Source organism: Micromonospora sp. HM5-17, assembly GCF_003762835.1.
Taxonomy (GTDB): Bacteria; Actinomycetota; Actinomycetes; order Mycobacteriales; family Micromonosporaceae; genus Plantactinospora.
Window position 1 is genome coordinate 400,206 of record NZ_RJWA01000003.1, and the last position, 57,671, is coordinate 457,876.

The 57,671-nt window shown below is 73.5% G+C and carries 47 protein-coding genes, 1 pseudogene and 1 riboswitch (1 of these 49 only partly in view); of the genes and pseudogenes, 26 read left to right on the top strand and 22 right to left on the bottom strand.

Annotated elements, in window-relative coordinates:
- Positions 1–14: 14 nt before the first annotated feature.
- The 3 genes from EF879_RS11250 to EF879_RS11260 form a co-directional block, all read right to left on the bottom strand.
- Positions 15–806, bottom strand: coding sequence for a hypothetical protein (locus EF879_RS11250; RefSeq protein WP_123557599.1), 792 nt, complete (start codon positions 804–806; stop codon positions 15–17).
- A 72-nt stretch (positions 807–878) separates the two neighbouring features.
- The gene (locus EF879_RS11255; protein ID WP_123557601.1) at positions 879–2,267 is read right to left on the bottom strand and encodes a TldD/PmbA family protein; all 1,389 of its coding nucleotides are present in this window, start codon (positions 2,265–2,267) and stop codon (positions 879–881) included.
- A gap of 28 nt (positions 2,268–2,295) precedes the next feature.
- Positions 2,296–3,732 (bottom strand): TldD/PmbA family protein, encoded by a 1,437-nt coding sequence (locus EF879_RS11260; protein WP_123557603.1) that lies wholly within the window; start codon positions 3,730–3,732, stop codon positions 2,296–2,298.
- 380 nt (positions 3,733–4,112) lie between these two features.
- Here EF879_RS11260 and EF879_RS11265 point away from each other — a divergent pair, with 380 nt between their 5' ends.
- From EF879_RS11265 to EF879_RS11285, 5 genes are all read left to right on the top strand, one after another.
- Positions 4,113–5,183 carry an ABC transporter ATP-binding protein gene (locus EF879_RS11265; RefSeq protein ID WP_123557605.1) on the top strand — a complete coding sequence of 357 codons (1,071 nt, stop codon included), beginning with the start codon at positions 4,113–4,115 and terminating at the stop codon, positions 5,181–5,183.
- A 121-nt stretch (positions 5,184–5,304) separates the two neighbouring features.
- Positions 5,305–6,324, top strand: coding sequence for an ABC transporter ATP-binding protein (locus EF879_RS11270; RefSeq protein WP_123557607.1), 1,020 nt, complete (start codon positions 5,305–5,307; stop codon positions 6,322–6,324).
- Positions 6,321–7,340, top strand: a complete 1,020-nt coding sequence (locus EF879_RS11275; protein WP_123557609.1) for an ABC transporter permease — start codon at positions 6,321–6,323, stop codon at positions 7,338–7,340. The genes EF879_RS11270 and EF879_RS11275 overlap by 4 nt, the downstream gene beginning before the upstream one ends.
- An 11-nt stretch (positions 7,341–7,351) precedes the next feature.
- On the top strand, positions 7,352–8,350 hold the full coding sequence (locus EF879_RS11280; RefSeq protein WP_123557611.1) for an ABC transporter permease: 999 nt from the start codon (positions 7,352–7,354) through the stop codon (positions 8,348–8,350).
- Between the two features lie 178 nt (positions 8,351–8,528).
- Positions 8,529–10,283 carry an ABC transporter substrate-binding protein gene (locus EF879_RS11285; RefSeq protein ID WP_123557612.1) on the top strand — a complete coding sequence of 585 codons (1,755 nt, stop codon included), beginning with the start codon at positions 8,529–8,531 and terminating at the stop codon, positions 10,281–10,283.
- A 57-nt stretch (positions 10,284–10,340) separates the two neighbouring features.
- Here EF879_RS11285 and EF879_RS11290 read toward each other — a convergent pair whose 3' ends face one another.
- The 4 genes and pseudogenes from EF879_RS11290 to EF879_RS11305 form a co-directional block, all read right to left on the bottom strand.
- A complete protein-coding gene (locus EF879_RS11290; RefSeq protein WP_158624153.1) occupies positions 10,341–11,102 on the bottom strand; it encodes an NAD(P)/FAD-dependent oxidoreductase in 762 nt (253 codons plus the stop codon).
- Between the two features lie 117 nt (positions 11,103–11,219).
- Positions 11,220–11,669, bottom strand: a complete 450-nt coding sequence (locus EF879_RS11295; RefSeq protein WP_370375476.1) for a type II toxin-antitoxin system PemK/MazF family toxin — start codon at positions 11,667–11,669, stop codon at positions 11,220–11,222.
- 98 nt (positions 11,670–11,767) lie between these two features.
- Positions 11,768–12,376, bottom strand: coding sequence for a hypothetical protein (locus tag EF879_RS11300; protein WP_123557618.1), 609 nt, complete (start codon positions 12,374–12,376; stop codon positions 11,768–11,770).
- Positions 12,377–12,497: 121 nt separating this feature from the next.
- Positions 12,498–12,707 (bottom strand): annotated as a pseudogene (locus tag EF879_RS11305) (DUF4432 family protein); the annotation flags it as partial.
- Positions 12,708–12,866: 159 nt separating this feature from the next.
- Here EF879_RS11305 and EF879_RS27585 point away from each other — a divergent pair.
- Positions 12,867–13,016: a branched-chain amino acid ABC transporter permease gene (locus EF879_RS27585; RefSeq protein WP_199736315.1), complete on the top strand. Its 150-nt coding sequence runs from the start codon at positions 12,867–12,869 to the stop codon at positions 13,014–13,016.
- A 58-nt stretch (positions 13,017–13,074) separates the two neighbouring features.
- Here the strand turns inward: EF879_RS27585 and metH are convergent, their stop codons facing one another.
- From metH to EF879_RS11340, 6 genes are all read right to left on the bottom strand, one after another.
- Positions 13,075–16,716 carry a methionine synthase gene (gene metH, locus EF879_RS11315; protein ID WP_123557622.1) on the bottom strand — a complete coding sequence of 1,214 codons (3,642 nt, stop codon included), beginning with the start codon at positions 16,714–16,716 and terminating at the stop codon, positions 13,075–13,077.
- 17 nt (positions 16,717–16,733) lie between these two features.
- A riboswitch (S-adenosyl-L-homocysteine riboswitch) is annotated at positions 16,734–16,822 on the bottom strand.
- 68 nt (positions 16,823–16,890) lie between these two features.
- Complete coding sequence (locus tag EF879_RS11320) at positions 16,891–17,718, bottom strand: alpha/beta fold hydrolase (RefSeq protein ID WP_123557624.1); 828 nt, start codon at positions 17,716–17,718, stop codon at positions 16,891–16,893.
- Positions 17,719–17,871: 153 nt separating this feature from the next.
- Positions 17,872–20,262, bottom strand: a complete 2,391-nt coding sequence (locus EF879_RS11325) for an excinuclease ABC subunit UvrA (protein WP_123557626.1) — start codon at positions 20,260–20,262, stop codon at positions 17,872–17,874.
- Between the two features lie 295 nt (positions 20,263–20,557).
- Positions 20,558–20,965: a VOC family protein gene (locus EF879_RS11330; protein ID WP_123558370.1), complete on the bottom strand. Its 408-nt coding sequence runs from the start codon at positions 20,963–20,965 to the stop codon at positions 20,558–20,560.
- 10 nt (positions 20,966–20,975) lie between these two features.
- The gene (locus EF879_RS11335; RefSeq protein ID WP_123557628.1) at positions 20,976–21,419 is read right to left on the bottom strand and encodes a helix-turn-helix transcriptional regulator; all 444 of its coding nucleotides are present in this window, start codon (positions 21,417–21,419) and stop codon (positions 20,976–20,978) included.
- A gap of 197 nt (positions 21,420–21,616) precedes the next feature.
- Positions 21,617–23,791, bottom strand: a complete 2,175-nt coding sequence (locus tag EF879_RS11340; protein ID WP_123557630.1) for a prolyl oligopeptidase family serine peptidase — start codon at positions 23,789–23,791, stop codon at positions 21,617–21,619.
- A 150-nt stretch (positions 23,792–23,941) separates the two neighbouring features.
- Between EF879_RS11340 and mshB the strand changes: the two genes are divergently transcribed.
- The 3 genes from mshB to EF879_RS11355 all read left to right on the top strand — a co-directional run bounded on the left by mshB (position 23,942) and on the right by EF879_RS11355 (position 26,085).
- Positions 23,942–24,925, top strand: coding sequence for an N-acetyl-1-D-myo-inositol-2-amino-2-deoxy-alpha-D-glucopyranoside deacetylase (gene mshB, locus EF879_RS11345; protein WP_370375477.1), 984 nt, complete (start codon positions 23,942–23,944; stop codon positions 24,923–24,925).
- Positions 24,922–25,404 carry a hypothetical protein gene (locus EF879_RS11350; RefSeq protein WP_370375478.1) on the top strand — a complete coding sequence of 161 codons (483 nt, stop codon included), beginning with the start codon at positions 24,922–24,924 and terminating at the stop codon, positions 25,402–25,404. The genes mshB and EF879_RS11350 overlap by 4 nt, the downstream gene beginning before the upstream one ends.
- 216 nt (positions 25,405–25,620) lie before the next feature.
- Positions 25,621–26,085 (top strand): hypothetical protein, encoded by a 465-nt coding sequence (locus tag EF879_RS11355; RefSeq protein ID WP_123557634.1) that lies wholly within the window; start codon positions 25,621–25,623, stop codon positions 26,083–26,085.
- A gap of 75 nt (positions 26,086–26,160) precedes the next feature.
- Here the strand turns inward: EF879_RS11355 and EF879_RS11360 are convergent, their stop codons facing one another.
- Positions 26,161–27,183 carry a GNAT family N-acetyltransferase gene (locus EF879_RS11360; protein WP_123557636.1) on the bottom strand — a complete coding sequence of 341 codons (1,023 nt, stop codon included), beginning with the start codon at positions 27,181–27,183 and terminating at the stop codon, positions 26,161–26,163.
- A gap of 78 nt (positions 27,184–27,261) precedes the next feature.
- Here EF879_RS11360 and fdxA point away from each other — a divergent pair, with 78 nt between their 5' ends.
- Together fdxA and dapC are read left to right on the top strand one after the other, a co-directional pair.
- Positions 27,262–27,588, top strand: coding sequence for a ferredoxin (fdxA, locus tag EF879_RS11365; RefSeq protein ID WP_123557638.1), 327 nt, complete (start codon positions 27,262–27,264; stop codon positions 27,586–27,588).
- Positions 27,589–27,656: 68 nt separating this feature from the next.
- Entirely contained in the window at positions 27,657–28,736 is a 1,080-nt protein-coding gene (dapC, locus tag EF879_RS11370) for a succinyldiaminopimelate transaminase (protein ID WP_199736377.1), read from the top strand.
- A 166-nt stretch (positions 28,737–28,902) separates the two neighbouring features.
- On the opposite strand, the gene EF879_RS27590 is transcribed toward dapC, so the two are convergent.
- On the bottom strand, positions 28,903–29,676 hold the full coding sequence (locus tag EF879_RS27590) for a hypothetical protein (protein WP_199736317.1): 774 nt from the start codon (positions 29,674–29,676) through the stop codon (positions 28,903–28,905).
- A 243-nt stretch (positions 29,677–29,919) separates the two neighbouring features.
- Here EF879_RS27590 and EF879_RS11380 point away from each other — a divergent pair, with 243 nt between their 5' ends.
- Together EF879_RS11380 and EF879_RS11385 are read left to right on the top strand one after the other, a co-directional pair.
- Positions 29,920–30,588 carry an SIMPL domain-containing protein gene (locus tag EF879_RS11380; protein ID WP_123557642.1) on the top strand — a complete coding sequence of 223 codons (669 nt, stop codon included), beginning with the start codon at positions 29,920–29,922 and terminating at the stop codon, positions 30,586–30,588.
- A 354-nt stretch (positions 30,589–30,942) separates the two neighbouring features.
- Positions 30,943–32,433 carry a class I tRNA ligase family protein gene (locus EF879_RS11385; RefSeq protein WP_123557644.1) on the top strand — a complete coding sequence of 497 codons (1,491 nt, stop codon included), beginning with the start codon at positions 30,943–30,945 and terminating at the stop codon, positions 32,431–32,433.
- Between the two features lies 1 nt (position 32,434).
- Here EF879_RS11385 and EF879_RS11390 read toward each other — a convergent pair whose 3' ends face one another.
- Positions 32,435–33,088 carry a tetratricopeptide repeat protein gene (locus EF879_RS11390; protein ID WP_233604380.1) on the bottom strand — a complete coding sequence of 218 codons (654 nt, stop codon included), beginning with the start codon at positions 33,086–33,088 and terminating at the stop codon, positions 32,435–32,437.
- A gap of 254 nt (positions 33,089–33,342) precedes the next feature.
- Between EF879_RS11390 and EF879_RS11395 the strand changes: the two genes are divergently transcribed.
- Together EF879_RS11395 and EF879_RS11400 are read left to right on the top strand one after the other, a co-directional pair.
- Entirely contained in the window at positions 33,343–33,639 is a 297-nt protein-coding gene (locus tag EF879_RS11395; RefSeq protein ID WP_233604381.1) for a carboxymuconolactone decarboxylase family protein, read from the top strand.
- Positions 33,640–33,753: 114 nt separating this feature from the next.
- On the top strand, positions 33,754–34,212 hold the full coding sequence (locus tag EF879_RS11400; RefSeq protein WP_123557648.1) for an iron chaperone: 459 nt from the start codon (positions 33,754–33,756) through the stop codon (positions 34,210–34,212).
- 153 nt (positions 34,213–34,365) lie between these two features.
- On the opposite strand, the gene EF879_RS11405 is transcribed toward EF879_RS11400, so the two are convergent.
- The 3 genes from EF879_RS11405 to EF879_RS11415 are packed head-to-tail and all read right to left on the bottom strand — an operon-like array spanning position 34,366 to position 37,580.
- Positions 34,366–36,132, bottom strand: coding sequence for a multicopper oxidase family protein (locus EF879_RS11405; RefSeq protein WP_123557650.1), 1,767 nt, complete (start codon positions 36,130–36,132; stop codon positions 34,366–34,368).
- Entirely contained in the window at positions 36,129–36,581 is a 453-nt protein-coding gene (locus tag EF879_RS11410) for a DUF6220 domain-containing protein (RefSeq protein WP_123557652.1), read from the bottom strand. The genes EF879_RS11405 and EF879_RS11410 overlap by 4 nt, the downstream gene beginning before the upstream one ends.
- Positions 36,582–36,590: 9 nt before the next feature.
- Positions 36,591–37,580, bottom strand: a complete 990-nt coding sequence (locus tag EF879_RS11415) for a carboxymuconolactone decarboxylase family protein (protein ID WP_123557654.1) — start codon at positions 37,578–37,580, stop codon at positions 36,591–36,593.
- Positions 37,581–37,722: 142 nt separating this feature from the next.
- On the opposite strand from EF879_RS11415, the gene EF879_RS11420 reads away from it, so the two are divergent.
- The 3 genes from EF879_RS11420 to EF879_RS11430 all read left to right on the top strand — a co-directional run bounded on the left by EF879_RS11420 (position 37,723) and on the right by EF879_RS11430 (position 42,985).
- Positions 37,723–38,853: a sensor histidine kinase gene (locus tag EF879_RS11420; protein WP_123557656.1), complete on the top strand. Its 1,131-nt coding sequence runs from the start codon at positions 37,723–37,725 to the stop codon at positions 38,851–38,853.
- Positions 38,854–38,926: 73 nt separating this feature from the next.
- Entirely contained in the window at positions 38,927–39,589 is a 663-nt protein-coding gene (locus EF879_RS11425; protein WP_123557658.1) for a response regulator transcription factor, read from the top strand.
- A 249-nt stretch (positions 39,590–39,838) separates the two neighbouring features.
- A complete protein-coding gene (locus EF879_RS11430; protein WP_148086409.1) occupies positions 39,839–42,985 on the top strand; it encodes a bifunctional diguanylate cyclase/phosphodiesterase in 3,147 nt (1,048 codons plus the stop codon).
- 175 nt (positions 42,986–43,160) lie between these two features.
- Here EF879_RS11430 and EF879_RS11435 read toward each other — a convergent pair whose 3' ends face one another.
- The gene (locus EF879_RS11435; protein WP_123557662.1) at positions 43,161–43,757 is read right to left on the bottom strand and encodes a sugar O-acetyltransferase; all 597 of its coding nucleotides are present in this window, start codon (positions 43,755–43,757) and stop codon (positions 43,161–43,163) included.
- 31 nt (positions 43,758–43,788) lie between these two features.
- Positions 43,789–44,736, bottom strand: coding sequence for a 2,3,4,5-tetrahydropyridine-2,6-dicarboxylate N-succinyltransferase (gene dapD, locus EF879_RS11440; RefSeq protein WP_123557664.1), 948 nt, complete (start codon positions 44,734–44,736; stop codon positions 43,789–43,791).
- A 115-nt stretch (positions 44,737–44,851) separates the two neighbouring features.
- Between dapD and dapE the strand changes: the two genes are divergently transcribed.
- Complete coding sequence (dapE, locus tag EF879_RS11445; RefSeq protein WP_123557666.1) at positions 44,852–45,925, top strand: succinyl-diaminopimelate desuccinylase; 1,074 nt, start codon at positions 44,852–44,854, stop codon at positions 45,923–45,925.
- 153 nt (positions 45,926–46,078) lie between these two features.
- Here dapE and EF879_RS27210 read toward each other — a convergent pair whose 3' ends face one another.
- The gene (locus EF879_RS27210) at positions 46,079–46,246 is read right to left on the bottom strand and encodes a hypothetical protein (RefSeq protein ID WP_199736408.1); all 168 of its coding nucleotides are present in this window, start codon (positions 46,244–46,246) and stop codon (positions 46,079–46,081) included.
- Positions 46,247–46,415: 169 nt separating this feature from the next.
- Here EF879_RS27210 and EF879_RS11450 point away from each other — a divergent pair, with 169 nt between their 5' ends.
- From EF879_RS11450 to EF879_RS11480, 7 genes are all read left to right on the top strand, one after another.
- Positions 46,416–47,267 carry a TIGR00730 family Rossman fold protein gene (locus tag EF879_RS11450; RefSeq protein WP_123557668.1) on the top strand — a complete coding sequence of 284 codons (852 nt, stop codon included), beginning with the start codon at positions 46,416–46,418 and terminating at the stop codon, positions 47,265–47,267.
- An 87-nt stretch (positions 47,268–47,354) separates the two neighbouring features.
- On the top strand, positions 47,355–50,846 hold the full coding sequence (locus EF879_RS11455) for an ATP-dependent helicase (RefSeq protein ID WP_370375491.1): 3,492 nt from the start codon (positions 47,355–47,357) through the stop codon (positions 50,844–50,846).
- Positions 50,843–54,364 (top strand): ATP-dependent helicase, encoded by a 3,522-nt coding sequence (locus EF879_RS11460; RefSeq protein WP_123558374.1) that lies wholly within the window; start codon positions 50,843–50,845, stop codon positions 54,362–54,364. Before EF879_RS11455 ends, EF879_RS11460 begins: the two co-directional genes overlap by 4 nt.
- Positions 54,365–54,591: 227 nt before the next feature.
- The gene (locus EF879_RS11465) at positions 54,592–54,792 is read left to right on the top strand and encodes a hypothetical protein (protein WP_148086410.1); all 201 of its coding nucleotides are present in this window, start codon (positions 54,592–54,594) and stop codon (positions 54,790–54,792) included.
- 115 nt (positions 54,793–54,907) lie between these two features.
- Entirely contained in the window at positions 54,908–55,849 is a 942-nt protein-coding gene (locus tag EF879_RS11470) for a hypothetical protein (RefSeq protein WP_233604382.1), read from the top strand.
- Positions 55,850–55,935: 86 nt separating this feature from the next.
- On the top strand, positions 55,936–57,249 hold the full coding sequence (locus EF879_RS11475; RefSeq protein WP_123557676.1) for a pitrilysin family protein: 1,314 nt from the start codon (positions 55,936–55,938) through the stop codon (positions 57,247–57,249).
- Positions 57,246–57,671, top strand: the start of a protein-coding gene (locus EF879_RS11480; protein ID WP_123557678.1) for a pitrilysin family protein. 900 nt of this gene lie beyond the right edge of the window; the window shows 426 of its 1,326 coding nt (coding positions 1–426); it begins with the start codon at positions 57,246–57,248; the stop codon falls past the right edge of the window. Before EF879_RS11475 ends, EF879_RS11480 begins: the two co-directional genes overlap by 4 nt.

The following is a 57,671-nucleotide window of genomic DNA, read 5'->3' on the forward strand; positions in this document are numbered from 1 at the left end:
CCCGGGTCACCGGGTCACAGGTCGGGGGCGGCGAGCCGCCGGGCGGCGGCGGCACACGACGCCGGCCACCGTTCGAGGCGGTCGGTGACGGGACGTCCGCGGCGGTCCTCGGGCACGACGAAGAACGCCGGCTCGCCGCCGCTCGCCTGCCGGTCGAGGGCGTCGGCGTAGGCGGCCCGGGCGTCGACCAGTCGCCGCCACAGCTCGGCGTGGCGCTCCCGCCGGTCCTCGGTGTCGTCCCGGTCGTCTCGCCACCCGGGCATCTGCTCGAGCTCGGCCAGGAACGGGCGAACGGCGACGTTCTCGTTCCGGATCGCCGTCGCCCGCTGGCGCGGCCCGGACGTCGCACCCGGCGGGGTCAACCGGTTGAGCCGTCGCTCCAGGTCCCGGCAGGCCGTTGCGGTCCGGCTCCGGGCCCGCTCGACGTCGTCCGAGTGCCGGATGATCCGGCCGACCCCGGCGGCCAGCGCGACGAGGCCGCCGCAGACCAGCAGAACGAGGACGACCGTGCCCGCGACGCCGCCGATGATCAGCCGTCGGCGGCGTCCGTCCGAACCGGTTCGGCGTCGGTCCCCCGCGGCGCCGGAAGCCGCCGTGGCCTCGCCCGCCGCTGGTCCGTCCGGGCCGCCGCTCCGGGCGGCGTCGGGGTCCCCGGCGCCGAGACCGGTGGCGTCGGTCGCACCGGGCGCAGGGTCGCCGGTGCCCCATCCGGTGGTGCCGGTGGCGTCGGCGGCGCCCCGTCCGGTGGCCTCGGCGTCCGGTCCGGTGGCGTCGCCCGGGATCGGGATGGTGGGGTCGTCCGTCACGTCACACAGTCAAGCACCGCCGGTCGAGTACGGCATCCCCGCCCGGTCCACCCTGGAGCACCGGCGGGCCGGTCAGCCGGACGCGCCGCCGGTGAAGTTCCACGACGCCAGCCGCAGCGCCGGCGTCGACCACCAGGCGCTGCTGAAGGTCCACGAGTGCAGGACGGCGTGCCGCCCCACCCCGAGGACCGCACCCGGGGCGAGCGCCCGCGGGTACGACTGGGTGAACCGGAGGTTCTGCACGGCGGTGCTGACCTCCCCGTTCTCGACCAGCCACACGCCGTTGCGGGTGAGCCCGGTGACGACCAGGCTCTTGGGGTCCAGCACCCGGGTGTACCAGAAATCCGTGACGAGCAGGCCGCGTCGTACCCCGGCCACCAGGGCGGCCACGTCGGAGTCGAGCGCCGGACCGGAGACCTCGCTCGCCCGGGTCGTGCCGTTCGGCGATTCGGCCGGCAGGAGTCCCAGGTGTAGGGGGATGGCCCCCGCCACCGTGCCGCCCGGCACGGCGTGACCCGTCGAGGTCGTCCCGGCCCCGGCGGCGGTCCGCCGGTCGTGCACGACCGCGGTGGTGACCCCGTGCTCGACCAGCGCGAACGGAGCCCGGGGCGTCCCCTCCGCGTCGAACGGGAGCGCCGGGGCGGAGAGCGGGTCGTCGACCAGGGTCACCGCCCGGTCGAACTGTGCGCTGCCCGGTTCGGCGAACGAGCGCCGCTCGTTGTACGTCTTGCCGTTGAAGCCGTACATCGCGAGGTTCTGCAACAGGTCGGCGACGGCGGTCGGCTCCAACACGACCTCGTACCGCCCGGGTGGCAGCTCGACCGGGGCGACGCCGGCCCGCGCCTTCACCGCGGCGCGCGCGCCGAGTACGGCGCCGGAGAAGTCGGCGAGCCGTACCGAGCCGGACCGGGCGGCGCCGTCGGCACCGTCGCAGCGGGCGATCCCCTCCATCGCCGCCTCGGTGCTGCGGCCGGTCACCGAATGGCCGGCGGTGTTGGCGAAGGCGGCCTCGCGGCGTCCGGTCCGGCAGTACCCGGCCGCCTCCAGGCCGCCGGTCGCGTCGACGAACGCGCGGACCTGTTCGGCCCGCTGGTCGGCGGAGGCGGCGGCGGTGGCCTCGTCCCAGTTGCCGGCCCAGTCGGGCACGGTCGGCGGGGTGAGCCCCGGCCAGCCCGGGTCGGGCGGGCTGTGCCGAGCCGCCGCCACGGTCCGCTCGACCAGGTCGCGCAGCCCGTCGCCGTCGACCACCGTGGACGACCCGCCGGCGGTCCGGCCGTCGAGGTGCAGCCGTAGCCGGACCGTCGTGCTTCGTTCGGCGACGTTCTGGTGGATGAACGAGTTGGCGAACCGGGTCAGCGCCAGCTCCGCGTCCTCGGCGCTGACCTCCGCCTCGGCGGCCGGACCGGCGAGCCGCCGGACCAGGTCGACGACCTGGCCGGCGAGGTCGAGTGGCGTCGTCATCGGCGTGCTCCTTCCGCTCCCCGCTCCCTCATCCGCGGACCCCGACCCGGACCTTGGTGAACCGGGCCGGGGCGGCCGGGTGTCCGGTGTGGCCGATCTGTACGGGTTGCCCCTTGCCGCAGTTCGGCGTTCCCCAGGCGACGATCTCGGAGGAGAGCATGTCCATCGATCGCCAGAAGAGCGGGCCGATTCCGGTGTAGGTCGGGTTGCGGAGCATTCGTCCCCGACGGCCGTTCTTGACCTCCCAGCCGATCTCGCAGCCGAACTGGAAGTTGAGCCGCTTGTCGTCGATCGACCATGAACGGTTGACGTCCATCAGGATGCCGTCGTCGGTGGCGGCGATCATCTCGTCCAGCGTGTGCGGGCCCGGCTCCAGGCCGACGTTGGTCATCCGAACCATCGGCAGCCGGGCCCATCCGTCGGCCCGAACGCTGCCGGCGTAGTCGAGGCCGGCGACCGCGGCCGAGTCCCGCCCGGCCAGGGTGCCGACCCAGCGGCCCTCCCGGACCGCGTCCCGTTTCGCCGCCGGGGTCCCCTCGTCGTCGAAGCCGAAGCTGCCGAGCGCCCCGGGGATGGTCGGGTCGATCGTGATGTTCATCAGTTCGGAGCCGTACCGGAGTGTGCCGAGTTGGTTCAGGTCGAGCCAGGAGGTGCCGGCAAGAGCGGCCTCCCAGCCGAGGATCCGGTCCAGCTCGATGGCGTGCCCGACCGACTCGTGGATCTGGATTGCCATCTGCTCGCCGCCGAGGATCAGGGTGGTCTCACCGGCCGGGCAGAGCGGCGCGGTGACCAGCGCGCGGGCCTCCTCGGCGATCCGGGCGGCGTGCGCGGTGAGGTCGAGTGCCTCGACCAGTTCCCAGCCCTGGGTGCCGTACTGGCCACGGTAGCTGGGGTACGAGCGGCGCTGCGTCTCGCCGTCGCCGATCACCGTGGCCGCGATGCCGGCGCCGCACTCCCGGATGTGCTGGTCGATCCGGTGGCCCTCGCTGGAGACGAACCACGTGCGGGTGTCCCAGATCTGGTAGATCCCCTCGGCCTGGTCGGCGCCGTGCTCCCGGGACAGGGCGGTGGCCCGGACCAGCAGGTCGCCCTTGTCGGCCAGCGGGACCGAGAGCGGGTCGATCTCGCACGGGGAGCGCCAGGAGCCGGTGCTGGCCGGCACCGGCAGCAGGTTGCTACCGGGGCCGGGGACCCGGCCGCTGGCCGCCGCGATCCGCGCGGCCCGCTCGCCGGCCGCCCTGGCCGCCGCCCGGGTCAGCTCCGGTACGGCGTAGAAGCCCCACCCGGAGCCCACCAGCGCCCGTACGCCGAGTCCGGCGCTCTCGTCCTGGCTGACCGACTCGATGTCGCCGTTGCGGGCCGTCATCGACTCGTAGCGGCGGTGCATCACCCGGACGTCGGCGTACCGGGCCCCGGCGTCGAGGGCCGCCTCGACCGCCGCCGTCGCCACGTCGAACTCCGCCATCGCCCCCTCCTCGCTGCCCGCGGGCGTCGTCGCCGTTCGCCCCACACGCCGCCGCCCCACTCCCCACACCGACGGCGGCCATGGCGGACCGGCCGGGATGTCCGCGGCCGATCACGGGATGACCTTAGGCGAGAAATCCGCCCCGCGGGGTGGGAGAGGCGGGGGTCGACAGCGTCCGGTGGTACCGATTTGAATGGGCGATGGCCGTGGGCGGGGTAGGAGACGCGGGGGGTGACGGTCCGACGGCTGACAGATCGGTTCTTGTAGCTTATTTTCACCCTCTGTTATCTGATGTAGGTTACCTTCGCCGCTGCCTCGGCCGGGCCGGACCGTCCGGCACGCGGTGTGACCGGCGGCGGGCAGGGTGAGAGGAGGGCGTCGTGGCGGCACCGAAAGCATCCGCGGACACGCCGGCCGACGGCCCGTACCTGCGGGTGCGCGACCTGCGGGTCCGCTTCCGGACCGAGGACGGGGTGGTGCGCGCGGTCGACGGGGTCTCGTTCGCCGTCGAGCGTGGTCGCACGCTCGGCATCGTCGGGGAGTCGGGCTCGGGCAAGAGCGTCACCAGTCTCGCCGTGCTCGGCCTGCACGATCCCCGGCGTACGGAGGTCAGCGGCGAGATCTGGGTCGGCGGGCGGAACATCGTCGGGCTTCCCGAGGCCGAGATCCGCAGGCTGCGCGGTCGGGACATAGCGATGATCTTCCAGGATCCGCTCTCCGCGCTGCATCCGTACTATCCCGTCGGGCGGCAGATCGCCGAGGCGTACCGGATCCACCACCCGGAGGCCAACCGCCACGCGGCCCACCGCCGGGCCGTCGAGATGCTCGACCGGGTCGGCATCCCGCAACCGGCGCGGCGGGCGGAGCAGTACCCGCACGAGTTCTCCGGCGGCATGCGACAGCGGGCCATGATCGCGATGGCGCTGGTCAACGACCCCGCCCTGCTGATCGCCGACGAGCCGACCACCGCGCTGGACGTCACCGTGCAGGCGCAGATCCTCGATCTGCTGGCGGACCTACAGCAGGAGTTCCACTCCGCGATCATCCTGATCACCCACGACCTGGGGGTGGTCAGCCAGGTCGCGGACGACGTCCTGGTGATGTACGCCGGACGGGCGGTCGAGCACGGCAGCGTCGAGCAGGTGCTGCGCCAGCCGCAGCACCCGTACACCTGGGGGCTGCTCTCCAGCGTGCCGTCGCTGCACGGCGACCCGAACGCGGACCTGCTGCCGATCCCCGGCAACCCGCCGAGCCTGATCAACATCCCGCCCGGGTGTGCGTTCCACCCCCGGTGCCGGTACGCCGACCACACCGGCACCCGGTCGTACCGGGAGGTCCCCGAACTGCGTCCGGTGGCCGGGACCAACCACCTGGTCGCCTGCCACCTGCCGGAGGAGGAGCGGCGGCGGCGCTACGCCGAGGAGATCGCCCGGGTGGGAGTGGCCCGGTGAGGACGAGGAACCGGGTGGGGTGGGCGAGTCCCGCCGCCGCGAGCGAAAGGCGACGCCCGGTGCGGGCGCGGAACGGGCGGGGCGGACGGGCCCCGCGGTCTCGGACGGAGGACGGGCTCCGATGACGGTGTCGACCGGTGAGCCGCTGCTGGCGGTCTCTGGGCTGACCAAACACTTCCCGGTCCGGCGCGGCTTCCGAGGCCGGGGCGGCGCGGTGCGGGCGGTCGACGGGCTCGACTTCGCGGTCCGTCCGGGGGAGACGCTGGGCCTGGTCGGCGAGTCGGGCTGCGGCAAGACCACGACCGGGCGGCTGCTGGTCCGGCTGCTGGAACCGACCGCCGGCCGGATCGTCTTCGAGGGGCGGGACATCACCCACGCCCGGCGCGCCGCGCTGCGGCCGCTGCGCCAGAATCTTCAGATCATCTTCCAGGATCCGTACGCCTCGCTGAATCCGCGGCACACCGTCGGCGAGATCGTCGCGATGCCGCTGCGGGTCAACGGCATCAACCCCCCGGGCGGAGTCCGGAACCGGGTCCGTGAGCTGTTGGAGCTGGTCGGGCTGAGCCCCGAGCACTACAACCGCTACCCGCACGAGTTCTCCGGCGGGCAGCGGCAGCGGATCGGGATCGCCCGCGCCCTGGCGCTGCGGCCCAAGCTGATCGTGGCCGACGAGCCGGTCTCCGCACTGGACGTCTCGATTCAGGCCCAGGTGGTCAACCTGCTCCGCGACCTCCAGCGGGAGCTGGGGCTGGCCTTCGTCTTCATCGCGCACGACCTGGCGGTGGTCCGGCACTTCTGTCAGCGGGTGGCGGTGATGTACCTGGGGAAGATCGTCGAGATCGGGGACCGTGCCGAGATCTACGAGCGGCCCCGCCACCCGTACACCCGGGCGCTGCTGTCGGCCGTACCGGACGTGACGAAGCTCGGCCCGGCCGGGCGGATCCGGCTCTCCGGGGACGTACCGACCCCGCTCGACCCGCCCTCCGGCTGTCGGTTCCGCAGCCGCTGCTGGAAGGCGCGGGAGATCTGCGCGACCGAGGAACCGGCGCTCGCCGTTCCGGAGGGCGCCGCCGCCGCGGTGGCGTGCCACTTCCCGGAGGAGCCGGCCGGGACCTCTCCGGAAGGCGGTGACGACCGATGAGTGCTCCCACCAACCCCGTCGATCGTGACGTTGCCGCGACCCGGCCCGCCGCGGACGACAGGCAGGCGTCCGACCCACAGCCGGACGCGACGTTCGTCGGCCGCTCGCCGGGGCAGCTCGCCTGGCTGCGGCTGCGTCGGGACAAGGTCGCGCTGGTCAGCGGCGGAGTGCTGATCTTCTTCATCCTGGTGGCGGCGGCCGCGCCGCTGGTGGAGAAGCTGTACGGCAAGGGTCCGCAGGAGCGGTTCCCGGAGCTGCTGGACCGCAACGGCTTCCCGCTCGGGTACGCCGGGGTCAGCGGCGAGCACTGGTTCGGCATCCAGCCCGGAAACGGTCGGGACATCTTCATCCAGGTGGTGTACGGCCTGCGTACCTCGCTGATGATCGCCTTCACCGCGGCCGTGCTGACCATCGCGCTCGGCGTCGTCGTCGGCATCGTCGCCGGGTACGTCGGCGGGTGGGTCGACGCCGTGATCACCTGGATCATCGACCTGGCCCTGGCCTTCCCGTTCTACATCTTCTGCTTCGCCTTCGTGCCGTTGGCGGTGAACCAGTTCTACGGCCCGCGGGACGAGGTCTCGCCGTGGTTCCGTCCCGGACTGCTGGTGCTGATCTTCGTGATGTTCAACTGGACCACCTCGGCCCGGCTGGTTCGCGGCCAGGTCCTGTCGCTGCGCGAACGGGAGTTCGTGGAGGCCGCCCGCGCCTCCGGCGCCGGCCTCGGGCACATCCTGTTCCGGCAGCTCCTGCCGAATCTCTGGGCGCCGATCCTGGTCACCTTCTCGCTGAACGTCCCCGCGCTGATCACCGCCGAGGCGGCCCTCTCCTTCCTCGGGATCGGGGTGCTGGAGCCGACCCCGGACCTCGGCCGGCTGATCAACGACAGCATCCGGTACCTGCGGGACGTTCCCAGCTTCACCATCGTCGGCGGGACGACGCTGTTCCTGCTGGTGCTGGCGTTCAACCTCTTCGGTGACTCGTTGCGCGACGCGCTCGACCCGAAGTCGAGCAGGTAGGGGGCGCGAGAATGCTGCGGTTCCTGGTCAAGAAGCTGCTGCTCGCGCTCACCACGCTGATCGCGGTCAGCGTGGTGACCTTCGGCCTCTTCTTCGCCGTACCGAACAACCCGGCCGAGCTGATGTGCGGCGACAGCAAGAACGTCTGCAGCCCGGAGCGGATCGCGATGATCGAGCGCCGCATGGGGCTGGACAAGCCGATCGTCACCCAGTACGGCGACTTCATGCGCGGCATCTTCGTCGGACGGACGATCGGCTCGGGCCCGACCGCCCGCGAGTGCCCCGCGCCCTGTCTCGGCTTCTCGTTCCGCAACGACGAGCCGGTGACCGAGATCGTCGCCCGTACCCTGCCGGTGACCCTGAGCATCGTCTTCGGCGCCGCCGTGGTCTGGCTCGTGTTGGGCGTCTCGATCGGGATGGCCTCGGCGCTACGCCGGGGCACCGCCCTCGACAAGCTGGCGGTCGGCACCTCGCTGGTCGGCGCCTCGATGCCGATCCTCCTCTTCGGACCGTTGCTGCTGATCGTCCTGGTCTACGAGACCGGACTGTTGACGTATCCGCGCTACACCCCGATCACCGAGGACCCCGTGGCCTGGGCGTCGGCGATGATCCTGCCCTGGTTCGCGCTGGGCTTCCTCAACTCCGCGACCTACGCCCGGCTCTCCCGGGCGCAGATGCTGGAGACGCTCTCCGAGGACTTCATCCGGACGGCCCGGGCCAAGGGCCTGCCGAAGCTCGCGGTGTACGGCCGGCACGCGCTGCGGGCGGCGATCACCCCGATCATCACGATCGCCGGGCTGGACCTCGGCGCCTACCTCGGGGGCACCGTCATCACCGAGACCGTCTTCGGGTTCACCGGGCTGGGCAAGACCGCGCTCAACGCGGCGCTGAACCTCGACATGCCGATCGTGATGGCCACGGTGCTGCTCGCCGCCGTCTTCGTGGTGACGGCGAACGTCCTGGTGGACGTCCTGTACGCGGTGGTCGACCCCCGGGTCCGCCTCGGCTGACCGGCGGCGCGCGAGCCGACCGCGGCCACACCGGTGTCGACGCCCGGGACGGAAACGTTGCCCCATCGTTATTGCCAGGAAACTTACCGCCGGGCAAACCTGCGTGAATATTTTCTTCACGATTACCAGCCGACCACACGCCCAGCCAAGCCCGGGAACGAGACCAGGAGGAAGTCCGATGCGACCTAGGCTCGCGGTGGCCGCGACGAGCACCGCGCTCGTCCTCGCCGCCAGTGCGCTGGCCGCCTGTACGGAGAACACCGGTGAGATCGACGACTCCGACAGCGGCGGCAACCAGCAGTTCACCAGCTCGATCGCGACCGACCCCAAGGACTCCCAGGGGCCGGCGGCCGAGGTGCCGGGCGCGCAGAGCGGGGGCACGCTCAAGCTGATCACCGAGGCGGACTTCGAGCACCTCGACCCGCAGCGGACGTACACCTTCAACGCGATGTCGATCCAGCAGATGTTCGTCCGGACCCTGACCGTCTTCAAGGAGGACGGCAAGGGCAACGTGCTGCTCGTCGGCGACCTCGCCACCGATGCCGGCAAGGACGTCAACTCCGACTGCAAGACCTGGGAGTACACCCTCAAGGAGGGGTTGAAGTTCGAGGACGGTACGCCGATCAAGGCGGCCGACGTCGCGTACGGGATCGCCCGCTCCTTCGAGGAGACCATCGACGGCGGCCCGACGTACCTCCAGGAGTGGCTGGCGAACAACCCGACGTACAACGCGACGTACAAGGGGCCGTACACCTCGGGGAGCGACACCGTCCCCGGGTTGACCGTCAAGGACGACCGGACCCTGGTCTTCAACTTCGCCGAGCCGCACTGTGACCTGCCGTTCGCGCTCTCGCTGCCGACCTCGGTGCCGGTGCCGAAGGCCCAGGACACCCGGACCGAGTACGACCGCCGGGTCGTCGCCTCCGGGCCGTACAAGATCAAGGAGTACGTCAAGGACACCCGCCTCGTCCTCGAGCGGAACCCGCACTGGGACCCGAACACCGACCCGCTGCGGCACGCGTACCCGGACACCATCGAGGTCGAGATAGGACCGGACGACCAGGCCGCCACCGAGCGGGCGCTGGCCGGCCAGGGCGCCGACGCCGGGGCGGTCGCCTGGGACGAGGTGCCGCAGGCGCTGGTCAACCAGGTCCTCTCCGACTCCTCCCTCGGCGACCGGGTCATCCGCAAGTCCGCCCCGTCGGTCTGGTACCTGACCATCAACAACGAGCGGATCAAGGACCTGAAGGTGCGCCAGGCGATCGCGTACGCGATCGACAAGCAGGGCATCCTGGCGACCCAGGGCGGTGAGGCGGCGGGCCGGCTCACCCACACCCTGCTCGCCGACACCACCATCGGGCAGACCAACTACCCGAACCCGTACGACGGCGGCCCGACCGGCAACCCGGAGAAGGCCAAGGAGCTGCTCGGCGGGCAGAAGCCGAAGCTGGTCTTCATGTCCCGGAGCACCGCCTTCGGGCAGCAGACCGCGCCGATCGTCGAGCAGAGCCTGGAGCGGGCCGGCTTCGACGTCACCGTGCAGTACGTCGACGACCACAACCCGACCGCCCGGACCCGGGGCAACCCGTACGACATCTACCTGACCAACTGGGCGGCGGACTGGCCGAGCGCGGTCTCGACGATCCCGGTGCTCTGGGACGGCCGCAAGCTCGGTCCGCAGGGCAACTCGAACGTGTCGTACTTCAACGCCGACGACGTGAACGCCGAGATCGACCGGGTCAGCAAACTCCCGGCGGGCGAGGCGGGCCCGGAGTGGGCCAAGATCGACCAGATGATCATGGAGAAGTACTGCCCGGTGGTGCCGATCTACCAGGACAACACCTTCCTGGTGACCGGCCCGAAGGTCGGCGGCCTGATCATCTCCGAGCAGTTCGGGTCGCCCGTCTTCTACAACACGTACCTGAAGCCGTAGCGATGTGAGGAAGGGCCCCTTCCTATCGTTTTTGGTATAGGAAGGGGCCCTTCCTTGCTACTGGCCGAGCTGGGCGGCCATGCGGCGGCGCAGTGGGGGCACCGCGCCGATGGCGCGGAGCATGGTCCGGAACGCGGCCCGCCCGACGCGGTTGGTCGAGCCGGTTTGCCGGGCGTTACGGAGCGACTGCCGCACCGCGGCGAAGCCGTGGCCGCGCATCTGGCGCTCGTAGTCGTGCAGTGCCGGCCGCAGCGTCATTCTGCCGGCCTCGACCTCGGTGAGCATGCGGCACAGCAGCGCGGCGTCGCGCAGCGCCGTGTTGGCTCCCACCCCGGCCATCGGCGTCATGTTGTGGATCGCGTCGCCCAGCAGGGTGACCGGCCCGGTCTCCCACGCGCCGACCGGTGTCGCGCTGCGGAGCCGGATCGCGTTGACCGTCGTCGGGTCGGAGCCCTCGATCAACGCGCGCAGCGCGGGCGCCCAGCCCGCGGTACGGTCCAGCACGAGCCGCTGGAGGTCGGTTCCGGACAGCGCGTCGAGGCGGTCGGCCGGAAACGCGTCGGCCGCGTCCGCGTAGCCCCAGAGGACGTACGGGCGCGTGTGGTCGAGCAGGAACTCCCCGGGCGTGTCGTCCGTCGCGACTGCGGGGCTCCGGTCGGGTCGCCAGACGGCGGTGAAGAGGGACCCGCGGTTCTTCGGAACCACGAGGTTGACGTCCTGGGTGAGGACCCGGGGGAGCGCCGGATCACCGGTCTGCCCGCGGACTCGCCGGAGTTCCTCGCGGCGTACGCCGAGCAGCTGCGCCGCGTCCTCGCCCACCTCGCCGGATCGGCCACATCGTCCGGTGGGCCCGCCACCTGACGGACGGGGCGCCGGGTTGGTCCGGCACACTCGGCGGCGGGACCGCGTTCCGCGCGTCCGGGGCTCGGGCCGGCGTCAGCGCCAGCCGTACCCGGCGCGGAGCGCCTGGCTGACCCGCTCGAACCGCTCCCGGTCGAGGATGGCGCCCTCGCGGCGGATGCTGTCTTCCCGCATCGTCAGGACGCGGTCGAGGCGCACCCAGCTCGGCCGGTTGTCCCGGTCCCACGGGCCCGGGCCGAGGGCCAGCCAGTGGCGCTGCCCGTCCCGCTCACTCTGGCTGGAGAGCATCAGCCCGAAGAGGGTCCGACTCACCCGGCTGATCACCAGCACCGGCCGGTCCTTGCCCTGGCGCGGGTCGTCCTCGTACGGCACCCAGGTCCAGACGATCTCGCCCGGGTCGGCCCGCCCGTCGAGTTCGGGTGCGTAGACGAGCTGCCGCCGTCGCAGGGCCGCCACCTGACGCCGCCGCGCGACCTGTGCCGGAGTGGGGACGGCGGTACGGGGGGTGGGCACCCGTCGGGTCATCCGACCGACCGTCGCGGCCACGCCTTTCCAGAGATTCGCCACGGGGAGGCACCCTACCCGCCCACCTGCCAGCCCGACAGGTACCGGCGCAGCGGTGGTCAGCCGATCCGGGACACCAGGTTACGCAGCCAGATCGTCCACCGCGGGCTGTCGTGCACCTGCTCCGGGACCAGGTAGTGCTCCGCGTCGACTCGACGTATCACCTCGTCGCGTACGGGCAGCAGGATGAACTCGACACTGAACGGGCGTAACGGCCGCCCGAGCGACCGTTCGATCTCGTACACCACGGTGCCGCTGATGGCGGAGGTCGGGCCGGGTCGCTCGTAGCCGGCGCGTTGCCGCGCGGCGTGCCAGTCCCGGGCCTCGGGCCAGCGTTGGGCGACGATCCGGCGCAGCGCCGGGTACGGCGCCAGGCCGAGTGGATCGGGAGTGTCGTACGCCGGCTCCAGGTCGGCGCCGGACCGGATCGGCTGTCGGGTGGGGTCGACGAGCGAGAGCCACCAGCCGAGCCACTCCGCTCCGAGTACCTCGTCCGGCACATCGCCTCCCCGGGTCGGGGCCGGCGGTTGGGCGACGTCCAGCGGTCCGGGCACCAGCCGGTGCGGCGGCGGTTCGATCCGCTCCGCCGCCCTCATCCACAGTGCACAGTCGAGCAGCTGGTCCCATCTGCGGACGCCCATCCGCCAGGAGATCGGGCCACCGCGCACGACCGACTCCTCCCCGTGACCACGTACCGCCAGCGTAGTGAGCGGGGCGGCACGGAGAGGAGTCCTCGCGTGGGGTTCCGGGTCGTCCGACCGGACGTATCCGGGCCGGCGGGGCCGCGGGTCAGGCCGGCCCGATCCGGAACTCGAGCGCGTACCGGCGGGACTCGCCCGGCTGGAGCACCGGCAGCACCCCGCGCTCCCGGGCCTCGACCCGGCCGCCGATCACGGGGCAGTTCGCCGGCTCGATGCCCAGCACGTACGTGCCCCGGCGCAGGCTCTTCCACTGGAGCAGGGCCGGTAGCTGTCCACTGTGGAACACGGTGATGGTGACGCCTCGGGCTGCTCGCCGGCGTCGCGGGCTGTCTGTCGCTGGCCCACTTCAGCACCACCACGATCAGCGGGCACAGCGCGGACAACCTCTCCGCGATCGCCGCCGTGATTCTCGGCGCGGTCAGCCTCTTTCGGCGGCAGCGGCACGGTGGCCGGTACGGTGATCGGCCTGCTGATCCCGGCCGTGTTGCAGGGCGGGTTCGTGGCCGTCGGGGTGAACCCGTACTGGCGGTTCGTCACCGTCGGCGCGGTGTTGGTGCTCGCGGTCTACCTGGACCAACTGCGCCGGCGGCGCCGCTCGCGCAGCTGAGGCGGCGGCTCGGGGCGACGTTCCGGCCCGGCGACGGCACCGCCGGGTCGGAACGCGGTCACGACTCCGGGTCGTAGCCGAGGTTGGGGCGCAGCCACCGCTCGACCTCGGCCACCGTGAGCCCGCGCCGGGCCGCGTAGTCCTCGACCTGGTCCCGGCCCAGCCGCCCCACGGTGAAGTACCGGGACGCCGGGTGGGCGAAGTACAGTCCGCTGACCGCGGCGGCCGGGGTCATCGCGTACGACTCGGTCAGGCCGATGCCGAGCGTGTCGGCGCGGAGCAGCTCGAACAGGTCCCGCTTCAGGCTGTGGTCGGGGCTGGCTGGGTAGCCGAGCGCGGGGCGAATTCCCCGGAACCGTTCGGCGTGCAGGTCCTCGATCGCCGGGTTGGCGTCCGGCTCGTACCACTCCCGGCGGGCCCGCAGGTGCAGGTACTCGGCGAGCGCCTCGGCGAGCCGGTCGGCCAGCGCCTTGACCATGATCGCCCGATAGTCGTCGTGCCGCGCCTCGAAGCTGGCGGCCAGTTCCTCGGCGCCGTGGATCGCCACCGCGAAGCCGCCCAGGTGGTCGCCGGCCGGGGCGACGTAGTCGGCCAGGCAGCGGTTCGGTCGGCCGGCCGGCTTCTGGGTCTGCTGGCGCAGCATCGGAAACCGCGGCCCGTCCGCCAGCACGATGTCGTCGCCCTCGGAGTGGGCCGGCCAGAACCCGTACGTCCCGACGGCGGTCAGCGAGCCGTCCGCGACGATCTGGTCGAGCAGCGCGTTCGCGTCGTCGTAGAGTTCCCGGGCGACCGGCTGGTCGAGAATCGCCGGGAACTTCCCCTTCAGCTCCCAGGCGAGGAAGAGGAACTGCCAGTCGATCATCTCGCGGAGCGCGGGGAGCTCCGGCCGGACCGTCCGTACCCCGGTGAAGGCCGGCACCGGCAGCTCGTCGAAGGAGACCCGCTCGCGGTTCGCCCGCGCCTGCTCGAGGCTGAGCAGGGCGACCCGCTCCCGTCCCTCGTGTTGCTCCCGCAGCCGCTGCTGCTCCTCCCGGTTACGCGCGTCCAGCTCCTCGGCCCGCTCCGGGTTGAGCAGGTCCGAGACCACCCCGACCACCCGGGATGCGTCGAGCACGTGTACGGTGCTGCCGTCGTAGACGGGGGCGATCCGGACCGCGGTGTGCTGCCGCGACGTGGTCGCCCCGCCGATCAGCAGCGGCAGCTTCAGCCCGCGCCGCTGCATCTCGGTGGCGACCGTGACCATCTCGTCGAGCGACGGGGTGATCAGCCCGGAGAGGCCGATCACGTCGGCGCCCTCGGCGATGGCGGTGTCCAGGATCGTCGCGGCCGGCACCATCACGCCGAGGTCGATCACGTCGTAGTTGTTGCAGCCGAGGACGACCCCGACGATGTTCTTGCCGATGTCGTGCACGTCGCCCTTGACCGTCGCCAGCACCACCTTGCCCTGGCCGCGCTCACCGTCGAGCCGCCCCTCGGCCTGCGCCCGCTCCTTCTCCGCCGCCATGAACGGCTCCAGGTAGGCGACCGCGCGCTTCATCACCCGGGCCGACTTCACCACCTGGGGCAGGAACATCTTGCCCGAGCCGAAGAGGTCGCCGACGATCTTCATTCCGGCCATCAACGGGCCCTCGATCACGTCGAGCGGGCGCTCCGCCTGCTTGCGCGCCTCCTCGGTGTCCTCCTCGATGAAGTCGACGACGCCGTGGACCAGCGCGTACGACAGCCGTTCATCGACCGGCGCCTCCCGCCACGACAGGTCCACCGTCCGCTTGGTGCCGGAGCCGCTGACCGTCGACGCGAACGCGACCAGCCGGTCCGTGGCGTCCGGTCGCCGGTCGAAGAGCACGTCCTCGACCAGCTCCAGCAGGTCGGCCGGGATGTCCTGGTAGACGGCGAGCTGCCCGGCGTTGACGATCCCCATGTCCAGCCCGGCACGGACGGCGTGGAACAGGAACGCCGAGTGCATCGCCTCCCGGACCACCTCGTTGCCCCGGAACGCGAACGACAGGTTGGAGATGCCGCCGCTGGTCCGGGCCCCCGGGCAGCGCTCCTTGATCAGCGGCAGCGCGTCGATGAACGCCTTGGCGTACCCGTTGTGCTCGGCGATCCCGGTGGCGACGGCGAGGACGTTGGGGTCGAAGATGATGTCCTCGGGAGCGAACCCGGCCCGCTGGGTGAGCAGGTCGTACGCCCGGGCGCAGATTTCCACCTTCCGCTCGGTGGTCTCGGCCTGGCCGATCTCGTCGAAGGCCATCACCACCACGCCGGCGCCGTAGTCGCGGATCCGCCGCGCCTGGGCGAGGAACACCTCCTCGCCCTCCTTCAGGCTGATCGAGTTGACGATGCCCTTGCCCTGGACGCACTTGAGCCCGGCCTCCAGCACGCTCCAGCGCGAGCTGTCGATCATGATCGGGACCCGGGCCACCTCCGGCTCGGTCGCGAGCAGGTTCAGGAACGTCGTCATCGCCCGCTCGCTGTCGAGCAGGTCGGCGTCCATGTTGACGTCGAGGATGTTGGCGCCGCCGCGTACCTGCTCCAACGCGACGTCGATGGCGGCCTGGTAGTCGCCGGCCTCGATCAGCCGGCGGAACCGGGCCGAGCCGGTGACGTTGGTCCGCTCGCCGATCATCACGAAACCGGTGTCGGGCCCGATCGTGAACGGCTCCAGCCCGCTGAACCGGGTCCGGGCCGGCGGTACCGGCACCGGGCGCGGGCGCTGACCGGCCACGGCGGCGGCGATCTGCGCGATGTGCTCCGGGGTGGTGCCGCAGCAGCCGCCGACGATGTTGACCATGCCGGCGTCGACGAACTCGCGGATCAGCCGGGCGGTCTCCTCCGGCTCCTGGTCGTAGCCACCGAACGCGTTCGGCAGCCCGGCGTTGGGGTGGCAGGCGACGTACGTGCCGGCGAGCCGGGAGAGTTCGGCGACGTGCGGGCGCATCTCGGCGGCACCGAGCGAACAGTTGACCCCGACCACCAGTGGCTCGGCGTGTGCGATCGAGCTCCAGAACGCCTCGACGGTCTGGCCCGACAGGGTCCGGCCGCTCAGGTCGACGATGGTGACGGAGATCCAGAGCGGCAGGTCGGGGGCGACCTCGCGGGCGGCGGCGACCGCTGCCTTCGCGTTCAGGGTGTCGAAGATGGTCTCGATCAGCAGGACGTCCACCCCGCCCTCGGCGAGCGCCGCGATCTGCTCCGCGTACGCCGCCTTGACCTGGTCGAACGTCACCGCCCGGTACGCCGGGTCCTCGACGCTCGGCGAGAGCGAGAGCGTCACGTTCAGCGGGCCGACCGAGCCGGCGACGAACCTCCCGCCCGCCTCGTCGGCGGCCTGCCGGGCCAGCTGGGCGCCGCGCAGGTTCATCTCACGAACGAGAGCCTGGAGGCCGTAGTCGGCCTGGGCGATGCTCGTCGCGGTGAAGGTGTTCGTCGTGGTGATGTCCGCGCCCGCCGCCAGGTAGCGCCGGTGCACGTCGAGGACCACGTCCGGCCGGGTCAGGTTCAGCAGGTCCGGGTCGCCGGTGACGTCGTGTGGATGGTCGGCGAGCAGGTCGCCCCGGTAGTCCGCCGGGGTCAGCCCGGCGCCCTGCAGCATCGTGCCCCAGGCGCCGTCGAGCACCACGATCCGCTGTTCCAGCAGCTGTCGTAGGGCGGCGACCCGAGACGCGTGCTCGTCGGCGCGGCTTGGTGTCGTGCTCATCTCACCACCTCCGTATGTGAACGGAGGCGCCCTTACCAACGGAAACGGGTGAATCTCGGGCCGAGCGTGGCGGGCGTCCTCGCCCGTTGCAGCGCCTCTCGACCCGGGGACCGAGAATACCGGAACGCCCGCCAGCGGGCCGGGAACGCTCAGTGGCTGGGACGGATTGGATGGTCAGCCGGCGTCCCGGGACTCGGCGGCGACCCGGTCGAGCCACTCGCCCAGCAACGCGTCGAAAAGCGCCGGCTGCTCGATCTGGAGGTTGTGTCCCGCGACGTCGAGTACCGCGAAGCTCGCCCGCGGGTAGTGCGGGAGCAGCGCGAACTGGTCGACGTACCCGACGCTGGAGTCCTGCCGGCCGGTGAGGATCAGGGTGGGCCGTTCGTACGCCGGCCCGCTCTCCGGATCGGTGCCGAGCCGCCAGCGGCGCCGGATCCGCGCCAGCGCGGCACCGTCGGCGAGGTCGAGACCGACCATGATCTCGTCCCGGAACCGTCGCAGGGTCTCCGGCGACTGCACCACGGCGATCTCCGTGTACTCCGCGGCGAGCCGTGGGTCGAGCGACGCGACCAGCGCCGGGTCGGGGCGGAGCACCTGGAGCTCCGGGCGGTTCCGCTCGGCGTGCTCCACCGCCGTGCCGATCGGACAGATCAGGGCCAGCCCGAGCACCTGCTCCGGGCGGGCCCGGGCGAGGCCCCGGGCGAGGTAGCCGCCGTACGACTCGCCGACCAGCAGGAACGGGGCGTCGCCGATCGCCTCGTCGACCAGGTCCTGGACGGCGTCGAGGACGTCGTCGGAGCTGGCGATCGACTCCGGGGCCGGCGACCGGCCCATGCCGGGCAGGTCCGGGTAGATCCGGCGATATCCCGGCCGCCGTGCGAAGACCGGCTCCAGGCAGCCGCGCATCAGCCGGTGGTCGGGCGTCCAGCCGTGGAGTGCCAGCACCGGCACGCCCGAACCCTCCTCGACGACGTGCAGCGTGACCGGTGTCCGTCGGGTCATGGCGCTCCCCTCACGATCGTGGCTGGCGGTGTGCGCAGGAGATCGTGCCACCGGGGACCGACAATCCCGGCTCGGGCCGCCACGACACGGGTGGTGGGCTGGCCCCGACCCGGGTCGGGGCCAGGGGCGTCCGTACCGCAGCCGTACGTCTGGTCAGGCGCCGACGTAGGCCGCCAGGTGCTGGCCGGTGAGGGTGGATCGGGCGGCGACGAGCTCGGCGGGGGTGCCCTCGAAGACGATCTGACCGCCGTCGTGGCCGGCGCCGGGGCCGAGGTCGATGATCCAGTCGGCGTGCGCCATGACGGCCTGGTGGTGCTCGATGACGATGACCGACTTGCCGGAGTCGACGAGCCGGTCGAGCAGGCCGAGCAACTGCTCGACGTCGGCCAGGTGGAGGCCGGTGGTCGGCTCGTCCAGGACGTATACCCCGCCCGCGGCGGCCATGTGGGTGGCGAGCTTGAGCCGCTGCCGCTCGCCGCCGGAGAGCGTCGTGAGCGGCTGCCCGAGCGTGAGGTAGCCGAGCCCGACGTCGGCGAGCCGGTCCAGGATGGCGTGCGCGGCCGGCGAGCGCGCCTCGCCGGCGCCGAAGAACTCCCTGGCCTCGGTCACCGGCATCGCGAGGACCTCGCTGATGTCGCGACCGCCGAGCTTGTACTCCAGTACCGATGCCTGGAACCGCTTCCCCTCGCACTCCTCGCAGGTGGTCGCGACGCCGGCCATCATCGCGAGGTCGGTGTAGATGACCCCGGCGCCGTTGCAGGTGGGGCAGGCGCCCTCGGAGTTCGGGCTGAACAGCGCCGGCTTCACGCCGTTGGCCTTCGCGAACACCTTCCGGATCGGGTCGAGCAGCCCGGTGTACGTCGCCGGGTTGCTGCGCCGCGAGCCGCGGATCGGGGTCTGGTCGATCGCGACCACGCCGGCGTCGGCGGGGATCGAGCCGTGGATGAGGGAACTCTTGCCGGAGCCGGCGACGCCGGTGACGACGACGAGCACCCCGAGCGGGATGTCGACGTCGACGTTACGCAGGTTGTGCCGGTTCGCACCGCGGATCGGCAGCCGCCCGGTGGGCGTCCGCACCGTCTTCTTGAGGGCGGCCCGGTCGTCGAGGTGGCGGCCGGTGAGCGTCCCGCTGGCCCGCAGCCCCTCGACGGTGCCCTCGAAGCAGATGGTGCCGCCCGCGTTGCCCGCCCCGGGGCCGAGGTCGACGACGTGGTCGGCGATCGCGATCGTCTCGGGCTTGTGCTCCACGACGAGCACCGTGTTGCCCTTGTCGCGCAACCGCAGCAGCAGGTCGTTCATCCGCTGGATGTCGTGCGGGTGGAGGCCGATGGTCGGCTCGTCGAAGACGTAGGTGACGTCGGTCAGGGACGAGCCGAGGTGGCGGATCATCTTGGTGCGCTGCGCCTCGCCGCCGGAGAGCGTGGCCGAGGGCCGGTCCAGCGATAGGTAACCCAGCCCGATCTCCACGAACGAGTCGAGGAGGTGCCGCAGGTTCGCCAGCAGCGGTGCCACCGAGGGCTCGTCGAGGCCCCGTACCCACTCGGCCAGGTCGCTGATCTGCATCGCGCACGCGTCGGCGATGCTGATGCCCCGGATCTTGGAGGAACGGGCGGTCTCGTTGAGCCGGGTGCCGTCACACTCGGGGCACGTGGTGAACGTCACCGCCCGGTCCACGAACTCCCGGATGTGCGGCTGCATCGCCTCGCGGTCCTTGGCCAGCATCGACTTCTGCAGCTTCGGGATCAGACCCTCGTACGTCAGGTTGATGCCGTCGATCTTGATCTTGGTTGGCTCCCGGTAGAGCAGGTCGTTCAGCTCTCGCTTCGTGAACTCGCGGATCGGCTTGTTCGGGTCGAAGAAGCCGCATCCGCTGAAGATGCGGCCGTACCAGCCGTCCACGCTGTACCCCGGGATGGTCAGCGCGCCCTCGTTGAGCGACTTGCTGTCGTCGTAGAGCTGGGTCAGGTCGAAGTCGGTCACCCGGCCCATACCCTCGCAGCGCGGGCACATGCCGCCGGTGATCGTGAAGCTACGACGCTCCCTGACGGTCCGGCCGGCACGCTCGACGGTGACCGCACCCGCCCCGCTGACCGAGGCGACGTTGAACGAGAACGCCTGGGGTGAGCCGATGTGCGGTATCCCGAGCCGGCTGAACAGGATCCGCAGCAGCGCGTTCGCGTCGGTGACGGTGCCGACCGTCGAGCGGGGGTTCGCGCCGATCCGCTCCTGGTCGATGATGATCGCCGTCGTCAGCCCCTCCAGCAGGTCGACGTCCGGCCGGGACAGCGTCGGCATGAAACCCTGCACGAACGCGCTGTACGTCTCGTTGATCATCCGCTGCGACTCCGCGGCGATCGTGCCGAACACCAACGAGCTCTTGCCCGATCCGGAGACACCGGTGAAGACCGTCAGCCGGCGCTTGGGGATCTCGACGCTGACGTTCTTGAGGTTGTTCTCGCGCGCGCCGTGCACGCGGATCATGTCGTGGCTGTCGGCGACGTGCCGCGCGGGCGACTGCGGCTCCCTGGTCGTGGCCGTGCTCATCGTGTCTCCATCCGTGGACGGGGCCGCCCTCGGGCACGCCTGGCCCCGCCCTGGTGATTTGTGGTGCATTCGGGTCGTCGGTCTGGATCGCCGGCGCCGGTACGGCCCGGTGGCCACCGGCTCCTCGGCCGGTCCGGGCGCCGTACGCCCGGCCGGCGGATCCCGGGCCCGGACCGCGCACGGCGCAGGTCCCACCGTATCCACGTCCCCGGGGCAGGCAACGCCCCGGCCCCGGCCGGGCGCCGGAGCCCGGGACCGTGCCCCGGGTGGGTCGGGGCGGCACCTATCGGACGGCTCAGCGCAGCTCGTTGATGCGGATCAGGTTGCCCGCGGGGTCGCGGAACGCGCAGTCGCGAACCCCGTACGGCTGCTCGGTCGGCTCCTGAACGACCTCGGCACCGCTGGCCTCAAGCCGTGCGAAGACACCGTCGAGGTCCCGGGTGGCCAGGGTGAGGCCGGCGTACGTGCCCTTGGCCATCATCTTGGTGATCACGCGCCGCTCCTCCTCGGTGACCCCGGGGTCCGCGGCCGGCGGATGCAGGACCAGGGAGGTGGACTGGCCGGCGGGGCCGACCGTGATCCAGCGCATGCCGTCGTATCCGACGTCGTTGCGGACCTCGAAGCCGAGGGTGTCGCGGTAGAAGGTCAGCGAGGCGTCCGGGTCGAGGTGGGGGAGGAAGGTGTAGTGGATGCTGAGGTCCATGCCGGTCACGCTAGCCGCGGCGCCTGGCCTGGGCTTCTCGATTCCTGACCGGTCTGGTCACCTGCTTCGCCACGCACGGCGGCACCCCGGCCATCTCGCCGGACGCGATGCGCCGGTAGGTGCTGGGCGGGACACCGACCAACTCGGTGAAGCGGGTGCTGAAGGTGCCCAACGACGCACAGCCGACCGCGAAACAGACCTCGGTGACGCTGAGGTCACCCCGACGCAGCAGCGCCATCGCGCGCTCGATGCGTCGGGTCATCAGATAGGAGTACGGCGACTCGCCGTAGGCGAGCCGGAACTCGCGGCTGAGGTGTCCGGCCGACATGGCGACGCCGCGGGCGAGCGCCTCCACATCCAGCGGCCGCGCGTACTCCCGGTCGATCCGGTCACGGACCCGGCGTAGCCGGGCGAGGTCGCGCAGGCGCTGCGCCTCGGCGCTTCTGCTGGTCACCGAGCGATCGTGCCACCCTGCGCCGACATCCGCCCAGCGCCGCCAACCGGTCGGCGACGCTTCGGGCGTACTCCCCGATCCCGTCGAGCGCGAGGTTGTCGACGCCGGCCACCGGGACCGCCGACGACAGCCCACCGGGTCGTCAGCCGCGCGTCGTGTCGTGATCAGTTCCGGGGATCCCGAGCGGGTGTCCGGGGTCAGAGGTGCTGGCGGAGGAAGTCGAGCTCCAGGGCGAGCAGCCGCTCGGCGGTGCCGCCGGTCGCCATGTGGGTGGCTCCGGTCAGCGGGATCACCGAGTGTGGGCGCCCGGCGGCCAGCAGGGCGGCGGAGAGCCGCAGGGTGTGCGCGGCGACCACGTTGTCGTCGGCGAGACCGTGGACGAGCAGGATCGGCCGGGCCTCGGCGTGGTGCCGCACCGGCTCGGCGGCGAGTTCGAGCAGCGAGTGGTGGGCGTACACCTCCGGACTCTCCGCCGGCATCCCGAGGTAGCGCTCGGCGTACGCGGTGTCGTACAGGCTCCAGTCGGTGACCGGTGCCCCGGCGATGGCGCACCGGAACAGATCCGGTCGGCAGAGCACGGCGAGCGCGGCCAGCCAACCCCCGAACGACCAGCCCCGGACCGCGACCCGGTTGAGGTCGAGGTCGGGATGCTTGCCGGTGAGCGCGGTGAGCGCGTCCGCCTGGTCGGCGAGGATCACGTCGGCGAGCCGCCGGTGGACCACCTTCTCGAACGAGGGCGCCACGCCCGGCGTACCCCGGTTGTCGACCGTGACCACCGCGAACCCGGCGTCGGCCCACCACTGCCGCTCCAGCCAGGCCGACCGGGTCGCGACGACCTCCTGGTGCCCGGGGCCACCGTAGACGTCGAGCAGGACCGGCAGTCGGCGGCCGGCGACGTGGTTGGTGGGGTAGACCACCGCGGCCGGCAGCCGGCGGTCGGTGACCCGCTCCAGCGCCGGACGTGGGGCGTACGGCGGGGTCGCGGCCAGGTTCCGTAGCCGGCCGACCTCCCGGTCGCCCTGCCAGACAGCCCAGATCCCGCCGGGCTCGTCGAGCGAGCGGGAGTGCACCACCAGGACGTCCCCGCCGACCACCGCCGAGTGCCAGCCCGGGTCGGCGGTCATCCGCCGGGCGTCGATCCCGCCGGCCCCGATCGTGGTCCGGACCCGGAACAGGTGCTGTTGGCTCGGTTCGCCGCTGCTCCCCTCGACCAGCAGGTCCGGACTGCCGTTGCGGGTGGGGAGCCACCCGACGACCCGGCGGACGTAGAGCGAGGGCGGGGTGAGCAGGGTGCCGTCGGCGAAGAGGCAGCGGGCGTCGTAGCCGTCGTGCGCGAGTTCACCCCCCACCAGGACCCGGCCGTCGGGCAGGTGCCGGGGCGTACCGGCGACCGGATCGACCCACCGCGGGTCGGCGAGTTCGGCGTGCACCTGGGTCTCCCCGGTCCGCGGGTCGACGGCGAGCACCAGCCCGTGCTGCTGCAACCGGCGCAGCACGGTGATCAGCGGGCCTGTCTCGGCCCACTCCACCGAGATCAGGTACGGGTAGGTCTCGCGGTCCCAGTGCACGTCGACCCAGCCGCCGTCGAGGTCGAGCAGGTGCAGGCTGACCTCGGCGTTCGGTCCTCCCGCGCGGGGGTAGGCGACCGCGCGCGGCGGGTCGGCCGGATCGCCGGGGTCGTGCAGGTACCAGCGGGGCAGCCGCGACTCGTCGACCCGGGCGGCCAGGATCGACCGCCCGTCCGGCGCCCACCAGTAGCCCCGGAACCGGCCGAACTCCTCGGCGGCGACGAACTCGGCCAGGCCCCAGGTGACGCCGTTCTCCTCGCCGGCCAGCAGGGTGTCGGTGCCGTCCGGGCCGATCACCCGAAGCTGCCCCGGGCGGGCGTCCGGGGCGTTTCGGCCGCCGGCCGGCCGGGCCGGCTCGGTGACGTCGGTGACGTACGCCAGCCGCTCGCCGGTCGGGTCTGGCCGGGGGTCCACCGGCGGCGCGGCGACGGCGACCTCGACCACGTCGCCGTGGATCAGGTCGGCCCGGAACAGCCGGCCGCCGAGCGGGAAGACCGCGACCCGGGCGGCCGGGTCGGTGGCGTACGACACGATTCCCGCCGCGGTCAGTCGGCGCCGCTCCCGCAGCGCCCGTTCGGTCGGGTGTGGTTCGTCGTCGCCACCGTCGTCGAGCAGCACGGCCGGGTCGGCGACCAGCCGCTCGGTGCCGGAGGCGACGTCGAAGAGCCAGAGCGCGTCGACCGGGTCGGTCGGGCCCGCGGAGCGGAGGAACACGACCCGGGACCCGTCGTTGGCCACCGTCACGGACCGCGGCGCGCCGCAGGTGAAGCGGCGGGTGCGGGCGGCCAGCTCCGGGTAGTCCACACGGTGATCGTAGGGCCGGGGCCGGCCGGATGTGGCCGAGCCGAGGCACGACCACCGGTCCGGTACCGGTAGCGGGTGCGTGACTCTCCGGATGTGCTGACTCACTCCCTGAGTACGGCGGCCCGGGACCGGACGCGTAGAGTTGCCTGGGTGACGACCCTGACCGTCCCGTCCGACCCGGGCGAGGCCGAGCGCCTTCCCGCCCGGCGTCTGCTGTTGGTGCACGCGCACCCCGACGACGAGTCGATCGGCACCGGCGCCACCATGGCGTACTACGCCGCGTCCGGTGCCCACGTCACCCTGGTCACCTGTACCCTCGGCGAGGAGGGCGAGATCCACGTGCCGGCGCTGGCCGGGCTCGCCGCCGCCGAGGCCGACCAGCTCGGCGGATACCGGATCAGTGAACTCGCCGCCGCCTGTGCGGCGCTGGGCGTGACCGATCACCGCTTCCTCGGGGGCGCGGGGCGGTACCGCGACTCCGGAATGATGGGGCTGCCCACCAACGACCACCCGCGGGCGTTCTGGCGGGCGGACCTCGACGAGGCCGCCGGACACCTGCTCGAGGTCATCCGGGAGGTTCGCCCGCAGGTGCTGGTCACGTACGACCCGAACGGCTTCTATGGGCACCCGGACCACATCCAGGCACACCGGGTGGCGATGCGCGCGGCGGAGCTGGCCGCGGCCGAGGGCGTCGGCCCGGCCAAGATCTACTGGACGGCGATGCCGACCAGCGTGCTGGAGGCCGGCCTGGCCGCCTTCGCCGAGGTGGATGTGGCGAACAACCCGTTCGCGGGGACGCAACGGGCGGAGGATCTGCCGTTCGGCACCCCGGACGAGCAGATCGCGGCCCGGATCGACGCCACCGACCACCACGCCGCCAAGGAGGCGGCGATGCGGGCGCACGCCACCCAGATTCCCGACGACTCGTGGCTGTACTCGATCGCCAGCAACTTCGGCGGTGAGTTCATGGGGGTGGAGTACTACACCCTCGCCGCCGGGGTGAAGGGACCGGGCGCCGGCCCGTACGGGTGGGAGGACGATCTCTTCGCCGGGCTCGCCCTCGACCCGGCCGAGTCGGCGGTGCGGATTCCGTCGCCGGGCTCCGGGGCGCCCGCGGAGGCGGGCGCCCGGTGACCCTGCCCAGCCCGGCCATGTCCGCGCCCCCGGAGCCATCCCCGGAGCCACCGCCGGCGGAGCGGTCGGCCCTGCTGGCCGCGGTCGACCTGGCCCTGCGGATCGTCGGGGGCGTGGTCGCGGTCGTCGGGGCGGTGGTCACCGCCGTCCTGGAGCTGATCCTGTCGACGCTGCGGGTCGGCGGCGTGCTGGTCGGGCTCTCGGCACTGCTCGCCGTCGTCGCCAACGTGGCGCTGAGCTGGTTCGCGCCCCGGGCGGTCGGCCACCGGTGGGCGCTCGCGCTGCCCGCGGTCGTCTGGTTCGGGCTGATGGTGGTCGCGGCCGGCGGTACCGCCGAGGGCGACATCCTGCTCGCCAGCGACAACTGGGTGGGGCTGGCGATGATCTTCGCCGGGTCGGTGACCTTCGCCGTGATGGGGTTCCGGTTGATCATCGCGCCCCGGCGGGCCGAGCCACCGGCACCGCCCGCTGACGGGTAGGCCCCGCGGACATCCCGCCGGTCCCGGCGGGTTGATCGCCGACCCGTGCGTCTCGGCCTGCCCACGGCCGTCCGACAGGCCGCGATCTCGTGGCGGCGGGCCGGATTCCGGCTCCCGGCGTACGCGGTCCATGGCTCCATTCCGTTGGCGGTGGTACAAATCTGGGTCAGAAATGCCCTCACCACAATGGGCCCCCTACCCCCAGAAGGACGTGCCATGAAGGAGCGTTGGCGGTCGGTCGGAGTGCTCGCGGGCGTGCTGTTCGGGATCAACGTGGTGGCCCGGTTGGTGTCCCGATTCGCCTTCGGCGAGGACACCGAGATGCAGGACCGGCTCTCGTTGGCCATGTTCGCCGTGATCGGGCTGATCCTGGCGACCCTCGCGTTCGTGCGGGGCCGGCGCCGGCCGCTGCCCGACTGGGCCGGCGAGATGGCGCTCTCGGTCCTGATCGCGATGCTGTTGACGATCCTCGTCGGACCGTTCATCAGCGGCAGCCAGCCGTTTGCCGCCGGTGCCGGCGCGTTCTTCTCGCAGGTCTGGCTCTACGCCGGTTTCACCGCCGGCGGCGCGATCCTCGGGTACCTGTTGCTGACCGCGTTCGGGCTGGACTACCGGTCCCAGTCGCTCAAGCGCTTCGCGGAGGCGAAGCAGTCGAAACCCCGCCGGCCGGTCCGCCGCTGACCCGTCCCGTCCGCCGGCCGCCCGCTGTCCCCTCGTTCGTACCGCGCGGGCTGCCGGGTGACGCCCGGGCCGCGGTCAGTCGGACGGCTCGGTGCGGGTCTGGTACGTGTGGTGGGTGGTGAAGCCCAGCCGCCGGTAGAGCGTCACCGCCGCCTCGTTGTGCTCCTCGACCTGGAGAAAGGCGTCCGTCGCGCCCTGCTGCGCGGCCCAGAGCGCGAGTGCCCGGACCACGTGCCGGGCGAGTCCCCGGCGCCGGGCCGCGGGGACCACCTCCAGCAGGGTCAGTCCGAGCCAGCGGCCCTGGCCGGTCACCGTGCCCCGGGCTATCGCGAGCAGCTCGCGCCCGCCGTCCGGTGGGGCCGGCTCGGCGTACACGTGCGCGAAGCGAACCTGGTCCACGGCGGTGAGCACGTGGTACGCGGCGGCCGGCAGCGCGGAGCCGTCCGCCTCCTCACCCCGCTCGCTGGCCTGCCTCCCCTTGCGCTTCGCGACCAGGGCGAGCCACCCCGCCGACGGCGTCGTGGCCAGCTCCACGGCCGGCAGATCCGGACGCTCGGGGGTGGCGGCCAGGATCGTCGCCAGCGGTGCGGTCTGGACCAGCACCGGCGGGCGGCGGCCCCAGCCCTGGTCGTCGAGCGCCACGCCGACCGGCGTGGCCAGCGGCAGCGGGACGTTGACCAGTGCCGGTTGGCCCTGCTCCGCGTACCAACGCCGGATCGCGTCGATCGCCTCGGGCAGCGGCCGGTCCGGGTCGCCGACCGGCAGCGCGGAGTTCGCCCGGCCGGTCCAGCCCTCGGCGGCGCGCAGCAGCCAGTCGCCGAGCCGGCCGCGGACCGGGGCTGGCCAGGCCTCGTCGGCGGCGCGCTCCAGCTCGACCACGGCGGCGGCGCCGGGCCGCCGGGCCGGCGGCACCCGCTTGGCCCGGTGCACCTCGGCCAGCGGGACCCGCAGCGGGCCGTCCCGGGTGACCAGCGTGAGGTGGGTCTCGGTCAGTTCGACGAGTTCACCGAGGGCGTCGGTGTAGCGGGGGCGATCGGCGGCATCACCGATGATCCGGCGGACGACCACTCGCTGTCCCACATCCCGCCGTCCGAGCACGATCGACCCCCTCCCCGGCGACATACTAGGCTCTAACCGTCGCGGTCGATCGCGGCTGGCTTGCGGAGGAGAAGATCGGTGACCTACATCATCGCCGAGCCGTGTGTGGATGTGCTCGACAAGGCGTGCATTGAGGAGTGCCCGGTCGACTGCATCTACGAGGGCAACCGGATGCTCTACATCCACCCCGACGAGTGCGTCGACTGCGGTGCCTGTGAGCCGGTCTGCCCGGTAGAAGCGATCTTCTACGAGGACGACGTCCCGGAGCAGTGGAAGGACTACACCACCGCGAACTACGAGTTCTTCGAGGACCTCGGTTCGCCCGGCGGCGCCTCCAAGATCGGCAAGATCGACAAGGACAGCCCCTTCGTCGCGGCCCAGCCGCCGCGCGGGGAGGGGCACTGAGCGGCACTCCGGCCTCCGGGTCGGGCAGCGGTACGCCGGCCGGCGCGGCGGCGAGGCGTGGCGCCGGCCTGCCGGACTTTCCCTGGGACCTGCTCGAACCGGCCAAGGCCCGCGCGGCGCGGCACCCCGACGGCATCGTCGATCTCTCGGTCGGCACTCCCGTCGATCCGGTCCCGGCGCTGATCCAGGCTGCCCTGGCGGCGGCCTCGGACGCCCCCGGCTACCCGCTGACCGCCGGCAGCCCGGCGCTCCGTGCCGCGGTGACCGGTTGGGTGGCCCGGGCCTGTGACGCGGACCCGGAGACGGTCGGAGTGTTGCCGACCATCGGCTCCAAGGAACTCGTTGCCTGGCTGCCGACCCTGCTCGGGGTCGGCCCCGGTGACGTGGTCGTGATTCCCCGGATCTGCTACCCGACGTACGAGGTCGGGGCCCGGCTCGCCGGGGCGGAGGTCATCCGGGCCGATTCGCTCACCGCGCTCGGCCCGGACCCCCGGGTACGGCTGATCTGGGTGAACTCGCCGTCCAACCCGACCGGTCGGGTGCTGCCGCCGGCGCACCTGCGCAAGATCGTGGAGTGGGCGCGCGAGCGTGGGGTGGTGGTCGCCAGCGACGAGTGCTACCTGGCGCTGGGCTGGGAGGAGACGCCGACCTCGATCCTCTCCGCCGAGGTCGCCGGCGGCGACTACCGCAACCTCCTGGCCGTGCACTCGCTCTCCAAGCGGTCCAACCTGGCCGGCTACCGGGCCGGCTTCGTCGCCGGGGACCCTTCCCTGGTCCGGGACCTGGTCGCGGTGCGCAAGCACGCCGGGATGATCCTGCCCGCCCCGGTGCAGGCGGCGATGGTCGCGGCGCTCGGGGACGAGGAGCACGTGGCCGCGCAGCGGGCCCGATACGCCGTTCGCCGCGAGGTGCTGCGGGACGCGCTGGTCAAGGCCGGATTCGAGATCGAGCATTCGACGGCCGGGCTCTACCTGTGGGCCACCCGGGACGAGGACTGCTGGACCACGGTGGACTGGTTGGCCGAGCGGGGGATCCTGGTCGCCCCGGGGGACTTCTACGGTCCCGCCGGCAACCGGCACGTCCGGGTCGCACTCACCGCCACCGACGAGCGGGTGGCCGCCGCCGCCGACCGGCTGGTGGCGGCCTGATCCGTACGCCGTGTGCCGCCCGAGCCAGGCGGCGACGAGACCGAACAAGCGCAGCAGGTGGCGGCGGAGGAACCGGCCGACCGTGGCGGCCAGCCCCCGGAGCGATCGGGCCGACACGACGATCGCGGCCAGGCCCCCGACCGGTCAGGTGATCCAGCCGGGGACCTCAGGGGCGCCGGATACCGGTCGTGGACGGGCGGGCCCGAGGCGTCCACCCGGCCGGTGGGACGGCGCGGTCGTGCTCGTCGTCACGGTCGTCACCGTCGTGGGCAGGGGCGAGGGCGCCACCGGCGAGCGGGCGGGATCCGGCCCGCCACGGGTCCGTTCGGTCGGTGGTGCCGGTCGGGTCGGTGTCGTTGGTCCAGTCGGTGGCGTCGGGCCAGCCGGTGTCGTCGGCCCGGCGCGACACCGGTTCCCCCGACCGGTTCGGGATCGGCAGCCCCAGGCCGTCGGCGCCGAGCGGTCGGTCCGACTCGGCCGTACCGGACTCGCCGTCCGAGGGAGACGGCTCCGGCTCCGGCTTCGGCCACCGCCGCCATCGCTGGACGCTGGCCGCCCCGACGAGCAGTAGCGATCCCAGGGCCAGCGCGGTGCCGGTTCGGACCGGGACGCTCAGGTCGACCGTGCGACCCGCCACGGCGACGTCGCGGTCCAGCAGGTTCAGCAGCTGCGGACTGGTCAGCGGCCCCAGGCCGGCGATCACCAGGAATGCGCCGGCGAGTACGGCGCCCAGCGGCGAGAACCGGAGCGCGGAGGCGAGTCCGAGCAGTACTCCGGCCGCAGCCAGGGTCAGGGCGGGGAGGACGAGCCGGCCGCCGTTACCGCCGCTGTCGAGTATGGTCGCGAACTCCCGCGCGGACCGGTCCTGCCCGGCGGCGAGCAGAAACCAGACCAGCGGGGTCATGACAAGCGCGTAGACCACCGTGCCGATGTGCCGCATGCCGGCAACGTACCGATCCGGTGATCGTTCGTCGCAGCGGCGAAAGCGAAACTTAAGGAAGAGCGTGACGGCGTTGACCTGGGACGTCGCGGATGTAACAGGGCAGCCGAATCGGGCGCTCTAACCGGGGATCATCATGCCCAGAAACGGATCGGAATGACGGCGGAAATGGCGCCGTCTCCGGCTGGGGGCGGCCCGGCCGGACGGCCGGCTCCGTCCGGAGCACGGGGCTAGGCTGACCGGATGACCGATCGTCCGACCGTCGATCCGACGCTCCTCGTCCGGGGTGAGGCGGTCTGGGAGGTGCCACCGGAGCTTGCCCGGTTCGCCGTGACCGTGTCGGTGCGGGACCGGCACCGCGCGGCGGCGCTGGCCCGGCTCACCGAGCGGACCGACGCCGTCCGCGGGGTGATCGACGGCTACGGCGCCGCGGTCGAGCGCCGGGAAACCGGCCAGCTGTGGGTACGCCCCGAGCGGAAACGCGGCGGCGATCGGGTCGCCGCGTACGTCGGAAGCGCCACCACCACGGTTGCCGTGACCGACTTCGCGGTCCTCGGCGAGCTGATGCTCCGCCTCGCCGACCAGGACCAGACCGCCGTGGCGGGCCCGTGGTGGGAGCTGCGCCCCGGCAGTCCGGCGCATCGGGAGGCCCGGCGGGCCGCGGTCGCCGACGCGATCACCCGGGCCCGGGAGTACGCCGCCGCGCTCGGCGCGGAGGTGACCCGCCTGCTGGAACTCTCCGACACCGGTCCGGCGGAGCGGCCGGTGATGTTCGCCCGGGCGGCGTACGCCGGGTCCGGGGACGGTGCGACGCCGGAACTCGACCTCGATCCGCAGCTCCAGACCGTACAGGCCACGGTGGAGGCCCGGTTCGCGATCAGTCCGCCCCGGCTGGACGTCGCACCGGCCTGAACCCGATCGGGTCGCGTTCTCCCGGCCGGTCACCCGCCGCCCGGCGACGCGCACATGAGCCGGATCAGGGGCCGGCGGCGCGGCGCGCCGTCCCGGTCGGTGGCGGTGACGGCCGCGGGGCGGCATGGCGAACACGGTCGCCGGGGACCAGTGGCGAGCCCAAATCCGTTTGCCGAACCCGTCCGGTTCGGCCTAGCGTGCCGGCATGTTCGCCGCGACCCACGCCATGCGCCGGCCCCTCGGGGGCCGGTACTAGTCGCGCGCGTCCACCCGCGTCACACGGGTCCCTTGCCAGCCGAGGGGCCCGTGTCCGTTTCCGGTCCGGGCCCCTCCGTCCCTTCCCGGAGGAGCGCCATGACCTACCTGACCACTCCGATCTACTACGTCAACGACGTGCCGCACGTCGGGCACGCGTACACGACGGTCCTCGCCGACGCGCTGGCCCGCTGGCACCGCCTGGCCGGGCGCCCCGTCCGGCTGATCACCGGCACCGACGAGCACGGCGCCAAGGTGCAGCGGGCGGCCGCCGAGGTCGGCGTGACGCCGGCCGCGCTCGCCACGACCACCGCCGGGCGGTTCCGGTCCACCTGGGACCGGCTCGGCATCGGGTACGACGAGTTCATCCGTACCACCTCGGCCACGCACCGGCGCACCGTGACCACCCTGCTGACCCGGCTGTACGAGGCGGGCCACCTCCGGCGGGCCCGGTACGACGGCCGGTACTGCGTGGCCTGCGAGGCGTACACGACTCGGGCGGTCTGCCCGGTGCACGGCCGGCCGACCGAGCAGATCGGCGAGGAGAACTGGTTCTTCCGGCTCTCCGCGTTCGCCGGGCCGCTGGCCGAGTGGTTCGACCGGTGCCCGGACGCGGTCCAGCCGGCCGAGCGGCGGAACGAGGCGCTCGGCTGGCTGCGTCGCGGGCTGGTCGACTTCTCGATCAGCCGGGCCAACCTGACCTGGGGAATCCCGCTGCCCTGGGAGCCGACCCAGGTGACGTACGTCTGGTTCGACGCGCTCGCCAGCTATCTCACCGCCGCCGGCTGGCCGGAGCCCGACTTCCACCGCTGGTGGCCGCCGCGGCACGTCATCGGCAAGGACATCGTGCGGTTCCATGCGGTCTACTGGCCGGCGATCCTGCTCGCGGCCGGGTTGCCGCTGCCGGAGCGGGTCACGGTGCACGGATTCCTGCTCCAGCGCGGCAGCAAGATCGCAAAGTCGGGGGAGCGGGCGGTGCCGCTGGACGACCTGATCGACCGGTTCGGCCCGGAGGCGTTGCGCTACCACCTGTTGCGGGACAACCCGGTCGGTCCGGACGGGGAGTTCTCGGTGGCCGCGGTCGAGGCGCGGTACCGGGCCGACCTCGCCAACACCCTCGGCAACCTGCTGTCCCGGGTGACCGCCCTGGTCGTCTCGCACCACGGCGGGCTCGGTCCGGCACCCCGCCCCGACTCGCCACTCGCACCGGTCGCGGCCGAGTGCGCCGAGACGGGCGTGGCCGGCTGGGAGGCCGGGCAGCCGGCCGAGGCGCTTACCGCCGCCTGGCGGCTGGTGGCGGCGGCCAACGCGTACCTGGTCTCGGCGCGGCCGTGGCGGACCGCGCCCGGCTCGGCCGAGGCGGTGGAGGTGCTCGGGGCCGCGCTGGAGGCGCTGCGGATCGTCGCCGTCCTGGCCGCGCCGGCGATTCCGCGGACCGCCGCCCGGATCTGGCGGCAGCTCGGCCTCGACGGGTACGCGCCCCGGGTCCCCGCCGACCTGGCCTGGGGCGGCTATCCGGGCGGTCGTCCGGTGGAGCGTGCCACGCCGCTGTTTCCCCGGCTGACCCCGCCGGCCCAGCCGGTCCGGTAGCTCAGGACGCCGGTTCGGACCGCGGGTGGGCCCGGGCGGCGCGTACGACCTCCCGCGCCGTCCGGGCCCGCTCCTCGTCGTGCGGCCGGCCCAGCGTACGCGCGAGCTCGACGGCCCGGTCGAGCAGCGCCAGCGCCTCGTCACGGCGCCCCGCCGCGTGGCACGTCTCGGCGTAGCTGTGCAGAAACTCAATCTCCATCTGTGTCTCGGACAGCGGTTCCAGCAGCTCGAGGGCGCGCCGGTGGTGGTCGAGCGCCTTCTCGGGCGACCCCGTGATCCGCAGCGCGACCCCGAGGTAGTTGTGACACCACGCCTGGTTGTGCGGCAGGTTGCTCTGCTCGGCGACCCGTAACGCGTCGTGCAGCGCGCGCAGCGACTCCGCCGGATCGTCCGGGGCCAGGGCGACCCCGAGGGTGACCAGCCCGGTGAGCCGCGCAGGCCCGTCGGCCAGGGCGAGGGAGGCCCGGGCGAGGTCGACGGCCTCGGTGCGCCGCCCGAGGCGGAGGGTCACCCATCCGTCGAAGGCCAGTGCCTGGGACTGCCCGGCGCGGTGCCCGAGCTTCTCGAACAGCGCGTGTGCCCGGCGGAAGTGCTCCTGTGCCGCCTCCAGGTCGCCGAGATCCCGGCGTGCGAAACCGACGCGCAGCGCCAACACGGCCGCGGTGTCGTCGTCCGGCCCCGCCTGCTCGGCCCGTTCGTAGGCGGCGAGCGCCTCGGTGAGGCGTCCGGCGGCGGCCCGGGCGTACCCGAGGTCCGCGAGCAGCGACGCCCGCTCCCGGTCGCGGCCGAGACGTCCCGCGGCTCCTCGTCGGCGGCGAGCTCCGCCGCGTACCGCCGGATCAGGTCGTGCATCCGGTACCGCCCGGGCGTGGTCTCCTGGACCAGGTGGGCGTCGGGTGCGGACCCGGCGTGGCCGAGGGCGCCCGCCAGGCCCGCGACCGGGGCGCGACCGCGGACCAGGTGCACGCCGTCGCCGCGTGGCGGGAGACGCCGTGGTTCGGCGACGCGGAACGCGCCGCGCTGGCCCTGACCGAGGCGGTGACCCGGCTCGCCGACCGGCCGGACCCGGTGCCGGACCGGGTGTGGGACGTGGCCGCCACGCACCTCGACCAGAAGGAACTGGCCGCGTTGCTGCTCACCATCGCGGTCGGTAACGCGCTCGACCGGCTCGACGTGCCGACCCGGCGACAGGCGGGCGGGTGGTGAGCAGGCCGCGCGACACCGGAAGGCGCGACTGACGCGTCGAGAGGGTTCCGCCCCCGGCAGGGGCACCCCGGTCAACACGGACGAATCTGGATGACCACGGAGAGGAGCATCGTCATGCCGACCAGGAAGCAGACCACCGGCGTCAACGGCGAGGAGCAGGACGGGTTCACCGCCGAGGAGCGCGAGGCCATGAGGGAGCGCGCCCGGGAGGTGAGGGCGGGCGCCCGGCGGGGCGCCAAGGCCGACCCGGAGGGCGAGGTGCTCGCGAAGATCGCCGAGATGTCGGAATCCGACCGAACCATCGCCGAGCGGCTGCACAACCTGATCAAGGCGACCGCCCCGGCCCTCACGCCGAGGCTGTGGTACGGCATGCCCGCGTACGCCCGGGACGGCAAGGTCGTCTGCTTCTTCCAGAGCGCGGCGAAGTTCAAGACACGGTACGCGACGCTCGGCTTCAGCGACGAGGCGAACCTCGACGAGGGCACCATGTGGCCCACCTCCTTCGCCCTGACCAGGCTGACCGCCGACGACGAGGCGAGGATCAGCGCGCTCGTCCGGCGGGCGGTGAGCTGAGGGTCGGCGTGCCGCCGGGTCGGCCGGCACGGGGTGGGCCGGCCGACCCGGCGGTTCCCGGGCCGGCACCGGCGCCGGCCCGGGAACCCCGATCCGCTCGACCGCCGGTGCCCCGGGCTGTCCGGGCCGCGGTCACCCGGATCCGTACCGCGCTCACCCGTACATCAGGTGCAGCACCATTCCGGCCTCGGCGTGCGGGAGGTTGTGACAGTGGTTGGCCCACACCCCGGGGTTGTCGGCCGGGAACGCCACCTCCCAGACCTCGCCGGGGCGTACGTCGAAGGAGTCCAGCCACAGTGGGCTCCCGGTCGCCGGTTTGCCGTTCCGGGACAGCACCAGGACGTGATGCCCGTGCAGATGCCACGGGTGCACCACCAGTGATCGGTTCACGATCGTGAACCGGACGATGTCGCCGAGGCGGACGACCTGGGGCGGGATGTCCGGGTCCGCGGCGCCGTTGACCGTGTGGGCGTACCGGGGAAGCAGCCCGCGCAGGTCGAGGCCGCGATCGAGCACGAGGGTGAAGTCGCGGTCGAACCGGGACCACGGGACCGGGGAACCGGCGCCGTAGCTGAGCGGATCCAGCACCGGCCAGCGGTCGGTCGCGGTGGAGACCGATCCGGTCGACCAGACCGCCCGGCCGTCGACGAACAGCGCCACCGGGGTGGCGGGTGCGGAGAACACCAGGTCGTAGCGCCCGCCGGCCGGCACCAGTACGGCGGTGTCGCGCAGCGGCTGCGGCCCCCGCAGATCGAACCCGTCGATGGCGGCGACCTGGAACGGGGTCCCGGCCAGGGCGTACCGGTGGGTTGTACTGTCGGTGTTGATCAGGCGTAGCCGTACGGGCGTCCCCGCCTCGACGCGCTCCGAGCGCGGCTCGGGCAGCGCGACGCCGGCCAGCGTGTGCACCGGCACCGTGACGTCGACGCCGGCGCCCGGCGCAGGAACGTCGACGCCGGCCACCGGGGCCGGGCGCACCACCAGGACGCCGTAGAGGCCCTTCCGCACGCCGATGTCGGATACCGCGTGCGTGTGGTACCAGTACGTCCCGACCTGGTCGGCGCGGAACCGGTAGACGAACTCCTGTCCGGGCAGGACCGCCTCCTGCGTCACGCCCGGCACACCGTCCTGGCTGTTCGGCACGTCGTACCCGTGCCAGTGCAGCGTGACACCCCGCGCGATGTCCCGGTTGCGCAGGGTCACCTCGATGATGTCACCGGCGGTGGCGGTCAGCTCCGGCCCGGGGACCTGCCCGTTGAACGCCCACGCCGCGACGTCACGGCCGCCGACGCGTACCGTGGCGGTCCCGGCCGTCAGCGTGAACCGCCGGGTCGGCTCGCCCACGGGCCGCTCGTCCCGGTTGCGGTGGTCGTGCGGTACGGCCGGAGCGGCGCCCGGCGCGACGGCCAGCCCGGTTCCGGTCACCAGCGCCCCGACCGCCACCGCGAGGGCCACCCGGTACGCCGCCCGGGACGGGCGGGATCCGAGGGCGCGCCACGAGACCACGGTCGCCGTGAGCACGCCGGCGACCGCGAGCAGTCCCGCGCCCGCCGAGGCCGGATAGCCGTGCAGGACCGTGACGAGCAGGGCGCCGCCGTTGGCGTACCCGGCGAAGAGGAGCGGGACCGCGACGGCCCGGATGTCGCCGGGGACCCGCAGCAGCCGCGGCCCGGCGACGGCCAGCGCCGCGAGCGACAGCGGGGCGGCGATGAGGACCTTCTCCGCCGCGAACCACCAGCCGGCGCGGACGAGCGTGGTGATCGTGACCGCGCGGGCGAGCGTGGCGACCAGCGCGAGGGCGGCCAGTCCCAGGGCGAGCCGGCGGCGCCGGGCGCTCGCCGCGGCGCCGCCGCCGAGCCAGCCGGCAGCGGCGAGGACCGCGACCCCGAGGTCGGCCGCGATCAGCGAGCCGACGCTCATACCGGCTCCGATTCCCGGACGGCGACCGGGGCGGTGTCGGCCGACGCCGAACCGGCCAGCTTCCGCGCCGCCTGGTGGACGGAGACCACGACGTGTACCGCGATGATCCCGTTGAGCGCGTGCAGTCCGGCGATGACCAGCCCGAACGGGGTGCTGGTGCCGCCGGCGTCGGCGGACGCGTTCGCCAGCATGGCGAGGAGCGCCTGCAGGACGACGAGACCGAGCGGCAGGGCCGTCAGCCCGACGAGCCGGCCCGGCGCCTTCGCCAGCACGGCGAGCACGATGGTGAGCAGGGTGAGCCCGGGGATGATCGCGCTTCCGGTGACGCTGTGCAGGATGTACGCGCCCTCACCCCCGGGTTTCGTGAACGCGCCGACGGCGGCGAAGGCGAACTGGAAGACGAACGCGACGAGCAGCGCGGTGGTGGCGACGAGGAACGCCTTGCGCATGGTGACCTCCTAGCGGTGAGCCGGGACCAGGGCCCGGGCGACGTGGTCGGTGGCCGTGATCGCGCCGTACGCGACCAGCCGGACGAGATCGGCGTCGGCCGGGTGGGCGAGCCGCCAGCGGTCGACGTCGCCCGGGTTGATCGCGCCGGGCGCGAACGCCGCCAGCAGGGCGATTCGCGCCCCCGCGCGTTCGGGTTCGGGCAGGTTCCGGACCAGCTCGGTGGCCCACCGGGCGGGTTCGGCCGGGTGCCGCCCGTCCTCCCCGCGCACCGTGGCCGTGACAAGCTGACGGGCCGCGTCGCTCAGGAGGTCCCCGCCCCGCGTCGCGGTCTCCCGCAGCGACGCGTACGCCACCCCGACCGGGCTGTCCCCGGCCCAGGCCGGTGGCGCCACGCCGACGGCGTCCAGCAGCGAAAGACTCCGGCCGGGCTCCCCCGACTTTCGGGCGGTCCTGGCGTAGAGGCGGCCCCCGAGGGACCGCACCACCGGGACGCGCTGCAGGCCGCCGGGGAGCAGGTCCGGGTCGAGCAGCGCCGAGACGATCCGGTTGACGAAGTGGAAGGTGAGCACGGTGCCGGTGATCTCGGGACCGTGCGGGCTGGTCCAGTCGGTGGTCCGGGGGTGGCGGCTGGCCTCGGCCCAGGCGACGAGCGCGGCGCGCCCGGGACCCGGCGGTGTGCCGCCCCGGGCGACGACCTCGGCCAGTCTGGGCTCGCCGAGCGCGTGCAGCAGCGTCACGTGGGCGTCGACGCAGAACCGGCAGCGGTTGGCTCGGGACACCCCCGCGGCGACGAGTTCGCGGTCGACCCGGGACACGTCCCCGGCGAGCAGGGCCTCGCGCAGCAGCGCCCAGGTCGCCGCCAACAGCTCCGGCACGGGCGAGAGTGCCCGGAAGGTGGGGACCGGCCCGATGAACTCGTCCCGCAGCTGCCGGTAGACCTCCGCGGTGAGCCCGTTCACCGCCGACGCCTTGACCGGGGTGAAGAAGCGGTATGTCATGGCCTCGATGCTCGCCGCGGCGGGCGGGGGAAAGCGTCGTGCCGATGCAGGCACTTGCGGGTCGCCGATACCGCGTCCGCGGTACGTCCGGTTACCGCGGAGGCGGGATGCTCCCTGATGACGGCCGCTCTACAGTGCGACCATGCGCCGGGATCTGCCCTACGCCCTCGGTGGCCTCGCCCTCGGCGGCTTCCTGCTCGGCAACGCCGCGCTCGCGCCGGACGCCGCGGCGGTGCGCGCGGTCGACGTCGCCCTGGTTCTGGCGATGGCCGCGGGCCTCGCGGTGTGCCGGCGGTACCCGGTGGCGGCGCTGGTCGTGGCGACCGCCACCATGCTTGCCCTGCACGTCCGGGTGCACGCCGGGGTGTCCGCCGCGTTCCCCGTCCTCGGTGCGGTCTGCGTCGCCTCCTGCCGGGGGCACCGGTGGGCCGCCGCCCTGGCCAGCGTCGTCTTCCTCGGCGGCTTCCTGGCCCGCGACATCTCGGTCGCCCCCGCCGACAGTTCCGGCCAGCAGATCGTCGAGCGCACCGGGCTGCTGCTGGGCTGGTTCGTCGCGACCAACGTCGCCGGGCTCGTCGCACGGCAGCACCGGGCATACCTGGAACAGGTCGAGCAGCGGGCGATCGAGGCCGAACGCACCCGCGAGGAGATGGCGCTGCGTCGTGCCGGGGAGGAGCGTCTGCGCATCGCCCGGGACCTGCACGACTCGTTGACCCACAGCATCTCGGTGATCAAGGTGCAGGCCGGAATCGCCGTGCACCTCGCCCGCAAGCGCGGCGAGGAACCGTCGGCCGCGCTGTTGGCGATCCAGGAGGCCAGCGCTGCCGCGATGCGGGAACTGCGGGCGACGCTGGAGGTCCTGCGTACGCCCTCCGACGGGGACGGCGTCGGGCTGGCCCGGGTCGGCGAGCTCGCTGAGCGGACCCGGGCCGCCGGCGTACCGGTGCGGCTGACCGTCACCGGCGAGCCGCGGAACCTGCCCACCGAACTCGACCAGGCCGGATACCGCGTCGTCCAGGAGGCTCTGACGAACATCGCGCGCCACGCCGGCCCCGCCACCGCCCAGGTCCACGTCGAGTACGCCCCGACCCAGCTGACCGTCTCGGTGACCGACGACGGTCAGGCGTCACCGGACCGGCCGGTCACCCCGGGCGTGGGCCTGCGCGGCATGCGGGAACGGGTCACCAGCCTGGGCGGCACGCTGCACGCCGCTCCCCGCGACGGCGGTGGCTTCGCCGTACGGGCCACGTTCCCGCTGGGCGGCGCGGCGTGACCGGGCGCGTGCGGGAGGTCCGACCGGCACGACCCGTCGTGGAGCGTGGTGGTGGCCCGCGGGAGGAGCCGGCATGATCCGGGTTCTGCTCGCCGACGACCAGGCCCTGATGCGGGCCGGATTCCGGGCCCTGCTCGACGCCGAGGACGATCTGGAGGTCGTCGGCGAGGCCGCCGACGGCGGTACGGCGGTCCAGCTGTCGCGACGCCTCCGGCCGGACGTCGTCCTGATGGACGTGCAGATGCCGGGACTCGACGGCATCGAGGCCACCCGGCGCATCGCCGCCGATCCCGACCTCGCCGCGGTCCGGGTGCTCATCCTCACCAACTACGGGCTCGACGCCTACGTCTTCGCGGCGCTGCGCGCGGGTGCCAGCGGGTTCCTCCTCAAGGACGCCGACCCCGCCGACCTGCTCCAGGCCGTCGCCGTCGTGGCCCGGGGCGACGCGCTGCTCGCCCCGGCGGTGACGCGTACGCTCATCAGCGAGTTCGTCAACAGTCCGCCGCCGGCCGATCCCGCGGCCGGACGCGACGTGCTGACCGCCCGGGAACAGGAGGTCGTCGAGCTCGTCGCCCGGGGGCTGAGCAACGACGAGATCGCCGAGCGGATGGTGATCAGTCCGCTGACCGCCAAGACGCACGTCAACCGGGCGATGGCGAAGCTTCACTGTCGCGACCGCGCGCAACTCGTGGTGTGGGCGTACGAGTCTGGGCTGGTCACGCCGCGTCGCCGATGACATCCCGTCGGGTAGGGACGGGCGCCGGAGGCGGAACCACGCCGGTGGCCCGCGGGGCGGGCGCCATCCGCGTCGCCCCGCACGGATCCCCGGTGGCCAGGGCCGGATCCGCCGGGGCCGGGACCGGTTTCCACATCGTCCCGTCAGCAGTACCCGCCGGGGTGATGGCGAAGCGCATCGAGGACTGATAGACCGATCGGCGACGAATGTGACCGTGAGCGGCCATCCGCGACGATCGACAGGAGACCGGTGTCAGATCGGACAGTGTTGACCTGGTACGGCACGTCCTTCGGCGTACTCGCGGTCTGCTACTTCGCCGTGCCCTCGGCCCGTACGCCGCTGACCGGCGCGATCGGTGCGCTCAGCGTCGCCGCCGTGGTCGCCGGGACACGTCGGCACCGTCCCGACCGGGCGTACGCGTGGTGGCTGCTCGGCGCCGCCGTCGCGGTCTTCGCGATCGGCGACACCGTCTACCTGCTCGACGTCGACCCGGGGCTCGGATCGCGCGGCACCGCATCGGTCGTCTCGGACGTCTGCTACCTGGTGATGCTGCCGCTGATCGGCGCCGGGCTGCTCGGACTGACCCGGGCCACCACCGGGGCCCGCGACCGGTCCGGACTGCTCGACTTCCTCATCTTCACCACCGCGGGTGGATTCCTGCTCTGGGTGCTGGTCATCCGGCCTTACCTGGTGGGGGATGGCGGGAGCGGCTTCGCGCAGTCGGCGGTGGCGGCGTACGCCCTGGTCGACCTGCTGTTGCTGGCCACCACCGTCCGTCTGGCGGTGACCTCCCGCGGCAGCGGCGCCGCGCTGCTGCTCGCGGCCGGCGCCGCCGGGGTGCTCGTCGCCGACCTGCTCTACGGCGCCGCGCTGCTGCGCGGTGACTGGCGGCCCGGCGGACCGGTGGAGCTGGGCTGGCTGGTGCTCTACGCCGCCTGGGGAGCGGCGGCGCTGCATCCGTCCATGGTGGTGTTGACCGAGACGGCGGTGCCACAGCACCGGGACGTCACCCGGACCCGGCTCGTGCTGCTCGGGCTCGCCGCGACGCTCGCCCCGGTGGTGCTGCTGCTCCAGGTGCTGACCGGAGAGGTCCGGGACGGCGCGGTGATCGCCGTGGTCGGCGGCATCATCTTCGCCCTGGTGCTGAGCCGGCTCGCCGACGCCGTCGACGCGCACGGCCAGGCGGTCGCCCGGGAGCGAGGCCTGCGGCTGGCCGGCGCCGAGCTGGTGGCGGCGGTCGACGCGGCCGAGGTGGAGCGGGTGGTCCGCCGCGCGGTGGCCCGACTGGTGCCCCGGCAGGCCGCCCACCGGATCATCCTCTCGGTGCACCAGAGCGACGGGGTGCCGGCCGGCACCACCAGCATCTGGGGGCCGCAACTGGTCGACGTGCCGCCCCTGTATCCGGCGCCGACCGTGGCGGCGGCCCGGCGCAGTCGGCTGTTGCGGGTCGGCACGCTCCAGCCGGCCCTGGCGGAGCAGCTGCGCGGCTTCGACACCGTCGTCCTCTGCCCGCTGGTCGCCGACGGATGGTCCGGCTCGGCGTCCTGGGTCGGCGCGCTGCTGGTGGCGGCCGACAGCCGCCTGCTGCCGGCGCTGCGGGACTCGTTGGAGGTGCTGGCCGTGCAGGCGGCACTGGCGCTGGCCCGGATCAGCCTCGATCGGGAGGTCAGCCGTCGGGACAGCGAGGCGTACTTCCGCAGCCTGGTGCAGAACGCCACCGACGTCATCCTGATCGTCGACGACGACCAGCGGATCCGGTACGCCAGCCCGTCGGTCCGGACGGTGCTCGGGGTGGAGCCGGCCGACTGCCACGACCTGGGGGCGCTGCTGGACTCCGACGACCAGCTCTCGGTGGCCGCGCTGCTCGACTCGGCGCGCGGCGGGCCGGACCGGCGCGGCGAGGGGGTCGACTGGAGCGTACGACGCCCGGACGGCCAGCGGGTGCAGTTGGAGGTGATCTGTCGGGACCTGCGCCGGGACCGGGCGGTTCGTGGCTTCGTGCTGACCATGCGCGACGTCACCGAGCGGGTCCGGCTGGAGCAGGAGCTGACCCACCGGGCAGTCCACGACACGCTGACCGGGCTCGCCAACCGGGCCTCCTACCAGGACCAGGTCTACGAGGCGGTGGAGAAGGCCCGCGACGGCGACCGGACCGTCGGCGCCCTCTCGATCGACCTGGACGAGTTCACCGCGGTCAACGACACCCACGGACACGCCATCGGCGACGCCATGCTGATCGCCGCCGGGCAGCGGCTGCGGGAGGTGGTCGGCCCGGACAACCTGGTCGCCCGCCTCGGCGGCGACGAGTTCGCCGTACTGGTGCCGGAGGCGGACGACCCCGAGCAGGTGGAGCGGGTCGCCGACGAGCTGGTCCGGGCGCTCGCCGTACCGCTCTCCGTCGGCGACACCGTGGTCAACGGCTCGGTCAGCGTCGGCGTGGCCACCACGGCCGACGCCCGGGACGCCGGGGAGCTGCTGCAACGGGCCGACCTGGCGCTGTACGTGGCCAAGGGCGCCGGCAAGGGCCGCTGGTGCCGGTACCAGTCGGAGCTACACACCGCCATCGTGGAGCGGCTGGAGCTGCGCGCCGCGCTCGCCGAGGCGGTGCAGAAGCTGAGCTTCTCCGTCGAGTACCAGCCGATCGTCGACATGCGCACCGGGGGAGCGGTCGGATTCGAGGCGCTGGCCCGCTGGCACCATCCGGCCCGGGGACCGGTGCCGCCGGAGCAGTTCATCGGACTGGCCGAGGAGACCGGGCTCATCGAGCCGCTCGGCACCTGGGTGCTCCGGCAGGCGGTCGAGGCCGCGGCCCGCTGGCGGATCGACCGTGCCCCGGCGACCGCCCCGTACGTCAGCGTCAACGTCTCGGCGCGGCAGTTGCGGACGCCCGGGTTCGTGGGGATCGTGCGGGCCGCGCTGACCGCGGCCGACGTACCGCCGAGCCGGGTGATGTTGGAGATCACCGAGAGCCTGCTGCTCCGGGACCACGAGCCGGTGTGGGGGGAGCTGGCCGAGCTGCGTTCCCTCGGGCTGCGGGTGGCGATCGACGACTTCGGCACCGGCTTCTCGTCGCTCAGCTATCTCCAGCAGATGCCGGCCGACGTACTCAAGATCGACCGCTCGTTCACCGAGACCATCGCCTCGTCCCGGCGGCAGCGGCTCCTGGTCGAGGGGATCATCCGGCTCGCCGGCACGCTCGGCCTGGACGTGATCGCCGAGGGGGTGGAGACCGAGGCGGTCCGGACGATCCTGCTGGACATGGGCTGCGCCTCCGGTCAGGGGTACCTCTTCTCCCGGCCGCTGCGCGACCGCGACACCCTGCGCTGGCTGCGCGGCGAGTCGGCCCCGCCGCTGCCGTCCGGTACGCCCCCGAGGCCCCGACCGCCCGGCGACTGACCCCGGCGGGTTCGGGCGTGTCTGGTCGCCCGGCTGTGCCGGCTCCGATCGGCCCGTGAGCGCGTGGGTCGGCGTGTGCGGGCCGGCGTGCGTGGGTCGGTGCGCTGTACCCGGCCATTCAGGGCGGCGTGCGCGCGGGCCGACCGTGTAGACCGACGCGTGGCAACCGGCGTGGTCAGGCCGACGCGGCGGGGGCACCGTCGATCCGGCGGAGGACGCGGGCCGGGTTGCCGACCGCGACGACCCCGGGCGGCAGGTCCCGGGTGACCACGCTGCCGGCCCCGACCACGGTGTCGGCGCCGATGGTGACGCCGCCGAGCACGATCACCCCGCCCCCGAGCCAGACGTTGTCGCCGATGACGATCGGCCGGGCCGCCTCCCACTTTTCCCGGCGCGGCTCCGGCTCGACGGGGTGGTGCGGGGTCAGCAGCTGGACGTTCGGACCGATCTGTACGTCGGCTCCGATTTCGATTGTCGCCACGTCCAGCAGCACCGTGTTGACGTTCAGGTACGCCCGGTCGCCGATCCGGATCTGTGAGCCGTAGTCGCAGTAGAACGGTGGCCGGATCGTCACCTCGGCACCGACCGACCCGAGCAGTTCGCGCAGCAGCGCCTCCCGGCGCTCCGGCTCGTCGGCCCCGGTGCCGTTGTACGCCCGGACGAGGCGGTCGGCGCGCCGGGCCAGGGCGACGAGTTCCGGGTCGTCGGCCCGGTACAGCTCCCCGGCGAGCATCCGCTCCCGGGCGGAGCGCCGGTCGGGTGCGTCGTCCATGGCCGGCCCCCGCCCCCCCGGTACGCCGGTGTCAGTCGTTGGCGTGCAGCGCGGCGTTCAGCTCGATGCCTCGCCCGGTCCGCGGCCTCGCCTCCAGTGCACCGGTCACCGAGTTGCGCCAGAAGAGCAGCCCGTTGACCCCGGAGAGTTCCCGGGCCTTGACCACCCGGCCGTCCGGCAGGGTCACCTTCGCGCCCGCGGTGATGTAGCAGCCCGCCTCGACCACGCAGTCGTCACCGAGGGAGATCCCGATTCCGGCGTTGGCGCCGAGCAGGCTCCGCTCGCCGATCCGGATCTTCTCCTTACCGCCGCCCGACAGGGTTCCCATGATCGAGGCGCCGGCGCCGATGTCGGAGCCGTCGCCGACCACCACCCCGGCGACGATCCGGCCCTCGACCATCGAGGCACCCAGGGTGCCGGCGTTGAAGTTGCAGAAGCCCTCGTGCATCACGGTGGTGCCGGGGGCGAGGTGGGCGCCGAGCCGGACCCGGTCGGCGTCGGCGATCCGGACCCCGGACGGGACGACGTAGTCGGTCATCCGGGGGAACTTGTCGACTCCGTAGACGGCGAGGTGTCGCCCGGCGGCCCGCTCGATGATCCGCAGTTCGTCGACCCGGTCCGGCGGGCAGGGCCCGGCCGAGGTCCAGGCCACGTTCGGGAGCACCCCGAAGATGCCGTCGAGGTTGAGCTCGTTGGGCCGGACCAGGCGGTGGGAGAGGAGGTGTAGCCGGAGGTACGCGTCCGGCACGTCCTTGATCGGGTCGGCCAGCGAGCCGATCTCGGTGGTGACCACGACGGTCCGCAGCCCGGGCAGTGCCCGGTCGCCGAGGACGCCCGGCGGAAGGTCGAGCGGGTCCTCGCCGGCCCCCAGCGGCGACTCGCCGAGGCCCAGCTTGCCGGCCGGGTACCAGGTGTCCAGTACCTGGTCGCCGGCGATGGTGGCCACTCCGATCCCCCAGGCGGGCGCTGTGGTCGTCACCGGATACCTCTCACTCGTACGGGGCGACTGGTTGCCCTGGTCGGGCGTGGGGGACGTCATTCGCGAGCACGGGACGCGTCCCGCCGTTACGACTGTGACGGTACCGTCTCCCACCATGGAGAACCCGCTCACCCCCGAGGTGTTGGCCGATCCGGTGGCGTTGACCCGTGCCCTGGTCGACATCGAGTCCGTTTCGCGGAACGAGAAGAGGATCGCGGACTGCGTCGAGGAGGTGCTCCGGGGCGTGCCGCACCTGGAGGTGCGGCGGCACAGCAACACGGTGATGGCCCGGACCGAGCTGGGGCGGGCCCAGCGCGTGGTGTTGGCGGGGCACCTCGACACCGTGCCGTTGAACGACAACCTCCCCTCCACCATCCAGGGCGACCTCATCTACGGCTGCGGTACCTCCGACATGAAGTCCGGGGTGGCGTTCGCGCTGCACCTGGCGGTGAGCGTGCCGGAGCCGCGGTACGACGTGACGTACTTCTTCTACGAGGCCGAGGAGATCGAGTCCCGGTACAACGGGCTGACCCTGGTCGCCGAGGCGCACCCGGAGTGGCTGACGGCGGACTTCGCGGTGCTGCTGGAGCCGACCCACGGCGTCGTCGAGGCGGGCTGCCAGGGCACCATGCGGGCCACCGTCACCGCGACGGGCCGGCGCGCCCACTCGGCCCGCTCCTGGAACGGCGTGAACGCGATCCACGCGATCGGTCCGGCGCTGGAGCGGCTCGCCACGTACCAGGCCCGGATGGTCACCATCGACGGCTGCGTCTACCGGGAGGGTATGAACGCGGTCCGGATCGGCGGCGGCGTCGCCGGCAACGTCATCCCCGACCTCTGCGAGATGGAGGTCAACTACCGCTTCGCGCCGGACCGCACCGTCGAGGAGGCGGAGGCGCACATCCGTGAGGTCTTCGCCGGGTACGACGTCCGGGTGACCGACTACGCGCCCGGCGCGCTGCCCGGGCTGACCGCGGCGCCGGCGCGGGAGTTCCTGGCGGCGGTCGGCGCGGACCCGGTCGGGAAGCTCGGCTGGACCGACGTCGCCCGGTTCGCCGCGCTCGGCATCCCGGCGCTGAACTTCGGCCCCGGTGACCCGAACCTGGCGCACGCCCCGGACGAGCACGTGGAGATCAGCAAGATCCGCGACGGCGCCGCCACCCTGCACCGCTGGCTCGCGTCCCACTGAACCCGCCGCCCGGGCCGGTTGGCGGCACGGGTGTCGGGTGGGACAGCGGCGGGCTGGCCCGTACCGGCGCCCGACGGGACCGGCGTCCACCGGGGCCGTGGCCGACCGGCGGCTGACCCCCGCCGGTCGGCCACGGAGCCTCCGGTTATCCCTTTATCCCTCGATCGGCTGTGGCAGGTGGGTCTGGCCCGGCTCCGGCCCCTGGTCGGGCTCGTCGGCACCGGTGGGTGCGGCGTACCGGGCCATCCGACGCTCGGCCACCACGGCCCGAATCCGGCGCTGCATCTGCCGGCGGAGCCGGGCGATCTCCCCGTTCGTCATCACAATCGGCCCCCCGAAGGTGCGTGGCGGTGGTGTGGGTGCCACGCGTTCCCCCTGTGTACTGCATTAGACGCCGGAGGACCCCGGCAGGTTGCCCCGGGTTGTATGTTTGTCACCCATGCGACGCCGATGCCGCACCCGGGGCCGTACCCCCCACTACGGTGGACGCATGAACCACATCGAGGGGCGCAACGGGAGCCGCGGTCCCGGACCGGAACGGCACCGGGGTGCGGTCACCCTCCGGCGCGACGCCATCCCGTTGAGTACCGCAGATCAGCGGCTGCTCGACTCCCGGACCCGGGCGGACTGGAAGACCAAGGACGCCTGGCGGGCGCTGCGGATCCTGTCGGAGTTCGTCGAGGGTTTCGACACCCTCGCCGACCTGCCCCCGGCGGTCAGCGTCTTCGGCTCGGCCCGGAGCAAGCCGGACAGCCCGGAGTGCGAGCTGGCCGAGGCGCTGGGCGCGGCACTGGCCCGCGCCGGTTACGCGGTCATCACCGGCGGTGGCCCGGGGGTGATGGAGGCGGCCAACCGGGGCGCCAGCGAGGCCGGCGGCCTCTCCGTCGGGCTCGGCATCGAGCTGCCGTTCGAGCAGGGCATCAACGACTGGGTCGACATGGCGATCGACTTCCGGTACTTCTTCGCCCGCAAGACCATGTTCGTCAAGTACGCCCAGGCGTTCGTGGTGCTGCCCGGTGGCTTCGGCACCCTCGACGAGCTCTTCGAGGCGCTGACCCTGGTGCAGACCGGCAAGGTGACCCGCTTCCCGGTCGTGCTCATGGGCTCGGCGTACTGGCGGGGTCTGCTCGACTGGATGCGTGACACCCTCGCCGCCGACGGCAAGATCAGTCCGGCCGACCTGGAACTGATCGTCGTGACCGACGAGGTCGACACCGCCGTCCAGCACATCGTCGACGCGGATGCGGCGCTCGCCGCCGAGCAGGATGCGCTGCAGGAGACGGCGATCGCCCAGGCCGAGGCCGACCAGGCGTCGGCGTCCGGCGGCCGCGCCACCCGTTGAGTCGCGTCACGCCGTGACGCCCGTCGTGCCACATTCCCCGCCGTGCCTGGCGAGATTGCGTCAGCCGGACATGGTGTGATGGGCGCCGTGCAGGCGTACCGGCTGGTCCGCCGGCCGGCCGATGCTGGGCCGGTGCGGCTGCCCGACCCTGCGCAGGAGGCGGTCGTCGCACACACCGACGGTCCGCTGCTGGTCCTCGGCGGGCCGGGCACCGGCAAGACGAGCACGCTGGTCGAGGCGGTCGCGGCCCGGGTCGCCGCCGGGGTGGACCCGGAGCGCATCCTCGTGCTGACCTTCGGGCGGCGGACCGCCACCGCGTTGCGGCATCGGATCGAGGCCCGGATCGCCGGTGGCACCCGCCGGGTGCTGCACGAACCGCTGGTGCGGACCTTCCCGGCGTACGCCTTCGGGCTGCTTCGCCGGGCGGCGGCCGAGCGCGGCGAGCCGTCACCGCGGCTGCTCACCGGTCCGGAGCAGGACCTCATCATCCGGGAACTCCTCGGGGTGGTCGGCGCGGAGGGCGCGGAGGAGTCGCAGGAGATCGAGGACCCGGTCGGCTGGCCGGAGGAGCTGCGGCCGGCGGTGCGGACCCGGGCCTTCGCGCAACAGCTCCGTGACCTGCTGATGCGGGCCGCCGAACGCGGTGTCGGTCCGGTGGAACTGGCCCGGCTCGGCGAGCGGCTCGGCCGGGCCGACTGGCCGGCGGCCGCCCGCTTCCTCCGGCAGTACGTCGCCGTGCTGGCCCTGCGCGACGTCAGCAACCGAGGCTCGGTGGCGTACGACCCGGCCGAGCTGGTCAGGGCCGCCAGTGGTCTGCTCCGCGACGACCCCGAGCTGCTCGACGCCGAACGACACCGGCTCGGGTACGTCTACGTCGACGAGCTCGCCGACACCGACCCGGCCCAGATCGAGCTGCTGGAACTCGTGGCCGGGGGCGGGAAGCCGCTGGTCGCCTTCGCCGACCCGGACTCGTCGACGTACGCCTTCCGGGGCGCCGACCCGACGATCGTCGGTACCTTCCCGGGTCGGTTCCGGACCGCCGCCGGCGCGGTCGCCCCGACCCTGACCCTGCACACCTCCTATCGGGCCGGTCCGGGGCTGCTGGACGCGACGCGGCGGCTGGCGCGGCGGCTGCGCGGCCCGGCCGGGCACCGTGACCTGCGTCCGGCGTCCGGGCTCACGCCGGGCTCGGTCGAGGTCCGCACCTTCCGCTCCGGGACGAGCGAGGCGGCGTACCTGGCGCACGCGCTGCGCGCCGCGCACCTGCTGGACGGGGTGCCGTGGTCCCGGATGGCGGTGGTGGTCCGCTCCACCACCCGGCAACTGCCCCCGTTGCAGCGCGCCCTGCACACCGCCGGAGTACCGACCGTGGTGCACGCCGAGGACCTGCCGCTGCACGCCCAGCCGGCGGTGGCGCCACTGCTGCTCCTGCTCCGCTGCGCCCTGGAGCCCGAGCGGCTGGACGAGGAGGCGGCGGTGACGCTGCTGCACTCGCCGCTCGGCGGTGCCGACCCGCTCGCCGAACGGCGGCTGCGGCAGGGGCTGCGGGCGCTGGCGCTGGCCGCCGGTGACCGGCGTCCCTCGGGGGAACTGCTGGTCGAGGCGCTGCGCGACCCGACCGACCTGATCGCGGTCGAACGGCGCTGGGCCGAGCCGGCGAAGGCGATCGCCACGCTGCTCGCGACCGCCCGCGAGGCCGCCGCCGCGCCCGGGGCGACCGCCGAGGACGTGCTCTGGGCGGTGTGGCGGGCCAGCGGGCTCGCCGAACGCTGGGCCGGCGTCCTCGCCCGGGCCCGGAGCGCCGCCGGTGCGGCGGACAGCGGGCTGCGCTGGCGGGCGGCGGCGGCCGACCGGGACCTGGACGCGGTGGTCGTTCTCTTCGACGCCGCCGCGCGGTTCGTCGACCGGCTACCCGGGGCGCGTACCGAGGTCTTCCTCGACCACGTCATGAATCAGGAGCTCCCGGCGGACACCCTCGCTCCGAGCGCTGACCGGGGCGAGGCGGTACGGCTGCTCACCGCGCACGCGGCGAAGGGACTGGAGTGGGACCTGGTCGCGATCGCCGGCGTGCAGGAGGGGATCTGGCCCGACCTGCGGCTTCGGGGTAGCCTGCTCGGCTCGGAGCGGCTGGTCGACGTCCTGGCGGGGCGGGGAGAGGATGGCGGGGAGGCCGCCACCCTGGTGGGGCAGACCTCGGCGATGCTCGACGAGGAACGGCGGCTCTTCTACGTCGCCGCCACTCGGGCGCGGCGCCGGTTGCTGGTCAGCGCGGTCGCCTCGGCCTCGGTCGGCGTCGCCGACCAGGAGGAGCAGCCGAGCCGGTTCCTCTACGAACTCGGCCCGGCGGTCGAGCACCCGGACGACGACCCGGCCGGGCCGATCGATGACCGGGCCGGGCCGGCCGACGGCGGCGCCGCGGCCCGGCGGGTCAACGGCGGTGCGGGGCGGACGGATGGCGCGGTCGGGCGGGTCGATGGCGCGGCCGAGACCGCGACCGGCGCGGCCGCGCCGGAGCGGGAGGCGCACGGGCACATGCCGACCATCCCGCGGGCCCTGACGCTTCCGGCGCTGGTGGCGGAGCTGCGGACGGTACTCACCGACCCGACCGCGTCCCCGATCCTGCGCCGGGCGGCGGCCGAGGAACTGGCCCGGCTGGCCCGCGCCGGCGTGCCGGGGGCGCACCCGGACGACTGGTGGGGGCTGCGGCCGCTCTCGGACGACCGGCCGCTGGTCGACGAGGGGGAGCCGGTCCGGGTCACCCCGTCCGCCGTGGAGAGTGCGCTCCGGTGCAGTCTGCGCTGGCTGCTGGAACGGCACGGCGGCCGGGCACCGGCCGGCGCCGCCCAGGGAGTCGGCAACCTGGTGCACGCCGCCGCGATGCTCGCCGAGGACGCCAGCGTCGACCGGAGCACGCTGCTGGAGTACGTCGCCGCCCGGTTTGACATGATCGAGCTGGCAGCCCGATGGCTCGCCGGGCCGGAGCGGGCCCGGGCCGAGGCGATGGTGGACAAACTGCTCCGCTGGCTGGCCGGCAACCCGCGTCGGTTGCTCGCCATCGAGCACGAGTTCGCGGTCCGCATCGACGACCCGAAGCGGCCGATCGAGCTGACCGGCCGGGTGGACCGGCTGGAGGTGGACGACCAGGGTCGGCTCGTCGTCGTCGACCTGAAGACCGGCCGCTCGACGGTGGTGAACGCCAGCGACATCGCCGAACACCCGCAACTCGGCGCGTACCAGGCGGCGGTCGAGGCGGGCGCCTTCGCCGACCTCGGGGTCGGGACCGAGTCCGGTGGGGCGGCGTTGGTGCAGCTCGGCACCGCGACGAAGGAGGCGAGGGAGCAGGTCCAGCCACCGGCCTCCGGTACGGGTGAGGAGGAGGGCTGGGCCCGGGCGATGGTGCGGCGTACCGCCGAGACGATGGCCGCGGCGACCTTCTCCGCGGTGGCGAACGCGACGTGCCGGGTCTGCCCCGTCCGGACGAGCTGCCCGGTCTCCGGCCAGGGACGGCAGGTCGTCGAGCCGCCGCGGGGGCGGCCGGGCGGCCGGGTGCGACCGCCGGACCAGCGGGGTGGCCGGTGATCCAGCCGTCGCTCTTCCCCGCCGCCGAGACTCGGCCCCGCCCGACCGTGGACGCCGGGCCCCGGTTCACCCCGGTCGAGCTGGCCCGGCTACTCGGGCTCCCCGCCCCGACGGTCGAGCAGGCGGAGATCATCGCCGCCCCGGTCGAGCCCCTGCTGGTGGTCGCCGGGGCCGGCTCCGGCAAGACCGAGACGATGGCCGCGCGGGTGGTCTGGCTGGTCGCCAACGGGTACGTCCAGCCCGGCCAGGTCCTCGGGCTCACCTTCACCCGCAAAGCCGCCGGGGAACTCGGCACCCGGATCCGTACCCGGCTCGGCCAGCTCGTCCGCCGCCTCGGCCGCGACCACCGTGACCTCGCCGGTGACCCGCTCGGCGGTGAGCCGACCGTGGCGACCTACCACTCCTACGCGGCCCGGATCGTCACCGAGCACGGCCTGCGGGCCGGGTACGAGCCCTCCACCCGGCTGCTCACCGAGGCGTCCCGGTGGCAGCTCGTCGACCTGTTGGTCCGCAACCACGACGGAGACCTGGCCGAGGTGGGGCGGATGCCGAGCACGATCACCGACGCCGTCCTGGCCCTCGCCGGGGACCTGGCCGAGCACCTGGTGACTCCGGACGAGCTGGCCGCCTGGACCGGCCGGTTCTTCGCCGAGGTGCAGTCCCGGCCCGGTCGGATGTACGCCGACGTCCGCAAGGCCCTGCACCTGCAACAGCTCCGGCTGCGGCTGCTCCCGCTGATCCGCGCGTACGACCAGCGGAAACAGGATCTCGAGGCGATGGACTTCAGTGACCAGCTCGCCCGGGCGGCGCTGGTGGCCCGGGACCATCCCGAGGTCGGCGCGATCGAGCGAAGCCGCTACCGGGTGGTGCTGCTCGACGAGTACCAGGACACCAGTCACGCCCAGGTGGTGCTGCTCCGGTCCCTCTTCGGCGGTGGCCACCCGGTGACCGCGGTCGGCGACCCCTGTCAGTCGATCTACGGCTGGCGGGGCGCCAGTGCCGGGACCCTGGAGCGGTTTCCGACCGAGTTCGGCCACCCGGACGGGCGGCCGGCGCAGATCCGGACCCTGACCACGAGCTGGCGGAACCGCCCGCAGATCCTGGACGTCGCCAACGGGCTCGCCGCGCCGCTGCGCGCCGCCGGGGCCCGGGTCGCCGAGCTGGCCGCCGCGTACCGGGTCGACGAGGAGATCCCGGCCCGGACGGCCCGGGGCCGGCCCGGCGGCACCGTGCACTGCGCGCTGCTGGAGACGTACGTCGACGAGGCGGAGTGGATCGCCGACAGCATCCTCGCCGCCTGGCGGGGCGCGGCGCGGATGCCGGACGCGCTGCCGGAGCAGATTCCGGTGGCGAAGCGGCCCACGACGGCCGTCCTGGTCCGGCTGCGCAGCCAGATCCCGGCGATCGAGGCGGCGCTGCGGGACCGGGGACTGCCGGTCGAGGTGGTGGGCCTCGGCGGCCTGCTCGACACCCCCGAGGTCCGGGACGTGGTCTGCACGTTGCGGGTCCTCGCCGACCCGACCGACGGGGCGGCACTGCTTCGGCTGCTCACCGGAGCGCGGTGGCGGATCGGCCCCCGTGACCTGGTCGCCCTGCACCGCCGGGCCACCGCGATCGCCGCCGCCCGCCGCACGCGGCCGGCCGAGGAGGACGAGCCGGAGATCGTCACCGACCGGTTGGACGAGGCGAGTCTCGTCGAGGCCCTTGCCGACCTGGGGCCGGCGCGGGCGTACTCGGCCGAGGGGTACGCCCGGCTGCGCGCGTACGCCCGGGAACTGGACCTGCTTCGGCAGCGCCTGGACCAGCCGTTGCCGGACCTGCTCGCGGACATTGAGCGGACGATGGGGCTCGACGTGGAGGTGGCGGTCCGGGCCGGCCGGGACGGCCGGGGCGGCGACGCCGGATTGGCCCGGGGCCACCTGGACGCGCTCGGCGACGTGGCGGCCCGGTTCGCCGGCGAGGCCGGTGGGGCGACGCTCTCCGCCTTCCTGGCCTACCTCGCCGCCGCCGAGGACGAGGAGCGTGGCCTCTCCCCGGGCGAGGTGGAGGTGGTCGAGGGGGCGGTGCAGGTCCTCACCGCGCACGCGGCCAAGGGCCTGGAGTGGGAGGTGGTCTCGGTCGCCGGGCTCAGCCGCGGCGTCTGGCCCGGCACCGCGCGCGCCTCCGACCACTATCTCCAGGGTCTGGGGGTGCTGCCGTTCCCGCTGCGTGGCGACGCCGACGGCCTGCCCCGGCTGGCGCTGGAGGAGGCCGAGGACCAGAAGGGGGTGGCCCGGGCGCTGGCCACCTTCGCCGACGACTGGCGCGCGCACGACGAGCGCGAGGAGCGGCGGCTGGCGTACGTCGCGGTGACCCGGCCCCGCCGACTGCTGCTCTGCTCGGGCTACTGGTGGGGGGAGGGGACGAAGCGGCCGCGCGGCCCGTCGGCCTTCCTCCGCGAGGTGTACGACTGGTGCGTCGGCGCGCCGGACGCCGGCGGTGGCAGCGGGTTCGTGGTCGACGTCTGGGCGCCGGAGCCGGCCGCCGATGCGACGAACCCGACCAGCGAGGTGGTACGCCGGGCCGAGTGGCCGGCCGATCCACTCGGCGCCCGCCGGCCGGTGCTGGCCGAGGCGGCTGCCCTGGTCCGCCGGCTGATCGCCGAGCAGGAGTACGCGGAGTCGGTATCGACGCGGCAGGCAGCCGAGGTATCGGAGGAGCGGCCGGCGGCCGAGGTGCGGCGAGCGGATGCGCCGCTGCCGTCGGTGGACGCGGCCGAGCCCGGGCCACCCGCGGGCGGGGTCGGTTCGGTGCCGCCGGCGGCCGATCCGGAGACGGCGGCAATCGTGGCCGCCTGGCGCCGCGAGGCCGATCTGCTGCTCGCCGAACGGGAGGCGCTCGCGTACCGCGCCGGGCCGGTGGAGGTGGTGCTCCCCGAGCACCTCTCCGTCTCCCAACTGGTGGCGCTGCGCCGAGACCCGGCGGCGCTGGCTCGTGCCCTGCGTCGGCCGATGCCGGCCCGACCGGAGCCGCACACCCGACGCGGCACGGCGTTCCACGCGTGGCTGGAACAGCGGTACGGCGCCAGCCGGCTGCTCGACCTCGACGAGCTGCCGGGGGCGGAGGACGCCGACGCCGCGCCCGACGAGATGCTGGCCGAGTTGCAGGAGCGCTTCCTGGCCAGCGAGTGGGCCGACCGTGTCCCGGTGGAGGTGGAGGTGCCGTTCGCCACGGTGATCGGCGGGCTGCTGGTCCGGGGCCGGATGGACGCGGTCTTCGCCACGCCGGACGGCCGGTACGACGTGGTCGACTGGAAGACCGGCCGCCAGCCGACCGGGGCGGAGGCGGAGGCCGCGGCGGTGCAGTTGGCGGCGTACCGGCTGGCCTGGGCGGAGTTGGCCAAGGTGCCGGTGGAGCGGGTTCGGGCGGCGTTCCACTACGTTCGGGACAACGTCACGGTGCGTCCGGCGGACCTGCTCGACGCGGACGGACTCGCCGCCCTGGTGACGCAGCTGCCCGAGGCGGACCCACGGGGCTGAGCCGCCGGATCGGGCCGGGCCGACCCGGCGGATCGCCCGGTCACCCGGGACAACTGACCCGACGGCGTACCGGAAATTCCCGGTTCGCTCCCCGAACGGCCAGTCCAGTTATGTCCGTGAATACACCTGATCGCGCCCGATGGGCGACTGTGGACCGCCCGTTGACCCGGCATTCTGTCCTGGGAATCCAGTGGCCAATGGGGACGGTCGCGGTGGGGGAGGTTGCGATGACCGCGGGTGCCGGTGCCGGCTCGGTGCGGGAGATTCTGGTCGTGCTCGCACTCGCCGTCGCCGGTCTGCTCCTGGCCATGGCCGCGGCCTTCACACCGTGGTACGGCACGGCCGCCGGCTCGACCGAGCTGGAGGTGGTGGAGATGTACGCCCCGCCCCCGGCGATCGGCGGCGTCGCGGCCGCCAGCGACGGCTGACAGCCGGAGCCGGCGGTGAGGCCGTCGTCGTCGGCGGTCGCCTCGGCCTCCGTTCGGCCGCTCCGACGCTGCACACCGGTGGCCCGCCGGCGTGGTGTTCACTAGAGGAATGCCGGTGAATCCCACCCCTTCGTCGAGCGGTTCCCAGGCCTCGCCCGGTGCCAGCTGGGCGGCGGGGCCGGTGACCCGACTCGGTACGCCGACACTGCCGCCGATCCCGCCGGCCGGACCCCCGACGGTGCCGCCGTCCGGATCCGGGGGCGGCGGGGACCGCCGCCGGCTCTGGTGGTTTGGCGGCGCCGCCGGCGCCGTACTGGTGATCGGTCTGGTGGTGGTGCTCGCCCTGACCCTGACCGGCAGGCAGGGTGCCAGCCCGTTCGAGGGGAAGCCCAGGGCGGCCGAGGACGTCCGGCCTCCGCTGGCCCGGAGATGCCCGCCGCTGGCCGGCTCGGCGACACCGACCTCGCCGGCCCGGCCGGCCGACCCGGCGCCCGAGCCCCGGGTCCCGCCGGGTGCCCCGGGCCAGCCGCTGGCCGGAGAGCGCACCGTCGACCGGGAAGCCGGGATCTCGTACCCGGCGTACGGGGCACCGTGGCGGCCGTGGCGGGCGGTCTGGAACGCGGGCAGCCTCCAGGTGCCGTACAAGGTCGGGCAGCACTTCGTCACCGAGGAGGCGTACGACGGGTTCAGCGACTACCACGCCTCGATCCTGTCGGCGGCCGTGCCGGCGGCGGAGAACGACGCCCTCACCTTCGACCTCGAGTGCGTCGGCCGGCAGGTGGCGCACGACGCCCGCACCGAGTACTACCCGCAGCCGAACCGGATGGAGCCGATCCGGGACGAACGGACCACCCTCGACGGCCGGCCGGCCTGGGTGACGGTGTTCCGGCTGCACTTCCGCAGCGAGGGGCTCCGGGCGACGGACGAGCTGGTGGCGATCGCCTGTATCGACGTCGGAAAGCCCAGCGCCGCCGTCCTCTACGTCTCCGTTCCCGGTACCCACCGCCAGTTCGACTGGGTGGTCGACCACGCCCTCGCCTCGGTGCAGGTCCTCTGACCACGCGTCGCCTCCGCCGGGCGGGGCCGGCCGAGCGTGGCGGGGAGCCCGCCCGAAGCGGGCGTCGGACGCGCTAGGGTCGTCTCGTGGCGGCGGGAAGATCGAGAATCCCAGGAGCGAAGCATCCGGTCGAGCGGTTCACCCTGGACAACGGCCTGCGGGTGGTGCTGACCCCGGACCGCAGCGCCCCGGTCATCGGGGTCGCGGTCGTCTACGACGTCGGCATTCGCTCCGAGCCGGAGGGGCGGACGGGCTTCGCCCACCTCTTCGAGCACCTGATGTTCCAGGGGTCGGAGAGCCTGGAGAAGCTCGCGCACTTCCGGCACGTCCAGGGCGCCGGCGGCACCTTCAACGGGTCGACCCACCTGGACTACACCGACTACTGGGAGACGCTGCCGAGCAACGCGCTGGAGCGGGCGCTCTTCCTGGAGGCGGACCGGATGCGCGGTCCCCGGCTGACCGAGGAGAACCTGCGCAACCAGGTCGACGTGGTCAAGGAGGAGATCCGGGTCAACGTGCTGAACCGGCCGTACGGCGGGTTCCCCTGGCTGCGGTTGCCGCCGGTGCTCTTCGACACCTTCCCGAACGCCCACGACGGCTACGGCTCGTTCGAGGACCTGGAGAGCGCCACCATCGCCGACGCGACCGACTTCTTCGACCGCTACTACGCCTGCGGCAACGCGGTGCTGGCGGTCGGTGGGGACCTGGACGTGGCGGAGACGATCGCGCTGATCGAGCGGCACTTCGGGGATGTGCCGGCCCGGCCGGCCCCGGCCCGGCCCAGCTTCGCCGAGCCCGACCTGACCGGTGAGCGCCGCGAGTCGTACGTCGACGCGCTGGCTCCCCTGCCGGCGGTGGCCGCGGCCTGGCGGGTGCCGGACCCGATCGAGGACTTTGCCGGCTATCTGCCGTACGTGGTCCTCGCCGAGGTGCTGACCGACGGCGACGCCTCCCGGCTGGTCGAGCGGCTGGTGCTGCGGGACCGGGCGGTGACCAGCGTCGGCGGCTACCTCGGTCTGATGGGCAGTCCGTTCGACGTCCGGGACCCGACCGCCCTGGTGCTGCAGGCGCACCTGCCCCCGGGCGGCGACGTGGACAAGGTGCTCCGCACCGTCGACGAGGAGATCGACCGGCTGGCCACCGACGGGGTCGCCGCCGAGGAGCTGGCCCGGACGCAGGCCCGGATGGCCACCCACCTGCTCCGGGAGACCGACGCGGTGCTCGGCCGGACGTTGCAGATGGCGGTCCTGGAACAGCAGCGCGCCGACCCGGGACTCCTCGGCGAACTGCCCCGACTGGTCGGCGAGGTCACCGCCGAGCAGGTGCGCGCGGCGGCGGCTACGCTGCGTCCGCAGCGTCGGGCCGCCGTCGAGGTCGTCCCCGGTGGAGGTGCCCGGTGAGCGTCCGTACCCTGCCCCCGCTCGGACCGAACCGCGCGCTGCGGCTGCCCCCCGTGGCCGAGCGGACCCTGGACAACGGGCTGACGGTGATCGCGATTCGCCGGCCCTCCGTTCCCCTGGTGGAGCTGCGGCTCTGGCTGCCCTTCGGCCGGGCGCACCTGGCTCGGGGGCTGATGCTCTCCCAGACGCTGCTCTCCGGGACCGCCGAGATGACCTCGGTGCAGCTCGCCGCCGAGTTGCAGAAGGTCGGCGGCGGCCTCTCCGCCGGGCTCGACGCCGACCGGCTGCTGGTTTCCGGTACGGGCCTGGTCACCGGGCTGGACCGGATCCTGGAGCTGCTCGCCGAGGTGCTGACCGGGGCCACCTACCCCAGGGACGAGGTCGCCACCGAGCGGGCCCGGCTGATCGACGGGATTCGGATG

Coding starts and splice junctions, on each gene's coding strand:
- EF879_RS11255 (WP_123557601.1), bottom strand. CDS start 2,267: ATGACGACGCCACTCGACCTCGCCGGCCAGGTCGTCGACCTGGTCCGG.
- EF879_RS11260 (WP_123557603.1), bottom strand. CDS start 3,732: ATGGCGGAGTTCGACGTGGCGACGGCGGCGGTCGAGGCGGCCCTCGAC.
- EF879_RS11270 (WP_123557607.1), top strand. CDS start 5,305: ATGACGGTGTCGACCGGTGAGCCGCTGCTGGCGGTCTCTGGGCTGACC.
- EF879_RS11275 (WP_123557609.1), top strand. CDS start 6,321: ATGAGTGCTCCCACCAACCCCGTCGATCGTGACGTTGCCGCGACCCGG.
- EF879_RS11280 (WP_123557611.1), top strand. CDS start 7,352: ATGCTGCGGTTCCTGGTCAAGAAGCTGCTGCTCGCGCTCACCACGCTG.
- EF879_RS11285 (WP_123557612.1), top strand. CDS start 8,529: ATGCGACCTAGGCTCGCGGTGGCCGCGACGAGCACCGCGCTCGTCCTC.
- EF879_RS11295 (WP_370375476.1), bottom strand. CDS start 11,669: ATGACCCGACGGGTGCCCACCCCCCGTACCGCCGTCCCCACTCCGGCA.
- metH (WP_123557622.1), bottom strand. CDS start 16,716: ATGAGCACGACACCAAGCCGCGCCGACGAGCACGCGTCTCGGGTCGCC.
- EF879_RS11320 (WP_123557624.1), bottom strand. CDS start 17,718: ATGACCCGACGGACACCGGTCACGCTGCACGTCGTCGAGGAGGGTTCG.
- EF879_RS11325 (WP_123557626.1), bottom strand. CDS start 20,262: ATGAGCACGGCCACGACCAGGGAGCCGCAGTCGCCCGCGCGGCACGTC.
- EF879_RS11330 (WP_123558370.1), bottom strand. CDS start 20,965: ATGGACCTCAGCATCCACTACACCTTCCTCCCCCACCTCGACCCGGAC.
- EF879_RS11355 (WP_123557634.1), top strand. CDS start 25,621: ATGAAGGAGCGTTGGCGGTCGGTCGGAGTGCTCGCGGGCGTGCTGTTC.
- EF879_RS27590 (WP_199736317.1), bottom strand. CDS start 29,676: ATGCGGCACATCGGCACGGTGGTCTACGCGCTTGTCATGACCCCGCTG.
- EF879_RS11380 (WP_123557642.1), top strand. CDS start 29,920: ATGACCGATCGTCCGACCGTCGATCCGACGCTCCTCGTCCGGGGTGAG.
- EF879_RS11385 (WP_123557644.1), top strand. CDS start 30,943: ATGACCTACCTGACCACTCCGATCTACTACGTCAACGACGTGCCGCAC.
- EF879_RS11400 (WP_123557648.1), top strand. CDS start 33,754: ATGCCGACCAGGAAGCAGACCACCGGCGTCAACGGCGAGGAGCAGGAC.
- EF879_RS11405 (WP_123557650.1), bottom strand. CDS start 36,132: ATGAGCGTCGGCTCGCTGATCGCGGCCGACCTCGGGGTCGCGGTCCTC.
- EF879_RS11410 (WP_123557652.1), bottom strand. CDS start 36,581: ATGCGCAAGGCGTTCCTCGTCGCCACCACCGCGCTGCTCGTCGCGTTC.
- EF879_RS11415 (WP_123557654.1), bottom strand. CDS start 37,580: ATGACATACCGCTTCTTCACCCCGGTCAAGGCGTCGGCGGTGAACGGG.
- EF879_RS11420 (WP_123557656.1), top strand. CDS start 37,723: ATGCGCCGGGATCTGCCCTACGCCCTCGGTGGCCTCGCCCTCGGCGGC.
- EF879_RS11425 (WP_123557658.1), top strand. CDS start 38,927: ATGATCCGGGTTCTGCTCGCCGACGACCAGGCCCTGATGCGGGCCGGA.
- EF879_RS11435 (WP_123557662.1), bottom strand. CDS start 43,757: ATGGACGACGCACCCGACCGGCGCTCCGCCCGGGAGCGGATGCTCGCC.
- dapE (WP_123557666.1), top strand. CDS start 44,852: ATGGAGAACCCGCTCACCCCCGAGGTGTTGGCCGATCCGGTGGCGTTG.
- EF879_RS27210 (WP_199736408.1), bottom strand. CDS start 46,246: ATGACGAACGGGGAGATCGCCCGGCTCCGCCGGCAGATGCAGCGCCGG.
- EF879_RS11450 (WP_123557668.1), top strand. CDS start 46,416: ATGAACCACATCGAGGGGCGCAACGGGAGCCGCGGTCCCGGACCGGAA.
- EF879_RS11465 (WP_148086410.1), top strand. CDS start 54,592: ATGACCGCGGGTGCCGGTGCCGGCTCGGTGCGGGAGATTCTGGTCGTG.